51 protein-coding genes and 1 pseudogene (2 of these 52 running past the window's edge) are annotated in these 56,067 nt (G+C 72.5%); 27 read left to right on the top strand and 25 right to left on the bottom strand.

Annotated elements, in window-relative coordinates:
• The 5 genes from ABZY20_RS05080 to ABZY20_RS05100 form a co-directional block, all read left to right on the top strand.
• A protein-coding gene (locus tag ABZY20_RS05080) for a deoxyribodipyrimidine photo-lyase (protein ID WP_356436687.1) crosses the window boundary here: on the top strand, positions 1-970 show its 3' portion. The gene continues 404 nt to the left of window position 1, outside the view; the window shows 970 of its 1,374 coding nt (coding positions 405-1,374); the start codon falls outside the window, past its left edge; its stop codon occupies positions 968-970.
• 143 nt (positions 971-1,113) lie between these two features.
• The gene (locus ABZY20_RS05085) at positions 1,114-2,256 is read left to right on the top strand and encodes a polyprenyl synthetase family protein (RefSeq protein WP_356436690.1); all 1,143 of its coding nucleotides are present in this window, start codon (positions 1,114-1,116) and stop codon (positions 2,254-2,256) included.
• Positions 2,253-3,824, top strand: coding sequence for a phytoene desaturase (locus ABZY20_RS05090; RefSeq protein WP_356436693.1), 1,572 nt, complete (start codon positions 2,253-2,255; stop codon positions 3,822-3,824). The genes ABZY20_RS05085 and ABZY20_RS05090 overlap by 4 nt, the downstream gene beginning before the upstream one ends.
• A complete protein-coding gene (locus ABZY20_RS05095; RefSeq protein WP_356436696.1) occupies positions 3,811-4,794 on the top strand; it encodes a phytoene/squalene synthase family protein in 984 nt (327 codons plus the stop codon). The genes ABZY20_RS05090 and ABZY20_RS05095 overlap by 14 nt, the downstream gene beginning before the upstream one ends.
• On the top strand, positions 4,787-5,794 hold the full coding sequence (locus tag ABZY20_RS05100; RefSeq protein WP_356436699.1) for a DUF5914 domain-containing protein: 1,008 nt from the start codon (positions 4,787-4,789) through the stop codon (positions 5,792-5,794). Before ABZY20_RS05095 ends, ABZY20_RS05100 begins: the two co-directional genes overlap by 8 nt.
• Positions 5,795-6,244: 450 nt before the next feature.
• Here ABZY20_RS05100 and ABZY20_RS05105 read toward each other — a convergent pair whose 3' ends face one another.
• From ABZY20_RS05105 to ABZY20_RS05120, 4 genes are all read right to left on the bottom strand, one after another.
• Positions 6,245-7,843, bottom strand: coding sequence for an FAD-dependent oxidoreductase (locus ABZY20_RS05105; RefSeq protein WP_356436702.1), 1,599 nt, complete (start codon positions 7,841-7,843; stop codon positions 6,245-6,247).
• Complete coding sequence (locus ABZY20_RS05110) at positions 7,840-8,676, bottom strand: class I SAM-dependent methyltransferase (protein ID WP_356436705.1); 837 nt, start codon at positions 8,674-8,676, stop codon at positions 7,840-7,842. The genes ABZY20_RS05105 and ABZY20_RS05110 overlap by 4 nt, the downstream gene beginning before the upstream one ends.
• Positions 8,673-9,893 (bottom strand): lycopene cyclase family protein, encoded by a 1,221-nt coding sequence (locus ABZY20_RS05115; protein WP_356436708.1) that lies wholly within the window; start codon positions 9,891-9,893, stop codon positions 8,673-8,675. The genes ABZY20_RS05110 and ABZY20_RS05115 overlap by 4 nt, the downstream gene beginning before the upstream one ends.
• Before the next feature lie 477 nt (positions 9,894-10,370).
• The gene (locus ABZY20_RS05120; RefSeq protein ID WP_356436711.1) at positions 10,371-11,552 is read right to left on the bottom strand and encodes a MerR family transcriptional regulator; all 1,182 of its coding nucleotides are present in this window, start codon (positions 11,550-11,552) and stop codon (positions 10,371-10,373) included.
• Between the two features lie 160 nt (positions 11,553-11,712).
• Between ABZY20_RS05120 and ABZY20_RS05125 the strand changes: the two genes are divergently transcribed.
• The 4 genes from ABZY20_RS05125 to ABZY20_RS05140 all read left to right on the top strand — a co-directional run bounded on the left by ABZY20_RS05125 (position 11,713) and on the right by ABZY20_RS05140 (position 14,309).
• Positions 11,713-12,318 carry a sigma-70 family RNA polymerase sigma factor gene (locus ABZY20_RS05125; RefSeq protein WP_356436714.1) on the top strand — a complete coding sequence of 202 codons (606 nt, stop codon included), beginning with the start codon at positions 11,713-11,715 and terminating at the stop codon, positions 12,316-12,318.
• 107 nt (positions 12,319-12,425) lie between these two features.
• Positions 12,426-13,256 carry a DUF4397 domain-containing protein gene (locus ABZY20_RS05130; RefSeq protein WP_356436717.1) on the top strand — a complete coding sequence of 277 codons (831 nt, stop codon included), beginning with the start codon at positions 12,426-12,428 and terminating at the stop codon, positions 13,254-13,256.
• On the top strand, positions 13,249-13,941 hold the full coding sequence (locus ABZY20_RS05135; RefSeq protein ID WP_356436720.1) for a class F sortase: 693 nt from the start codon (positions 13,249-13,251) through the stop codon (positions 13,939-13,941). The genes ABZY20_RS05130 and ABZY20_RS05135 overlap by 8 nt, the downstream gene beginning before the upstream one ends.
• Positions 13,941-14,309, top strand: a complete 369-nt coding sequence (locus ABZY20_RS05140) for a hypothetical protein (protein WP_356436723.1) — start codon at positions 13,941-13,943, stop codon at positions 14,307-14,309. Before ABZY20_RS05135 ends, ABZY20_RS05140 begins: the two co-directional genes overlap by 1 nt.
• 248 nt (positions 14,310-14,557) lie before the next feature.
• On the opposite strand, the gene ychF is transcribed toward ABZY20_RS05140, so the two are convergent.
• On the bottom strand, positions 14,558-15,646 hold the full coding sequence (gene ychF / locus ABZY20_RS05145) for a redox-regulated ATPase YchF (protein ID WP_356436725.1): 1,089 nt from the start codon (positions 15,644-15,646) through the stop codon (positions 14,558-14,560).
• A gap of 169 nt (positions 15,647-15,815) precedes the next feature.
• On the opposite strand from ychF, the gene ABZY20_RS05150 reads away from it, so the two are divergent.
• Positions 15,816-16,406, top strand: coding sequence for a DUF6542 domain-containing protein (locus ABZY20_RS05150; RefSeq protein WP_356436728.1), 591 nt, complete (start codon positions 15,816-15,818; stop codon positions 16,404-16,406).
• Between the two features lie 151 nt (positions 16,407-16,557).
• Here the strand turns inward: ABZY20_RS05150 and ppgK are convergent, their stop codons facing one another.
• Together ppgK and ABZY20_RS05160 are read right to left on the bottom strand one after the other, a co-directional pair.
• Positions 16,558-17,304 (bottom strand): polyphosphate--glucose phosphotransferase, encoded by a 747-nt coding sequence (gene ppgK, locus ABZY20_RS05155; protein ID WP_356436731.1) that lies wholly within the window; start codon positions 17,302-17,304, stop codon positions 16,558-16,560.
• A 68-nt stretch (positions 17,305-17,372) separates the two neighbouring features.
• Entirely contained in the window at positions 17,373-18,398 is a 1,026-nt protein-coding gene (locus tag ABZY20_RS05160) for a 4-hydroxy-3-methylbut-2-enyl diphosphate reductase (protein WP_356436734.1), read from the bottom strand.
• Positions 18,399-18,508: 110 nt separating this feature from the next.
• Here ABZY20_RS05160 and xseA point away from each other — a divergent pair, with 110 nt between their 5' ends.
• The 3 genes from xseA (at position 18,509) to ABZY20_RS05175 (ending at position 20,715) form a co-directional block, all read left to right on the top strand.
• On the top strand, positions 18,509-19,717 hold the full coding sequence (xseA, locus tag ABZY20_RS05165; RefSeq protein WP_356436736.1) for an exodeoxyribonuclease VII large subunit: 1,209 nt from the start codon (positions 18,509-18,511) through the stop codon (positions 19,715-19,717).
• A 9-nt stretch (positions 19,718-19,726) separates the two neighbouring features.
• Positions 19,727-19,969 (top strand): exodeoxyribonuclease VII small subunit, encoded by a 243-nt coding sequence (locus tag ABZY20_RS05170; protein WP_356436739.1) that lies wholly within the window; start codon positions 19,727-19,729, stop codon positions 19,967-19,969.
• Between the two features lie 155 nt (positions 19,970-20,124).
• A complete protein-coding gene (locus tag ABZY20_RS05175) occupies positions 20,125-20,715 on the top strand; it encodes a malonic semialdehyde reductase (protein WP_356436742.1) in 591 nt (196 codons plus the stop codon).
• A gap of 92 nt (positions 20,716-20,807) precedes the next feature.
• On the opposite strand, the gene ABZY20_RS05180 is transcribed toward ABZY20_RS05175, so the two are convergent.
• Complete coding sequence (locus ABZY20_RS05180; RefSeq protein WP_356436745.1) at positions 20,808-21,332, bottom strand: DUF4245 domain-containing protein; 525 nt, start codon at positions 21,330-21,332, stop codon at positions 20,808-20,810.
• Positions 21,333-21,458: 126 nt separating this feature from the next.
• Between ABZY20_RS05180 and glpX the strand changes: the two genes are divergently transcribed.
• Positions 21,459-22,493, top strand: a complete 1,035-nt coding sequence (gene glpX / locus ABZY20_RS05185; protein ID WP_356436748.1) for a class II fructose-bisphosphatase — start codon at positions 21,459-21,461, stop codon at positions 22,491-22,493.
• Positions 22,494-23,056: 563 nt separating this feature from the next.
• On the opposite strand, the gene ABZY20_RS05190 is transcribed toward glpX, so the two are convergent.
• Positions 23,057-23,434: a WhiB family transcriptional regulator gene (locus ABZY20_RS05190; RefSeq protein WP_356436751.1), complete on the bottom strand. Its 378-nt coding sequence runs from the start codon at positions 23,432-23,434 to the stop codon at positions 23,057-23,059.
• A gap of 114 nt (positions 23,435-23,548) precedes the next feature.
• Entirely contained in the window at positions 23,549-24,229 is a 681-nt protein-coding gene (locus ABZY20_RS05195; RefSeq protein ID WP_356436754.1) for a DUF1707 domain-containing protein, read from the bottom strand.
• Positions 24,230-24,394: 165 nt separating this feature from the next.
• On the opposite strand from ABZY20_RS05195, the gene ABZY20_RS05200 reads away from it, so the two are divergent.
• The 4 genes from ABZY20_RS05200 (at position 24,395) to ABZY20_RS05215 (ending at position 30,768) form a co-directional block, all read left to right on the top strand.
• Positions 24,395-26,065: a fumarate hydratase gene (locus ABZY20_RS05200; RefSeq protein WP_356436757.1), complete on the top strand. Its 1,671-nt coding sequence runs from the start codon at positions 24,395-24,397 to the stop codon at positions 26,063-26,065.
• Between the two features lie 77 nt (positions 26,066-26,142).
• Positions 26,143-27,546 carry a class II fumarate hydratase gene (locus tag ABZY20_RS05205; protein WP_356436760.1) on the top strand — a complete coding sequence of 468 codons (1,404 nt, stop codon included), beginning with the start codon at positions 26,143-26,145 and terminating at the stop codon, positions 27,544-27,546.
• 83 nt (positions 27,547-27,629) lie between these two features.
• Entirely contained in the window at positions 27,630-28,322 is a 693-nt protein-coding gene (locus ABZY20_RS05210) for a DUF402 domain-containing protein (protein WP_356436763.1), read from the top strand.
• A 301-nt stretch (positions 28,323-28,623) separates the two neighbouring features.
• Entirely contained in the window at positions 28,624-30,768 is a 2,145-nt protein-coding gene (locus tag ABZY20_RS05215; RefSeq protein WP_356436766.1) for a SpoIIE family protein phosphatase, read from the top strand.
• A 58-nt stretch (positions 30,769-30,826) separates the two neighbouring features.
• Here the strand turns inward: ABZY20_RS05215 and ABZY20_RS05220 are convergent, their stop codons facing one another.
• A complete protein-coding gene (locus ABZY20_RS05220; protein WP_356436769.1) occupies positions 30,827-33,115 on the bottom strand; it encodes a transglycosylase domain-containing protein in 2,289 nt (762 codons plus the stop codon).
• Positions 33,116-33,376: 261 nt separating this feature from the next.
• On the opposite strand from ABZY20_RS05220, the gene ABZY20_RS05225 reads away from it, so the two are divergent.
• The 5 genes from ABZY20_RS05225 to ABZY20_RS05245 all read left to right on the top strand — a co-directional run bounded on the left by ABZY20_RS05225 (position 33,377) and on the right by ABZY20_RS05245 (position 38,284).
• Complete coding sequence (locus ABZY20_RS05225) at positions 33,377-34,312, top strand: SPFH domain-containing protein (protein WP_356436772.1); 936 nt, start codon at positions 33,377-33,379, stop codon at positions 34,310-34,312.
• The gene (locus ABZY20_RS05230; RefSeq protein WP_356436775.1) at positions 34,309-34,566 is read left to right on the top strand and encodes a hypothetical protein; all 258 of its coding nucleotides are present in this window, start codon (positions 34,309-34,311) and stop codon (positions 34,564-34,566) included. Before ABZY20_RS05225 ends, ABZY20_RS05230 begins: the two co-directional genes overlap by 4 nt.
• Positions 34,567-34,719: 153 nt before the next feature.
• On the top strand, positions 34,720-35,244 hold the full coding sequence (locus tag ABZY20_RS05235; protein WP_356436778.1) for a PadR family transcriptional regulator: 525 nt from the start codon (positions 34,720-34,722) through the stop codon (positions 35,242-35,244).
• Positions 35,241-35,930, top strand: coding sequence for an ABC transporter ATP-binding protein (locus tag ABZY20_RS05240; RefSeq protein ID WP_356436781.1), 690 nt, complete (start codon positions 35,241-35,243; stop codon positions 35,928-35,930). The genes ABZY20_RS05235 and ABZY20_RS05240 overlap by 4 nt, the downstream gene beginning before the upstream one ends.
• Positions 35,927-38,284 (top strand): FtsX-like permease family protein, encoded by a 2,358-nt coding sequence (locus ABZY20_RS05245; protein ID WP_356436784.1) that lies wholly within the window; start codon positions 35,927-35,929, stop codon positions 38,282-38,284. Before ABZY20_RS05240 ends, ABZY20_RS05245 begins: the two co-directional genes overlap by 4 nt.
• Positions 38,285-38,312: 28 nt before the next feature.
• On the opposite strand, the gene ABZY20_RS05250 is transcribed toward ABZY20_RS05245, so the two are convergent.
• Positions 38,313-39,263 (bottom strand): LysR substrate-binding domain-containing protein, encoded by a 951-nt coding sequence (locus tag ABZY20_RS05250; RefSeq protein ID WP_356436787.1) that lies wholly within the window; start codon positions 39,261-39,263, stop codon positions 38,313-38,315.
• A 133-nt stretch (positions 39,264-39,396) separates the two neighbouring features.
• On the opposite strand from ABZY20_RS05250, the gene ABZY20_RS05255 reads away from it, so the two are divergent.
• A complete protein-coding gene (locus ABZY20_RS05255) occupies positions 39,397-39,951 on the top strand; it encodes a peroxiredoxin (RefSeq protein WP_020276563.1) in 555 nt (184 codons plus the stop codon).
• A gap of 6 nt (positions 39,952-39,957) precedes the next feature.
• Positions 39,958-40,491 carry an alkyl hydroperoxide reductase gene (locus ABZY20_RS05260; protein ID WP_114255038.1) on the top strand — a complete coding sequence of 178 codons (534 nt, stop codon included), beginning with the start codon at positions 39,958-39,960 and terminating at the stop codon, positions 40,489-40,491.
• 68 nt (positions 40,492-40,559) lie between these two features.
• Here ABZY20_RS05260 and ABZY20_RS05265 read toward each other — a convergent pair whose 3' ends face one another.
• The 4 genes from ABZY20_RS05265 to ABZY20_RS05280 all read right to left on the bottom strand — a co-directional run bounded on the left by ABZY20_RS05265 (position 40,560) and on the right by ABZY20_RS05280 (position 45,634).
• Positions 40,560-41,870 (bottom strand): AI-2E family transporter, encoded by a 1,311-nt coding sequence (locus ABZY20_RS05265; protein WP_356436791.1) that lies wholly within the window; start codon positions 41,868-41,870, stop codon positions 40,560-40,562.
• 136 nt (positions 41,871-42,006) lie between these two features.
• Positions 42,007-42,729 (bottom strand): transglycosylase SLT domain-containing protein, encoded by a 723-nt coding sequence (locus ABZY20_RS05270; protein ID WP_356436794.1) that lies wholly within the window; start codon positions 42,727-42,729, stop codon positions 42,007-42,009.
• Positions 42,730-43,130: 401 nt separating this feature from the next.
• Positions 43,131-44,456, bottom strand: a complete 1,326-nt coding sequence (locus ABZY20_RS05275) for a PhoH family protein (protein ID WP_356436797.1) — start codon at positions 44,454-44,456, stop codon at positions 43,131-43,133.
• Positions 44,457-44,860: 404 nt separating this feature from the next.
• Positions 44,861-45,634, bottom strand: coding sequence for an isoprenyl transferase (locus ABZY20_RS05280; protein ID WP_356436800.1), 774 nt, complete (start codon positions 45,632-45,634; stop codon positions 44,861-44,863).
• 764 nt (positions 45,635-46,398) lie between these two features.
• Between ABZY20_RS05280 and ABZY20_RS05285 the strand changes: the two genes are divergently transcribed.
• Entirely contained in the window at positions 46,399-47,559 is a 1,161-nt protein-coding gene (locus ABZY20_RS05285; RefSeq protein WP_356436803.1) for a winged helix DNA-binding domain-containing protein, read from the top strand.
• Here ABZY20_RS05285 and ABZY20_RS05290 read toward each other — a convergent pair whose 3' ends face one another.
• The 7 genes and pseudogenes from ABZY20_RS05290 to ABZY20_RS05320 form a co-directional block, all read right to left on the bottom strand.
• Complete coding sequence (locus ABZY20_RS05290; protein ID WP_356436806.1) at positions 47,560-48,381, bottom strand: class I SAM-dependent methyltransferase; 822 nt, start codon at positions 48,379-48,381, stop codon at positions 47,560-47,562.
• 278 nt (positions 48,382-48,659) lie between these two features.
• Complete coding sequence (locus ABZY20_RS05295; RefSeq protein WP_356436809.1) at positions 48,660-49,538, bottom strand: LLM class flavin-dependent oxidoreductase; 879 nt, start codon at positions 49,536-49,538, stop codon at positions 48,660-48,662.
• Between the two features lie 64 nt (positions 49,539-49,602).
• Positions 49,603-49,785, bottom strand: a pseudogene (locus ABZY20_RS05300) (hypothetical protein); the annotation flags it as partial.
• Between the two features lie 9 nt (positions 49,786-49,794).
• Positions 49,795-50,460, bottom strand: a complete 666-nt coding sequence (locus ABZY20_RS05305; protein ID WP_356436812.1) for a hypothetical protein — start codon at positions 50,458-50,460, stop codon at positions 49,795-49,797.
• A gap of 208 nt (positions 50,461-50,668) precedes the next feature.
• The gene (locus tag ABZY20_RS05310) at positions 50,669-51,703 is read right to left on the bottom strand and encodes a hypothetical protein (protein WP_356436815.1); all 1,035 of its coding nucleotides are present in this window, start codon (positions 51,701-51,703) and stop codon (positions 50,669-50,671) included.
• Complete coding sequence (locus tag ABZY20_RS05315) at positions 51,691-52,350, bottom strand: hypothetical protein (protein WP_356436818.1); 660 nt, start codon at positions 52,348-52,350, stop codon at positions 51,691-51,693. The genes ABZY20_RS05310 and ABZY20_RS05315 overlap by 13 nt, the downstream gene beginning before the upstream one ends.
• Before the next feature lie 355 nt (positions 52,351-52,705).
• Positions 52,706-53,365, bottom strand: a complete 660-nt coding sequence (locus tag ABZY20_RS05320; RefSeq protein ID WP_356436821.1) for a hypothetical protein — start codon at positions 53,363-53,365, stop codon at positions 52,706-52,708.
• Positions 53,366-53,622: 257 nt separating this feature from the next.
• On the opposite strand from ABZY20_RS05320, the gene ABZY20_RS05325 reads away from it, so the two are divergent.
• A complete protein-coding gene (locus ABZY20_RS05325) occupies positions 53,623-54,003 on the top strand; it encodes a DUF192 domain-containing protein (protein WP_356436824.1) in 381 nt (126 codons plus the stop codon).
• A gap of 296 nt (positions 54,004-54,299) precedes the next feature.
• On the opposite strand, the gene ABZY20_RS05330 is transcribed toward ABZY20_RS05325, so the two are convergent.
• Complete coding sequence (locus ABZY20_RS05330) at positions 54,300-55,034, bottom strand: hypothetical protein (protein WP_356436827.1); 735 nt, start codon at positions 55,032-55,034, stop codon at positions 54,300-54,302.
• A gap of 38 nt (positions 55,035-55,072) precedes the next feature.
• Positions 55,073-56,067, bottom strand: partial view of a hypothetical protein gene (locus tag ABZY20_RS05335; protein ID WP_356436830.1) — the end only. 1,576 nt of this gene lie beyond the right edge of the window; the window shows 995 of its 2,571 coding nt (coding positions 1,577-2,571); its start codon lies beyond the right edge, outside the window — the gene reads right to left on this strand; the stop codon is at positions 55,073-55,075.

Consider the following 56,067-nt stretch of genomic DNA (forward strand, 5'->3'; position numbering starts at 1 on the left):
GGGAGCCGTGACACCGGCCGGCTCCGACCACTTCTCCGTGTTCACGCCCTACTTCCGCCGCTGGTCGCAGCAGTCGCCGAGGGATCCGCTGCCCGCGCCGCGCACCGTGCGCGTCCCCGACGCGGCGCGCGGCGAGGAACTGCCCGCGCGCCCGGACGCCGAGGGGGTGTCCCCGGACCTCCCGCCCGGCGGGGAGACCGCGGGGCGCGAACGCTTCTCGGCGTGGGCGGCGGCGGGTCTGTCCGGGTACGCGGACCGGCACGACGACCTGGCCGGTGACGCCACCTCACGCCTGTCGCCCTACCTGCACTTCGGGGCGCTCTCGCCGGTGGAACTCGTGCACCGGGCCCGCGAGAAGGGCGGGCCCGGTGCCGAGGCGTTCGTACGGCAGCTGTGCTGGCGCGACTTCCACCACCAGGTCCTGGCGGCCCGGCCCGACGCCTCCGTGCGCGACTACCGCACCCGCGAGGACCGGTGGCGCGGCGAGGACGAGGCGGCCGAGGACATCGCCGCGTGGCGCGAGGGCCGTACCGGCTATCCGATGGTCGACGCGGGCATGCGCCAGCTGCGCCGGGAGGGCTGGATGCACAACCGGGCCCGGCTGCTGGTGGCGAGCTTCCTGACGAAGACGCTGTACGTGGACTGGCGGATCGGCGCGCGGCACTTCCTGGACCTGCTGGTGGACGGCGACATCGTCAACAACCAGCTGAACTGGCAGTGGGTGGCCGGCACCGGCACCGACACCCGCCCGCACCGGGTCCTCAACCCCGTGCTGCAGGGCAAGCGCTACGACCCGGAGGGCACCTACGTACGCCGGTGGGTGCCCGAACTGGCGGACGTGCGGGGCAACGCGGTGCACGAGCCCTGGCGGCTCCCGGCGGACCGGCGTGCCGGGCTCGGCTACCCGGAGCCGCTCATCGACCTCGGCGACGGGCTGGCCCGCTTCAGGGCCGCCCGCGGACGCGACTGAGCGGCCCGGGCCGTGGCCGGGGAACCCGCGTCCGGGAAAGGGAGCCGGCGCGTAGCGGAGGCGCCGCGCTCCGGCGCATCCAAAACGCCGCTCCCCATGGAAGCACTGATGTTCGGATGACCGGAAGCGAGAAGGGGTTGCGCATGCTTGGACCGCGGCCGACGACGGCCGGACCGGCGGAGACGGTCGACGCCCCGCTCACCGCTCAGGAGGCCACGCTCGCCGTGGAGCACGTCCTGCATCAGGTGCTCGACGTGCGGCTGCGGCAGGCCCGTGAGACCGACGCGCTGTTCGCCCGGGACATGGCGGAGCGCGTCGCCGCGTTCACCGGGCGCGGCGGCAAGCGGCTGCGCACGGCGTTCGTGTGGTGCGGCTGGCGGGCCGCGGGCGGTACGGGCGACCCGACGGCGGTCCTGCGCCTGGCGGCCGCCCTCGAACTGCTCCAGGCCTGCGCCTTGATACACGATGACGTGATGGACGGATCGCCCCTGCGCCGGGGCGCTCCCGCGATGCACGTGGAGTTCGCCCGCGGGCACCGGACCGGCCTGACGAACGGCTCCGCGGAGTCGTTCGGGACGTCGGCCGCCGTGCTCGCGGGCGACCTGGCCCTGGCCTGGGCGGACGACCTGCTGACGGAGACGGCGCTCGGTGTGCCGCAGGGCCCGCAGCTGTACGCCGAGTGGCGGGCGATGCGCACCGAGATGGTCGCCGGGCAGTACCGCGACCTGAACGCCCAGGCGGGCGGCTCGTCCTGCGCCGAGGAGGCGCTGACCATCGCCGTCCTCAAGAGCGCCCTGTACACGGTCGCGCGGCCCCTCGCCCTGGGCGCCGCGCTGGCCGGCGCCGACACCGGCGCCCTGGGCGCGCTGCGGGCGGCCGGCCGGTGCGCGGGGCTGGCCTTCCAGCTGCGCGACGACCTCCTCGGCGCCTTCGGCGACCCGGCCCGGACCGGGAAGCCCGCCGGTGACGACCTGCGCCACCGCAAGCTCACCCCGCTCCTCGCCGTGGCGGTCCGGCTCGCCGAGGCCGCCGGTGATCAGGAGGCCGCCGCGGTGCTCGCCCCGGGCGCGGGCGCCCGGGCGGGGCGGACCGTCGAGCGGATGCGGGCGGCGCTGGAACGGACGGGCGCCCGCGCGGAGGTCGAGGCGCGGATCGAGGAACTGGCGGCGGCCGGCCTGGGGCACTTCGAGGCCGTGACCGCCGCCCCCGACGTGCGGCGGGAGTTCGCCGCCCTGGTGGAACGGGCCGCGGGCGTCGCCCCGCGCCCCGCCGAGGAGCTGGTATGAGGACCGTGTCGGGGCCGACGGATCACGTCGTCGTGGTGGGCGCCGGTCTGTCCGGCCTGGCGTGCGCCCTGCATCTGCTGGGCGCCGGCCGCCGGGTCACGCTCGTCGAACGGGACTCCGGCCCGGGCGGCCGGGCCGGGCAGGTGCGGATGGGCGCGTACCAGGTCGACACCGGGCCCACGGTGCTGACGATGCCCGACCTGGCCGACGAGGCCTTCGCGGCCGTCGGCGACCGCCTCGACCGGCACGTCGAGCTGGTGGCCCTGCACCCCGCCTACCGGGCGGGCTTCGCGGACGGGACCTCGCTCGACGTGCACACCGACGGCGAGGCGATGGAGGCGGAGGTGCGGCGCTTCGCCGGACCGGCCGAGGCGGCGGGCTACCGCAGGCTGCGGGAGTGGCTGGAGCGGCTCTACCGGGCGCAGATGCGCCGTTTCATCGACACCAACTTCGACTCGCCGTTCCAGCTGCTGCACCCCGACCTGGCCCGGCTGGCGGCGCTCGGCGGCTTCGGGCGCCTGGACAGCCGGATCGGCCGCTTCCTGCACGACGAGCGCCTGCGGCGGGTGTTCTCCTTCCAGGCCCTGTACGCCGGGGTCGCCCCGGCCCGGGCGCTCGCGGCCTACGCGGTGATCGCCTACATGGACACCGTCGCCGGTGTCTGGTTCCCCAAGGGCGGCATGCACGCGCTGCCCCGCGCGATGGCCGACGCGGCGGCCGGTGCCGGGGCCGAGCTGCGCTGGTCGGCCGAGGTGAGCTCGCTGGAACGCTCGGCGGGCCGGGTGCGGGCCGTCCGCCTCGCCTCGGGCGAGCGCATCCCCTGCGACGCGGTGGTGCTGACCTGCGAACTGTCCACCGCGCACCGGCTGCTGGGCCGGGCACCGCGGCGCCCGGTGCCGCTGCGGCACTCGCCGTCCGCGGTGATCCTGCACGCCGGAACCGACCGCACCTGGTCCCATCTCGCCCACCACACGCTGTCCTTCGGCGCCGCGTGGGAGCGCACCTTCGACGAACTGACCCGCTCGGGCACGCTGATGAGCGACCCGTCCCTGCTGATCACCCGCCCGACGGCGCACGACCCCTCCCTCGCACCACCGGGCCGCCACCTGCACTACGTCCTCGCGCCCTGCCCCAACACCGACGTCGGCCCCTCCGCCGCCGACTGGCGCGACCTGGGCCCGCGCTACCGCGACAGCCTGGTCGCCGAGCTGGAGCGCCGCGGCCTGGACGGGTTCGCGGACAGCGTCGAGGAGGAGCAGCTGGTGACCCCGCTCGACTGGACGGCCCAGGGCCACGCGGCGGGCACCCCGTTCTCGGTCTCCCACACCTTCGCCCAGACCGGCCCGTTCCGGCCGCGCAACCTGGTCCGCGGGCTGGACAACGTCGTGCTCGCCGGCTGCGGGACCACGCCCGGTGTCGGCGTGCCGACGGTGCTCATCAGCGGCAAGCTCGCCGCCGCCCGCGTCACCGGCGGCGCGGGACGCCGCCCCACGGTGTCCCGGCCGCGCCCGGTCCTGAAGGACCTCCCGGCCACCCCGACCGGGGCAGGTGCCCATGACCCGTCGTGAACTGGACGCCGCCGGGATCACCGACCCCGGCCTGCGCTCCGACTACACCCGGTGCCGGCGGCTCAACGCCCGCCACGGCCGGACCTACTTCCTCGCCACGCGCCTGCTGCCGCTGGAGCGCCGCTCCGCGGTGCACGCGCTGTACGGCTTCGCCCGCTGGGCCGACGACATCGTCGACGACCTGGACCGGCGCCTGACACCCGAGGAACGGGACCTGATGCTGAAGCGGCTGGAGGGCGACCTCGCGCACGCGCTCCGCTCCGGCGGCGGGACCGAGCCGGTGGTCCGGGCGGTGGCCGACACCGCCGGCCGGTACGGCATCGAGGTGGAGCTGTTCGCCGACTTCCTCGCCTCGATGCGCGCCGACCTGACCGTCACGGACTACCCGACCTACGCCGACCTGCGGGCCTACATGCACGGCTCGGCGGCGGTGATCGGGCTGCAGATGCTGCCCGTGCTCGGCACGGTCGTCCCGCGCGAGGAGGCCGCGCCGCACGCGGCGGCCCTCGGGGTGGCGTTCCAGCTCACCAACTTCCTGCGGGACGTCGGCGAGGACCTGGACCGCGGGCGGATCTACCTGCCCGCTGACCTGCTCGCCGCGCACGGCGTGGACCGGCCGCTGCTGGAGTGGTCCCGGCGCACCGGGCGCCGGGACCCGCGCATCCGGGCGGCGCTCGTCGCGGCCGAGGCCATGACCAGGGACGTGTACCGGGAGGCGGAGCCGGGCATCGCGATGCTCGACCCGCGGGTGCGTCCCTGCATTGCCGCCGCGTACACGCTGTACGGCGGCATCCTGGACGAGGTGGCACGGCACGACTACACGGTGGTGCACCGCCGCGCGGTGGTGCCGCGCCGCCGCCGGGCGGCCGTCGCGGCGGCCGGGGTGCTGAAGGTGGCCGGCGCGCGATGGCGCCCGGTCCCCGCGGCGGACCAGGGCGCACTGGAACGGAAAGGACCGTCTCGTGGCTGACCGAGCGGACAAGGCCGGCTGGACGTCACCGCTGCGGCGGCGCCGCGGCCCGGGCTGGTCGGAGCAGGAGCCGACCTGGCGCGCGGCGCGTCCGGCGCTGATCGCCGACGCGCTGAAACGGGCCTCGGCCCGGCCCTGCGGGAACTGGTTCGTCGTCGGCGCCTCCCGGGACGTCCGCCCGGGCAGGCCCTACGGCAGGACCGTCGGCGGCGTCGAGGTGGTGCTGTGGCGCTCGGAGTCGGGCGACCTGCGCGCGGGCCCGGGGGCCTGCCCGCACCTCGGCGCTCCGCTGCGGGACAGCCGGGTGGTGTGCGGCACGCTGGTCTGCCACTGGCACGGACTCGCCCTGGACGGCGGCTCCCCGTTCGCCGGCTGGCAGCCGTACCCCGTCCACGACGACGGGGTGCTGGTGTGGGTGCGGCTGGACGGGGTCGGCGGCGAGGAGCCGACGGAGCGCCCCGTGATCCCCGAGCGCCCCGCGACGGGCACCGGGGTGGACGCGGTGTACACGGCGGTCGGCCGCTGCGAACCGCAGGACGTCGTGGCCAACCGGCTCGACCCGTGGCACGGGTCCTGGTTCCACCCGTACTCCTTCGTCGACCTGACGGTCGCCCGGGAACCGCAGGGCGAGGAGGACGACACCTTCGTCGTCGACGTCTCCTTCCGGGTGGCGGGCCGTCTGGTCGTGCCGGTGCGCGCCGAGTTCACCGCGCCGGAGCCGCGCACCGTCCTGATGCGCATCACCGACGGCGAGGGCGCCACCTCGGTGGTGGAGACGCACGCCACGCCGCTGACCGGCCCGGCCGACAAGACACCGCGGACGGCGGTGGTCGAGGCCGTGATCGCCACCTCGGACCGCCGCGGCTTCGCCCTGGCCCGGGCCGCGGCCCCCGCGCTGCGCCCCCTGATGCGGTACACCGCCGGACGCCTGTGGCGCGACGACCTCGCCTACGCCGAACGCCGCTGGACCCTGCGCAGCACCGGCCGCTTCCCCGGCTGAGGCGCCTCGATCGGACCCCGCCCCGCCCGTCACGGCCTCGACGACGGGGCGGGGTCTCCTCGTGTGGGTGTCCGGGTCCGGTCAGGGCGGGTGGCCGGTCAGGGCGGTTGGGGTGCGCGGGGCGCGGGTGGCAGCGGCGGGGCGAGGCCCCCTCGCGTGCCTTCACGCCGGCTGCGGCGGCATGGCGGGACGGGAGCCCCGCTCGCTCCGTCGCGCGGGGTGCCGTGGCACGGCGGCAGCGGCGGGACGGGGGCCCTGATCGGCCCGCCACGCCGCGTGCAGGCGTACGGCCCCGGCGGTGGGGGTCGGCGGGCGTCCGTCACCCCCGTCCGGCCGCCCGGCCTCAGCCGTGGAGCGAGGACCCCTGCGGCCACTCCCCGGGCCAACCCCCGGTCGGACACCCACCCCGCCCGTCACGACCTCCTCGGCGGGGCAGGGCCCCGCCTTCCGTCACTGCCCGTGCGGTGGCACCGCGGCACCGGTGGGGCGGCGGCCCGCGAGTGCGCCGAGTGCTCTCAGCGCCGGGGAGCGGCCCGCGCGCGGGACGGTCCACAGCACCTGGCCGCGGACGCCCCAGCCGGCGAGCAGGGCGTTGGACGCCAGGAAACCGGTGGTGGCGGCCCGTTCCATCAGTGCCACGGGCAGGTCGCAGCGGATTCCGTCGCCGGCCAGCGTCAGCCACGGGTGCGGGGTCGTCACCGTGGGACGGCGGTGGTGGGTGCCGACGGGGAAGTGCGGGCAGTCCGAGCGCCACTCGTGCCGGACGTCGACGATGCCCGCCTCGCGGGTCTCCGGGTACACCCGCCGCAGCTGTGCGAGGAGTTCGTCCTGCACGGTCTCCGGGTCGGCCCCGTCGGGGACGGCGTAGGCGTGCAGCTCCACCACCGATCCCCCGTTCTTCGCGGCCCAGCCCTCGGCCTCGCCCTCGTAGCGGTCCAGGACGCTGATGTTGTCCAGGCCGCCGTAGCCGCTGGTGCCGAGGAAGCCGGGGCGGTCGGCGCGGACCGGGCGGTCGAGCCAGAACCGGGAGACGAGGAAGGACGGGGCGGTGCGCAGGGCGGCGACGTCGTCGCGCCAGGCGCCGGTGCCCAGGGCGGGCGAGCCGGCGACGACCTGCCGCAGCCCGCCGGTGTCCAGGGCGAGCACCACCGCGTCGTGCCGGTCGGTGCCGGCGTCGGTGCGCACCTCGGCTCCCCCGGCGCCGGCCGGGTCCACGCCGAGCACGGCGGTGCCGGTGCGCACGTCCGCACCGAGCCGCTCCAGGTAGGCGCCGAGCGGCTCCCACAACGCCTGCGGGAAGGGCTCGTCGGGCACGTCGAACAGCAGCCCTTCCGCCGAGCCGAGGAAGTAGATGTGGAACATCAGCATCAGCTCGGCGGCGGACAGTTCGCGCGGGTCGGCGAAGAAGCTGCGCGAGAACACCTCGAAGGCCAGGTGGTGCGCGGCCTCGGGGAAGCGGACGCTGTCCAGGAAGCCGGCCGCGCTGATCCCGTCGAACCGCTCGTACACCTCCGGCACGCGCACGTCGAGCAGCGGCAGTGCCGCCCGGGCGTCCAGGGCGGTGAGGTCGCGCCAGCCGAAGGTGGGGCTGAGGGCGACGAAGCCGAGGGCGCTGAAGGGCGGGGTGCGCGGGACGCGGGCGAAGCTGTCGGTCAGGCCGCCGCTGTGCTGCAGGGGGTAGTCGGGCAGCGGGGTCAGGCGCGCAAGGGCGGGGTCGGTCCTGCGCAGCAGGCCGCGCAGGTTGTAGTACTGGCGGAAGAAGGCGTGGAAACCGCGGCTCATGGTCACGTCCGAGCCGTCCGCGAGCCGGGTGCGGTGGCCGGCCAGGCGTCCGCCGAGGGACTCCTCGCGTTCGTAGAGGGTCACCCGGGCGCCGCGTTCGGCGAGTCCGGTGGCCGCCGCGAGACCGGCGATGCCGCCGCCCACCACGGCCACCGAGGGCGTGTCCCCGGGCGCGAAGCGGTCCCGGCCGGGCGCGGGCATCAGGACCTCGGCCCTGCGGTCCCGGCCGCGCCGGGCGGGGGCGGTGCGTGCGGTGCGGGTGCTCATCGGCCGGCCTCCACGGCGGGAGCCGCCGGCGAGGCCGCCTGCGGCGCGGGCGCCCTGGTCGTCTCCGGAGCCGTCACCGAAGCCGTCACCGAGGCCGTCTCCGGGGCCGTCTCCGGGGCCGTCGTCGCGGAGCCGTTGCGGGCGACGAAGGTGTGCGTGATGCCGGTCTGCCATCCGGCGAGGGGCAGGGCGCGCGCGTCGTCGAACCCGGCCCGGGCGAGCCGGCCGGTGAACGCGTCGGCGGTGTCGAAGTCGAGGACGCTGCGCCACAGGTGGTGGTACAGGTCCCGGTCACCGGTGAGGGTGCCCGCCGGGATGATCACGCCCTGGCACACCGCCGTCCACAGCGCGCGGTGTGCCGGGGAGCCGCCGAGGCTGTACTCGTGGACGGCGAGGCGCCCGCCCGGCCGCAGCAGGGTCCGCACCGTGCGCAGGACGCCGTCCGGGTCGGTGACGTTGCGGAACAGGTAGGCGGCGAAGACCGCGTCGAAGGGGCCTTCACCGGCTGTCGCGAGTTCCTCGGCGCTCAGGTGCAGGAACCGCACGCCGTCGGGCCACGGCTTGGCCAGCGCCCGGCGCAGCATCCCCGAGGAGGCGTCCACGGCGGTGATCCGGGCGCGGGGCGCGACCCGCAGCAGGGCCCGGGTGGAGGCGCCGGTGCCGCAGCCCAGGTCGAGCAGGTGCAGCCCGGCCCCGTCCCGGGGCAGCCGCAGCCGGCGGGCGGAGCGGAGCAGGTCGGCGCGGTAACCGGGGCTGAGGGCCGTGAGCCGGTCGTAGGTGCGGGACGCGTGGTCGAAGGCGTGGGCCAGCTCGTGGTCGCGCAGCAGGGTCATCGAGGGCTCTCTCCGGTTCGTGGGACGGGGTGGGTGCGGCGGGGCAGGAAGGGCACTTCGAGCGCGGTGCGCAGCATCGGGCCCACGGGGGTGCGCAGTCCGATGCCCCATTCCTCGCGGAACGAGGTGGCACCGTCCAGGAAGCGCAGCAGGCGGTGTGCCGGGGTCCGGCGGAACAGGTCGGTGAAGAACGCGGGGCCGTCGATGCGGCCGGTGTCCAGGGCCCGCAGCAGCACCGCGTCCATGAAGAGCGCCCGCCGCCCGTGGGGCGGCGGCACACGGCCGTCGCCGTCCCGCAGGGCGGCGGCGACGGCCCGGCTGTGCCGCTGCACCGCGGCGAAGGTGTAGCCGGTGGCGGGGCGGGTCGCACCGCCCGCCGTCCCGATCCGGAAGACGGCTTCGCCGGTCCGCCGGGGGAAGCGCGCGTCGGTCATGGGGATGACCCCCTCCTCGGCCGACTCCACGGTGAACGCGCCCAGGCCCAGCACCTCGCGGGCGTAGTGCCCGAGCGCGGCCTCGTACGCCGCGGTGGTCAGCGGGGCCCGGGAGAACTCGGTGTACTCGACGAGCGCGCGGTCGGGGGCGAGCGGAAGCACGTAGCCGAAGGCCAGTCCGTGCGGCGGCTGGGGCACCCGGAAGTCCATCAGGTCGGCGACGCCGGGGTCGAACCGGTCGGTGCCGGTGCGCACGAACCAGCCGCGGAAGTGCTGCAGCAGCTGGGTGCGGGCCGGCGGCAGGGCGGGCAGGGGCCGTGAGTCGAACACGCGCCGGGCGCGCAGGGTCAGTGTCCGGCCGCCGGGTTCGGTGCAGCGGACCTCGGCTCCGCCGGGCACGTCGCGCACGGTTCCGGCCGTGGCGCGCAGCAGCCGCCCGCCGGGCGCGTGCGCGAGCCGGGCGTGCACCAGCCGTTCGAAGGCGGCGGACCGCACCATGCGGTACCGCGCGGGCGCCGGGTCGACGGTGAGGGCGGCGCCGTCGGGGCCGTGCACCCGCAGCAGGGGCCAGCGGGCGGCCACCGCGTCCTCGAAGTCGCCGTCGCCGTCGCCGTCGTCCCAGTAGCACCAGGTGCGCTCCGCGGGGCGCCCGGGCCCGTCCGGCGGCTCCACGACGGTGACGGTGGCGGCGCCGGTCCCGAGCAGCCGGTTCGCGAGACTGAGTCCGGCGGCGCCGCCTCCGACGATCACCACGTCGGACGTGGCTTCGGCCCCCGGGCTCACCGGTCCCCGCCCATGCCGGCGGACCCACCGGGCCTGCGGGCGCGCACGCCGGCGGCGGCACCGCCCCGCTCCCGGCCCGCCGGACGCAGACCCCGGTAAGTCCCGGGAGCCCGGCCCCTTCGGGAACTCCGGCCCTCCACGGGACTCGGGTCCGCTACGGAACTCCGATCCGCTACGGATCTCCGGTCCATTACGGAAGTCCGGTCCATTACGGAAGTCCGGATCGGAGTTCCGGAGTTCCAGTCCGCTCCGGAACTCCGATCCCTCCCGGTCGCCGGAACACGCGTGCCGATCACCACCACACCCCGCTCCCGGCCGTCCGGACACACGCGCCGATCACTACCACACCCCACTCCAGGCCGCCGGGCCCCACACGCCGGCCGTCAGCACACCCCACTTTCGGCCGCCGGTCCGGCGACGTGATCCATTCGCTCACCCTTCCGGACGGAGCGGGTGTTCGGATGCAGCGGGCGGCGGCTACCGCGCGACGACCGACTCCAGGAGGTTGACGGCCTCCGCGAGTCCTGTCGGGCGCGGCAGTCCCGGCAGCGTACGGCCCGCCCAGCCGGGCCCGATCGTCAGCACGACCGGCCGGCGGCGCGCGCCCCGCACACCCCACTCCATCGCGGCCACGTGCTGGGCCAGCGGCCGGCTGGCCGTCGTACGGGACTGCGCCCACAGCGCCACCGCGGCGGGCCCGGTCCTGCGCACGGCGGTGACCAGCGACTCCACGGGAAGCGCACCGCCGAACATGCGCACCGGCAGCCCGCGTTCGGCGAGGGCGGCGGCCAGCACCTCCAGCGGCAGGGTGTGGTTCTCGCCCGGCACGCACGCGAGCATCGTGAGGGCGCCCGGGCGGTCGGCAGGCGCCTGCGGGGTGCAGCGGCGCAGGGCACCGGAGACGTGCCAGGACAGGAAGTGCTCGACCTCGACGTACTTCTCGCCCGAGCTCTCCCACTTGCGGCCGACCGCCTGGAGTGTCGGCATGATCACCTCGGTCCAGGCGGCGACCAGCCCGTGCTCGTCGATCGCGGACTGGAGCAGGTCGTCCAGGGCGGCGGCGTCGAGGCGCAGGGCGGCCCGCGCGATGCCCTTGCACTCCTGGCGCACGTCACCGAGGCGCAGTCCGCTGCCCGCCCGGCTGCGGGCCCGGGCGGGTGGCCCGGGCGGCGACGCCTCGGTGGCCCCGCCCGCCGCGGCCGCCTCCGTGACCGCTCCGGCCGGGAGCGTCTCCGTGGCCTCTCCGGCCGGAGCCGTCCCGGCGGTCCGTGCGGTCCCGGCGGTCGGCGCCGTCCCGGCGATCCCTGCGGTCCCGGCGGTCCCGGCGGTCCGTGCGGTGCGGGCCGCCTCGCTGGTCCGTCCGGCCGGGGCCGCCTCGGCGGGTGCCTCGGTGAGGACCGTCCGTGCCGCCTCGGCGGGCGGTATCCCGGTCGCCGTCAGCGCGCACATCCGCTCCAGCCGTGCCACGTCGGCGGCGGTCCACCGCCGGTGCCGGCCGCCGGTGTGCGCGTCGGGCCCCAGGCCGTAGCGGCGGTCCCAGGTGCGGACCGTGGTGGGCGCGACGCCCAGCCGCCTGGCCACCTCGCCGGTGGTCAGCCCACCGCCCTGCGGCGGCCGCTCACCGGACCGTTCAGCGCTGTCCCGCTCGTGTGCACCCATGCACCCACTGTACGACGCACAAACGACGCATGTTGAGTTGCGTCGATTGTGCGCCGAACACTGGGCACCAGAGCAAGGTCGCGGCGTCGAACGACGCGACCGACGCGATCGGCAGACGGCCTTCCGTCCCCGCTCGAAGCCCGGCAGGAGGAACCAGGCCATGATCACGAACACGCGACTCACCGCTCCCGCACCGCCCGTGGAGGAGACCCGGTACGAGGAGGAACTGGCCCGTGGCCTGGTCGCCGCGGACGAGGAGGCGTTCGCCGCGATCTACCGGCGCTGGGGCTCACTCGTCCACACGATGGCCACCCGACTGCTCGGCGACACGCACGAGGCGGAGGACGTGACCCAGCAGGTCTTCCTCGGCGCCTGGCACGGGCGGGCCGGTTTCCGCCCGGAGCGGGGGCCGCTCGGCGCCTGGCTGGTCGGCATCACGCGCCGCAAGATCGTCGACGCCCTGGCGGCCCGGACGCGGCGCCTGACGCTCGTCGACTCGGCCGCCCACGACCAGGGCCCGCCCCGGCACGACGAGGAGGCGCCCGACCGGGTCCTTGACCGGGTGCTGCTCGTCGACGCCCTGGCACGGCTGCCGCGCCACCAGCGGGAGGTGCTCTGCCTGGCCTTCTACGAGGACCTGACGCAGGCGCAGATCTCCGAGCGCACCGGCATGCCCCTGGGGACGGTCAAGAGCCACGCGCGCCGCGGTCTGCACCGGCTGCGCCAGACCGTCGAGCAGACCGCGGTCCACGACACGGATCTGTAGCCGCGGCGAACCCGCCACGCCGTTCGCGCATCCGGGGCGGCACCCACCTCCGAAACAGGGCTGAGACTCCGCACCGTACGGAGGCTCCGTTCGAAGGGATGATTCACATGACCTCCCACATCCGCCTCGCCATCGCCGCCTCCGCCGGAGCCTGCGCCCTGGCCCTCGGCACGACCGCCCCCGCCCTGGCCGCCGAGGACTCCGACAAGGCCATGGTGTCCGTCTTCCACGGCATCCCCGGGCTGACGGTCGACGTGTACGCCAACGGCGACGAACTTCTCAGCGACTTCAAGCCCGGCACGGTGACGGACGCCCAGTCCCTCCCCGCCGGCACCTATGACATACAGATCTTCGAAGCGGGCAAGGGCCCGGACGGCACTCCGGCCCTGGAGAAGAAGGTGGAGGTCCCGGAGGGCGCGAACGCCACGGTCGCGGCCCACCTCTCCGCTGACGGCAAGCCGCAGCTGACGGCCTTCACCAACGACGTCTCGCAGGTCGACGCCGGCAAGTCGCGCCTGACGGTGCGCCATGTCGCGGCCGCGCCCGCCGTCGACGTCCGGGCCGGCGGGCAGCCCGTCTTCACCGATCTGACCAACCCGAAGGAGGACACCGCGGTCGTCGACGCGGGCACCGTCAACGCCGATGTGGTGCTCGCCGGTACGGACACCGTGGCCATCGGCCCGGCCGATGTGAATCTGAAGGAAGGCACCAGCAACGTCGTGTACGCCTGGGGCAGCGCCGAGGACAAGAACCTCGCCCTCGCGACCCAGACGTTCAGCGGCATGGAGTCGGCTCCCCGCTCCGTGGACGCGGGCGGCAGCGGTGCAGCCGTCACCCCGAACTCCTCCGATGCGTGGCCGGCCTGGGCCGCCGCGGCGGGCGTCATCACGGTGACGGGTGTCCTGGCGGTGCGCCGGGCCGCCGGACGGCGTGGCTGACCGCACACGACGGCTGGCCGGACTGGCCGTGGCGGCTGCCGCCCTGGCAGCCGCCGTCGGCGTTGCGGACACGCCGTCGGACCGGGCCGCTCCCCCGCCGGACTTCGCGGTCGCGCCCGCGGAGCGGGGGACGGCCCCCGAGACGAGGGCCTCGCCCGACGCGCGGCAGCGGGAGCGGGCGGCCCAGGAGGCAGCGGCCGGGACGGTGCAGGAGACACCGCCCCGGCGCGTTCTCGTTCCGGGCGTCGGCCTCGACGCCCGGGTCGAACCGGTGGGCGTGACGGACCGGGGCGACATGACCGTCCCCGACGCTCCCACCGTGGCCGGCTGGTACCGCCACGGCCCCGCGCCGGGCAGCGCCGAGGGCTCGGCCGTGCTCGTCGGGCACGTCGACACCGACACCGGCGACCTCGGCGAGTTCGCCGAACTGTACGACGTACGCCCGGGCGACCGCGTCGAGGTGCGGCGGGCCGGGGACGAGCCGGTGCGCTACCGCGTCGTCTCCCGGGTCACCGTGCCGAAGGACGAGCTGCCGTCCTCGGTGTTCAGCCGCACCGGCGCGCCCGTCCTCACCCTCATCACCTGTGCTCCGCCGTTCGAGCCCGAGCGCGGGGGCTACCAGTCCAACCTCGTGGTCACGGCGGAGCCCGTCGACTCCCGGGGTCCGGGGAACAGGAGGGCGTAGTGGCCCATGTAGAGCCCGCGCACCTGGTGGAACTGGCGCTGGGAAACGCCGCGCCGGGCGGGGAACTCGCCGACGCCCTGCGCCACGTCGAGCAGTGCGACCACTGCCGGTACGAGCTGCGGATGATGACCCGCGTGGTGACCGCCGCCCGCACGGCCCAGCTGGTGGACCTGCCGGCCGCGCCCCCGGAACACGTCTGGCAGCGGATCTCCCGGGAGCTCTCCCCCGGGTCCGCCCCGCCCCGGCCGCCCGCCGGGCCCCTCGACCCCGCCAGACGACGACTCCTCACCGCGCTCGCACTGGCGCTGGCCGCACTCGCCGCGGCCTCGGCGGCAGCCGCCCGCCGCTGCCGCGGGGGCCGCCCGTAGCCGTCCGGATCGGGGCCAGGGCGGTCCGCTCAAGACCTGCCCGGAGTTCCCCTGCCCGGAGCTCAGTGGGGGCAGCGGGCCGCGCCTCGAGCAGCCGCCGCGTCCACGGGCGGGCACAGGACCACCGGCACCGGGACGAGCGAAGCGCGAAGGGCCCGGCTCCAGCGAAGCGCGAAGGGCCCGGCTCCGACGAGCCGGGGCCCTACCGGCCGGCGCACGCGGCACCGGCGACGTGGACGGTGTCGCACCTACACGTTGAAGCGGAACTCCACCACGTCCCCGTCCTGCATCACGTAGTCCTTGCCCTCCATCCGGGCCTTCCCCTTCGCGCGGGCCTCCGCGACCGAGCCCGTCTCCACCAGGTCCTCGAAGGAGATGACCTCGGCCTTGATGAAGCCCTTCTGGAAGTCCGTGTGGATGACGCCGGCCGCCTCGGGGGCCGTGGCGCCCTTCTTGATGGTCCAGGCGCGGGACTCCTTGGGGCCGGCCGTCAGGTAGGTCTGCAGGCCGAGCGTGCGGAAGCCGACGTGCGCGAGGGTGGCGAGGCCGGGCTCCTCCTGGCCGACGGACTGCAGGAGCTCCAGCGCCTCGTCCTCGTCGAGCTCGGCGAGGTCCGCCTCCAGCTTGGCGTTGAGGAAGATCGCCTCGGCCGGGGCGACCAGGGCCCGCTGCTCGTTCTTGAAGTCCTCGTCGATCAGCTCGTCCTCGTCGACGTTGAAGACGTAGAGGAACGGCTTGGTGGTGAGCAGGTGCAGGTCGTGCAGGGGCTCGTTGCGCTCGGTGCCCTGGACGATGCCGTGCGCGAAGAGCGTGTCGCCCTTCTCCAGGATCTCCTTGGCCTCCTCGACGGCCTTCACCTTCGCCGCCAGGTCCTTCTTGATGCGCGACTCCTTCTGGAGCCGGGGCAGGACCTTCTCGATCGTCTGCAGGTCCGCGAGGATCAGCTCGGTGTTGATCGTCTCGATGTCGTCCTTGGGCGAGACCTTGCCGTCGACGTGCACGACGTTCTCGTCCTTGAAGGCACGGATGACCTGGCAGATCGCGTCGGACTCGCGGATGTTCGCGAGGAACTTGTTGCCCAGGCCCTCGCCCTCGCTCGCGCCGCGCACGATGCCCGCGATGTCGACGAAGTCGACGGTCGCCGGGAGGACCCGCTGCGAGGAGAAGATCTCCGCCAGTTTCGTCAGGCGGGGGTCGGGGACGCCGACCACACCGACGTTGGGCTCGATCGTGGCGAACGGGTAGTTGGCCGCCAGCACGTCGTTCTTGGTCAGGGCGTTGAACAGGGTCGACTTGCCGACGTTGGGCAGGCCGACGATTCCGATCGTGAGCGACACGTTGCGACTTCCCGTGAGTGGAGAGGGCATGAGGGCCAGGAGACCGGCCGATCCACCAGTCTACGGCGTGTCCGGAACCGGCCCGGCGGCGTATCGAACGCTTGGCCAAGCCCGGCTCCCGGCGTGTCTGACGGGCTATTCGGCATATAGAACGACCTAAGTTGGTGCAGTGGAGCAACACAGGACGCGACCTGCCCAGTACGGACCGCGACGGGACCGGCCGAGGACGCCCCTGCCGCCGCAGCTGAAACGGCGTGCGGGCGAGGGGCCGCCGCGCCCGGCCCGGCCACCGGGGGCCCAGCGCCGTCCGGCACCGGTGCGCCGGCCCGTGCCCGCGCCGCCGGCGGCCGCCGCCGCGCGGATCCCGAACCCCCGGCTGACGGGACTGGGCAGCGGGCTGTTCTGCGGCGTGGTGATGTTCCTGCTGGGCGCGCTGTGCGCCGCGCTGTTCGGGTCGTCCCTGACCACCTACGGGGTGCTGTTCCTGCCGGTGTGCGTGCTGACAGCGGTCTGGGTGCGCCGGGGCGATCTGATGATCGCGCCGGTGGTGGTGCCGATCGCGTTCGCGGTGGGGCTGCTGCCCGTGGCCGACGGCGACGGGGGGACCGGCGGCAAGCTGATGGGGCTGTTGACGGCGCTGGCCACCCAGGCCGGTTGGCTGTACGGGGGGACCCTGATCGCCGGGCTCATCGTGATCGTCCGCCGCGTCCGGCTCGTGCGGCGGCGCAGGGCGGCGACGGGCGCCCGGCCGCCGGCCTAGCCCCCGTTCCCCCACAGCGCTCCGGCCGTCGTGTGCCCCGCGCCGGGTCCTGCGCCGCACCCGAGGCCGCCGGTCCGGCGGATCCCGGTCGACCGCGTGCCGGGTCGACTGCGTGCCGGGTCGGCCGCGTGTGCCTGGTGGCCGCGTGTGCCTAGTGGCCCGCCGCCCGCATCGCCGCCCCGACGATCCCCGCGTTGTTCTGCAGCTGCGCCGGGACGATCTCCGCCTTGATGCCCTCGATGTGGGGCAGGAACTTGTGGGCCTTGCGGCTGACGCCGCCGCCGATGATGAACAGCTCCGGCGAGAACAGCATCTCGACGTGCGCGAGGTACGGGCGCACCCGGTGCGTCGCCCAGTGCTCCCACGACAGGTCGTGGTCCTCGCGGGCCTTGCTGGAGGCCCGCTTCTCCGCGTCGTGCCCGTCGAGCTCCAGGTGGCCCAGCTCCGTGTTGGGGACCAGGACGCCGTCGACGAAGAGGGCGCTGCCGATGCCCGTGCCCAGCGTCAGCAGGATCACCGTGCCCCGCCGGCCGCGGCCCGCGCCGAAGTGCATCTCGGCGATGCCCGCCGCGTCCGCGTCGTTGACCACCGTCACCGGCAGCCCGCCCAGCCGCTCGCCGAGCAGGGCGCGCGCGTCGGTGTCGATCCAGCCGTCGTCGACGTTCGCCGCCGTGCGGATCGTGGATCCGTCCGTGACCACGCCCGGGAACGTGACCCCCACCGGGCCCGTCCAGCCGAAGTGGCCGACGACCTGCCTGACTCCGTCGGCCACCCCGTCGGGCGTGGCCGGCTGCGGGGTGAGGACCTTGAGGCGCTCCTGCGCCAGGTCGCCCTTGTCCAGGTCCACCGGGGCACCCTTGATCCCGGATCCACCGATGTCCACGCCGAAGATCTGCATGGCCCTACGTTACGTCGTACGACTGACCGTCACAGGCCGGACCGCCCTCGCGGTCCGGCCCGCCCCGATCACTCCCCGGAATCTTCACCGGACCCGGCGCCGCGCCGCTCGGCCACCAGCGCCGCCGCCTCCTCGCGCAGGTCGCGGCGGAGCTCCTTGGGCAGGGAGAACGTGATGGACTCCTCGGCCGCCTTGACGATCTCGACGTCCTCGAAGCCGCGCTGCGCGAGCCACTCCAGGACCTGCTCGACGAGGACCTCCGGGACGGAGGCGCCCGAGGTGACGCCGACGGTGGAGACGCCCTCCAGCCAGGCCTCGTCGATCTCGTCGGCGAAGTCCACGAGGTGGGCGTCGCGGGCGCCCGCGATCTTGGCGACCTCCACGAGCCGCTTGGAGTTGGAGGAGTTGCGTGAGCCGACCACGATGACCAGGTCGGACTCGGCGCCCATCTGCTTCACGGCCAGCTGCCGGTTCTGCGTGGCGTAGCAGATGTCGTCGCTGGGCGGGGAGACGAGCTGCGGGAACTTCTCCTTCAGGGCGTCGACGGTCTCCATGGTCTCGTCGACGGACAGCGTGGTCTGGGAGAGCCAGACGACCTTGGACGGGTCGCGGACCTCGACCTTCGCCACGTCGCCGGGGCCGTCGACGAGCTGGATGTGGTCGGGGGCCTCGCCGGAGGTGCCGATGACCTCCTCGTGGCCCTCGTGGCCGATCAGGAGGATGTCGTAGTCGTCGCTCGCGAAGCGGACGGCTTCCTTGTGGACCTTGGTGACCAGCGGGCAGGTGGCGTCGATGGTGGCGAGCTTGCCGCGCTCGGCCTCCTCGTGGACGACGGGGGCGACGCCGTGCGCCGAGAACATCACGATGTTGCCCGGCGGGACCTCCTCCGTCTGCTCGACGAAGATCGCGCCCTTCTTCTCCAGGGTCTGCACGACGTACTTGTTGTGCACGATCTCGTGGCGGACGTAGACCGGAGCGCCGTACTGCTCCAGCGCTTTCTCGACGGCGATCACGGCGCGGTCCACGCCCGCGCAGTAGCCCCGGGGGGCGGCGAGCAGGACACGGCGGCCAGGCGAAGCAGACATGCGTCCCATCGTAAGGCCGCGTGCGGTGGGCCGGAGATCAAGCCGGTCCCCGACGGGGCGGGGCACCGGCGCGGGGCGGCCGGCCGGTGTTGTCAGCGGCGCCCACTACTCTCGCGGGCATGGCTGTGAACACGTCCGCGGAATCGCCGCTGCCCGTCGGCGAGGTGTCGCGGCTCATCGGGGGGTGGATCGACCGGCTCGGGGCGGTGTGGGTCGAGGGGCAGATCACCCAGCTGTCGCGGCGGCCGGGCGCCGGTGTGGTGTTCCTGACGCTGCGGGACCCGTCGTACGACATCTCCGTCAGCGTCACCTGCTACCGGCAGGTCTTCGACGACGTCGCGGACGTGGTGAGCGAGGGCGCCCGGGTCGTCGTCCTCGCGAAGCCCGAGTGGTACGCCCCGCGCGGGCAGCTGTCGCTGCGGGCCTCCGAGATACGGCCCGTCGGGGTCGGGGAGCTGCTCGCGCGGCTGGAGCAGCTGAAGAAGGCGCTCGCGCGGGAGGGGCTGTTCGCGCCGGAGCGCAAGAAGCCGCTGCCGTTCCTGCCGCAGTTGATCGGGCTGGTCTGCGGGCGGGCCTCGGCGGCCGAGCGGGACGTGCTGGAGAACGCCCGGCACCGCTGGCCGGCCGTGCGCTTCGAGGTGCGCAACGTGGCCGTGCAGGGCGTGCACGCCGTGCCGCAGGTCGTGCAGGCCGTGAAGGAGCTCGACGCGCTGGACGACGTGGACGTGATCATCGTGGCCCGGGGCGGGGGCAGCGTGGAGGATCTGCTGCCGTTCTCCGACGAGCAGCTGATCCGGACGGTCGCCCAGTGCCGTACGCCGGTGGTGTCGGCGATCGGGCACGAGCCGGACAACCCGCTGCTGGACCATGTCGCCGACCTGCGCGCCTCCACCCCGACCGACGCCGCCAAGAAGGTCGTGCCGGACGTCGGCGAGGAGTACGAGCGGGTGCGCCAGCTGCGGGACCGGGCCCGGCGGTGCGTGGCGGCGCTGCTGGACCGGGAGGAGCGCGGGCTGGCGCACGCGCTGGCACGGCCGTCGATACAGGATCCGCACCGGATGATCGACGAGCGCGCCGGCCAGGTGACGGACCTGCTGGACCGCGGCCGGCGCTGTCTGCGGCACCAGCTCGACCGGGCGGACTCGGAGCTGGCGCACACGCACGCGCGCGTGGTGGCCCTCTCCCCCGCCGCGACCCTGAAGCGCGGCTACGCCGTGCTGCAGAAGGCGGACGGGCACGCCGTCCGCGACCCGGGCGAGGTGGCGGCCGGTGAGGCCCTGCGCGCGCGGGTGTCCGAGGGTGAGTTCTCCGTACGAGTGGACACATAGGGTGAGTGGATGACCAGCGAGGTGGACGAGACGCCGGGGATGACCGAGGCGCTCGGGTACGAGCAGGCGCGGGACGAGCTGATCGAGGTCGTCCGACGTCTGGAGGCGGGCGGGACGACGCTGGAGGAGTCCCTGGCGCTCTGGGAGCGCGGTGAGGAGCTGGCCCGGGTGTGCCGGCGCTGGCTGGACGGGGCGCGGGCGCGGCTGGACGCGGCGCTGGCGGAGGAGGCGGCGCAGGACGACGCCGAGTAGGTGGGGGCCACCGAGTAGGACAAGGGCGCCGAAAGGTCTGGGTTTTTCGTGCGGGGTGGCACACGACACGCCCACGTTAGTTGAAGGTTGAACTTCATATGCGTAGAGTCGTGCCGTCAGCCGATCTTCCGGACCAGACGCGAGAAAGTGCATTCATGTCCCTCGTCCTCGACCCCGCCGCCCAGGACCTGCTGTTCCGCGAGGCCCGCACCGCCAACGCCTTCACCGACGAGCCGGTGACCGAGGAGCAGGTGCGCGCGATCTACGACCTGGTCAAGTACGGTCCGACCGCCTTCAACCAGACCCCGCTGCGCATCACCCTGGTCCGCTCCCCCGAGGCCCGCGAGCGCCTGGTGGCGCACATGGCCGAGGGCAACCGGGCCAAGACCGCGAGCGCCCCGCTGGTCGCGATCCTCTCCGCGGACAACGAGTTCCACGAGGAGCTGCCGCACCTGTTCCCGGCCTTCCCGCAGGCCAAGGACCTCTTCTTCGCCGAGCGCCCGGTTCGGGAGAACGCCGCCGCGATGAACGCCGCCCTGCAGGCCGCCTACTTCATCGTCGGCGTCCGCGCCGCCGGTCTCGCCGCCGGCCCGATGACCGGCTTCGACTTCGAGGGCGTGCGCAAGGAGTTCCTGGACGACGACCACACCCCGCTGATGGTCGTCAACATCGGCCGCCCGGGCCCGGACGCCTGGTACCCGCGCTCCCCGCGCCTGGAGTTCGACCAGGTCGTCACGACCGTCTGAGCCACGGACACGTCTGCATCACGGACGCCGTCCGAGCCACGGACACGAGGAAGGCCCCCGGCGCGATCGCCGGGGGCCTTCCTCGTGCGCGGTCACTTCGTCTCCAGCGCCTCGGCCATCTTCGTCAGCTGCGCGAACGAGGCGGTGCCCGTCACGACCGTCGTCGAGCCCTCGGTGCCCTCCAGGACCAGCGCGTCGTACCGGCCGCCCTCCCAGCGGGTCCAGGTCCGGCCGTCGATCTGCTCGGTCCTGTCGGTCTCCCGCGCTCCCTGCGTCGCCTCGTCGAGGAAGGCGGGCCGCCGCTCGGTGGACTGCTCGACCGCCACGTACTCCCCCGCGGGATCGCGGAAGCCGAGGTGCCAGGCGTCGAACTCGTCGCCCCGGAAGCGGACGGAGGTGGCCTTCCAGGCGTCGGGCAGGCCCTCGGGCGCGGCGACGGGGTACGAGGCGGCGCGGCGCGCCGTGAGCAGCTCGACCCGGTAGTCCACCCGCTTGAGCTCCGGCGGGCTGTCGTCCTTCGGGATGAAGAGGTAGATGAAGCCCGCCACGAGGCCGATCACCCCGAGGGAGAGGATCATGTCCCGCGCCGTCTTGTGCTTGCCGTTCGTGCCTGCCACGTCCCCTATCGTCGCAGGTCTGTCGGGCGCTCATCCGTGGGGGCCCCTGCTCATTTTGCGGCCTCGGCGATAGAGTCGGCGACAAAGCCCTCATCCGGCCGTCGTCGTACAGAAAGGTGCGCTCCGATGACCGAGCATCATCAACTGCCGTCCGAACTGGATGTGCCCTCCGAGGCTCCCGACCGCAACCTCGCCCTGGAACTGGTCCGGGTGACCGAGGCGGCGGCGATGGCCGCGGGCCGCTGGGTCGGGCGCGGTGACAAGAACGGCGCCGACGGTGCCGCGGTGCGCGCCATGCGCACCCTCGTCTCCACCGTCTCGATGAACGGCGTCGTCGTCATCGGCGAGGGCGAGAAGGACGAGGCCCCGATGCTGTTCAACGGGGAGCGCGTGGGCGACGGCACCGGGCCCGAGTGCGACATCGCCGTCGACCCGATCGACGGCACGACGCTGACCGCGAAGGGCATGACCAACGCGATCGCCGTGCTGGCCGCGGCGGAGCGCGGGTCGATGTTCGACCCGTCCGCCGTGTTCTACATGGACAAGCTCGTCACCGGTCCGGAGGCGGCGGACTTCGTCGACATCAACGCGCCCGTGGCGGTGAACATCCGGCGGGTCGCCAAGGCGAAGCGGTCCGCGCCGGAGGACGTGACGGTCGTGATCCTGGACCGGCCGCGGCACGAGGGCATCATCAAGGAGATCCGGGACACCGGTGCGCGGATCAAGCTGATCTCCGACGGTGACGTGGCCGGCTCCATCCTGGCGCTGCGCGAGGGCACGGGTGTCGATCTGCTGCTCGGCATCGGCGGCACGCCGGAGGGCATCATCTCGGCCTGTGCGGTGAAGTGCCTGGGCGGCACGATCCAGGGCAAGCTGTGGCCCAAGGACGACGAGGAGCGGCAGCGGGCGGTCGACGCGGGGCACGACCTCGACCGTGTGCTGACGACCGAGGACCTCGTCACCGGGGAGAACGTGTTCTTCGTGGCGACGGGCATCACCGACGGGGAGCTGCTGCGCGGGGTCCGCTACCGGGCGGAGACCGCGACGACCGACTCGATCGTGATGCGGTCGCGGTCGGGCACGGTACGGCGGATCGACTCCGAGCACCGGTTGAGCAAGCTGCGGGCGTACAGCGCGATCGACTTCGACAAGGGGAAGTAGCGCGGGGGGAGGGGGCGGTTGAGGGCGGTTGGGCGGTGAGGGCGGTGAGGGCTGCGGAGCGCCGGCGTGTGCGGGTCGGTGGTGGTTGCTCGCGCAGTTCCCCGCGCCCCTGTAGGGCCCGACCGGGTGCGGCGCCGTCGTAGTCGCTCGCGCTGTCCCCCGCGCCCCTGAAGGGCGCGACCGGGTGCGGGGTTCGGCGGGTGCGGCGCCGTCGTGGCCCGTCGCGCCGTTCCCCGCGCCCCCGGAAGGGCGTCCCCTGGCGCGGGGCGTCGGCTGGTGCGGCTGCGTCGTGGTTGCTCGCGCCGTTCCCCGCGCCCCTGAAAGGCGCGACCGGGTGCGGAGTTCGGCGGGTGCCGCGCCGTCGTGGCCCGTCGCGCCGTTCCCCGCGCCCCCGGAAGGGCGTCCCCTGGCGCGGGGCGTCGGCTGGTGCGGCTGCGTCGTGGTTGCTCGCGCCGTTCCCCGCGCCCCTGAAGGGGCGCGCCGTCGTGGTCGGTCGCGCCGTTTTCCGCGCCCCTGAAAGGGCGTCCCCGGTGCGGTGGGGACGCCCTGGGTGGTGGTGGGGTTTAGCCGGCGGCCGGTATGCGGTCGGCCGCTCGGGCCGCCTTCTTCAGCTCCATGTCGCGGCGGCGGCGCCGGGCCAGGACCACTCGGCGCTCGGCCGCGGTGAGGCCGCCCCAGACGCCGTACGGCTCGGGCTGGAGCAGGGCGTGCTCGCGGCACTCGACCATGACCGGGCAGCGGGCGCAGACCCGCTTGGCCGCCTCTTCCCGGGAGAGCCGGGCGGCGGTCGGTTCCTTGGACGGGGCGAAGAAGAGGCCGGCCTCGTCTCGCCTGCACACCGCCTCGGTGTGCCACGGGGCGTCCTGGTCCCTGTCTCGCGCTGGCACCCGCGGGGCCGGAACGGCAGCTACCTGCAGGGACGAATGCGGCGGTTGCAGCACGGTCTACTCCTGACGACGGCTTCGCGAGCGAGAGACGATGCAGCAAGGCCTACCCGCTGTGCGTGCGCCTATGCACTGAGTTCCGAACCGCCCGATCGGGGGGATTCGCGACTGTCAATGACCCAGGTGCCGGCGCAAACTCCTGTCGACCTTGCGGTGCACCCGGTCCAGGATGTCGGCGACGGTCTTGCCGCGCCGGGGCCGCGCCTCGACGCTGCCCAGGACGGCCCAGCCGTCGATGTAGACGATCGGGGCCTCCGGGTCGCCCGAGTCGAGCGTGGCCACCTCGAAGGAGCCGAGGACGCCGCCGCCCATGCCGCGCAGCGACACGTTCTCCGGGACGCGGATCTCCACGCTGCCGAAGATCGCGAACGACTTGATGACGACCTGCTGGTGATCGTAGAGCGCCTCGCTGAGGTCGATCTCGACGCTGCCGAAGATCGCGTAGGCGTGGATCCGGCGGCCCGCGCGCCAGCGGCCCTTGCGGACGGCGCTGCTGAAGACCGCGACCACGTTGTCGTCCGGGTCGATCGGGATGGCGCCGGCCGTGGGGCGGGCCGGGGCGGGGGCCGGGCCGGGGCTCGGGCGGTGGGCCGCGGGCAGGTCCCGGATGAAGACCTCCAGCTCGCCGACGGTCTTGGCGCGCAGCACTCCCTCGACGCGCTCGGCGTGCTCGTCCGCGGTGAGACGGCCCTCGGCGTGGGCGTCGTGCAGGATGTCGGCGATCCGGTCGCGCTCGGCGTCGGAGGCGCGGAGCTCGGCGGCGGTGGGCGCGGTCTGCTTCTGAAGGTCCACGGCAGCAGCGTACCCACACACGATAGATCGCGACACCCCTTGGGTGCGCCCGAGTGTGACGAACTGAGCCTTACCTCACAAGCTCGCCGTCAGCGGCAGGTTCTACGCTGGTTGGCGCCCGCCAAAGGAGGCGGGCCGTCGTCTGCCGAGTGAGGAATGGCCGGGATGCCTGAGTTCGCGTACACCGATCTGCTCCCCCAGGGAGAGGACACCACGCCGTACCGGCTGGTGACCTCCGAGGGTGTCTCCACGGTCGAGGGGCCGGACGGGCGGACCTTCCTGAAGGTGGAGCCGGAGGCGCTGCGCAAGCTCGCCGAGGAGGCCGTCCACGACATCCAGCACTACCTGCGCCCGGCCCACCTCGCGCAGCTGCGCCGGATCATCGACGACCCCGAGGCGTCGGCCAACGACAAGTTCGTGGCGCTGGACCTGCTGAAGAACGCGAACATCGCGGCCGCCGGCGTGCTCCCCATGTGCCAGGACACCGGCACGGCGATCGTCATGGGCAAGCGCGGGCAGAACGTGCTGACCGAGGGCCGCGACGAGGAGGCCCTGTCCCGGGGCATCTACGACGCCTACCAGAACCTGAACCTGCGCTATTCGCAGATGGCTCCCCTCACCATGTGGGAGGAGAAGAACACCGGCTCCAACCTCCCCGCCCAGATCGAGCTGTACGCGGCCGACGGCGGCGCCTACAAGTTCCTGTTCATGGCCAAGGGCGGCGGCTCGGCCAACAAGTCGTTCCTGTACCAGGAGACGAAGGCCGTCCTGAACGAGTCCTCCATGATGAGGTTCCTGGAGGAGAAGATCCGTTCGCTGGGCACGGCCGCCTGCCCGCCGTACCACCTGGCGATCGTCGTCGGCGGCACGTCCGCCGAGTACGCGCTGAAGACGGCCAAGTACGCCTCCGCGCACTACCTGGACGAGATGCCCGCCGAGGGCTCCGAGCTCGGGCACGGCTTCCGGGACAAGGAGCTGGAGCAGAAGGTCTTCGAGCTGACGCAGAGGATCGGCATCGGCGCCCAGTTCGGCGGCAAGTACTTCTGCCACGACGTGCGCGTGGTGCGCCTGCCGCGGCACGGCGCGTCCTGCCCGGTCGCCATCGCGGTGTCCTGCTCCGCCGACCGCCAGGCCGTCGCGAAGATCACCGCCGAGGGCGTCTTCCTGGAGCAGCTGGAGACGGACCCGGCGCGGTTCCTGCCGGAGACCACGGACGAGCACCTCGACGAGTCCTCGGACGTCGTGAAGATCGACCTGAACCAGCCGATGGACACGATCCTCGCCGAGCTCACCAAGTACCCGGTGAAGACCCGGCTGTCGCTGACCGGCCCGCTGGTCGTGGCCCGCGACATCGCGCACGCCAAGATCAAGGAGCGGCTGGACGCGGGCGAGGAGATGCCGCAGTACCTCAAGGACCACCCGGTGTACTACGCGGGTCCGGCGAAGACCCCCGAGGGGTACGCGTCGGGCTCCTTCGGCCCGACCACGGCCGGCCGGATGGACTCCTACGTGGAGCAGTTCCAGGCGGCGGGCGGCTCCAAGGTGATGCTGGCCAAGGGCAACCGCAGCAGGCAGGTCACGGACGCGTGCGCGTCGCACGGCGGCTTCTACCTCGGCTCCATCGGCGGCCCGGCCGCGCGCCTCGCCCAGGACTGCATCAAGAAGGTCGAGGTCGTCGAGTACGAGGAGCTCGGCATGGAGGCCGTCTGGAAGATCGAGGTCGAGGACTTCCCGGCGTTCATCGTCGTCGACGACAAGGGCAACGACTTCTTCCAGGACCCGGCCCCCGCCCCGACGTTCACGTCCATTCCGGTACGGGGTCCCGGACTCGCCTGACCGGGGCGGTGACGATTCACCTCCACGGGGAACAGTGGTCCGGGCCCGGACGCTGTGACACGTGGAGGTGATCGTCGATGACCGGCGAGCAGGACAGGACCGAGTACCGCACCGAGCACGACTCCATGGGCGAGGTGCGGGTGCCCGCGCACGCCAAGTGGCGGGCCCAGACCCAGCGCGCGGTGGAGAACTTCCCCGTGTCCGGGCAGCGCATCGAGCGCGCCCACATCGAGGCGCTGGCCCGGATCAAGGGCGCGGCGGCCAAGGTCAACGCCGAGCTGGGGGTGCTGGACAAGGAGATCGCCGAGGCGATCCGGGAGGCGGCCGGGGAGGTCGCCGAGGGCCGGTGGGACGAGCACTTCCCGGTCGACGTGTTCCAGACCGGGTCCGGCACCTCGTCCAACATGAACGCCAACGAGGTCATCGCCACCCTGGCCGGCGAGCGGCTCGGGCGCCCCGTGCACCCGAACGACCACGTCAACGCCTCCCAGTCGTCCAACGACGTCTTCCCGTCCTCCCTGCACATCGCCGCCACCGCCGCCGTGACGCGCGACCTGATCCCCGCCCTGGAGCACCTCGCCGCCGCCCTGGAGCGCAAGGCGGAGGAGTTCGCCGACGTGGTGAAGTCGGGGCGGACCCACCTGATGGACGCCACGCCCGTCACCCTGGGCCAGGAGTTCGGCGGGTACGCCGCCCAGATGCGGTACGGCGTGGAGCGGCTCCGGGCCTCCCTGCCCCGGCTCGCCGAACTGCCCCTCGGCGGCACGGCCGTCGGCACCGGCATCAACACCCCGCCCGGCTTCTCCGCCGCCGTGATCGAGGAGGTCGCCCGCACCACCGGGCTGCCCCTGACCGAGGCGCGCGACCACTTCGAGGCACAGGGCGCCCGGGACGGCGTCGTCGAGACGAGCGGGCAGCTGCGCACCATCGCGGTCGGACTGACGAAGATCGCCAACGACCTGCGCTGGATGGCGTCCGGGCCGCGCACCGGTCTCGCCGAGATCGCCCTGCCCGACCTCCAGCCGGGCTCCTCGATCATGCCGGGCAAGGTGAACCCGGTCGTCCCGGAGGCCGTGCTCATGGTGTGCGCGCAGGTCGTCGGCAACGACGCCACCGTCGCGACCGCCGGCGCCGCCGGGAACTTCGAGCTCAACGTGATGCTGCCGGTCATCGCGAAGAACGTCCTGGAGTCGGTCCGGCTGCTCGCCAACGTCTCGCGGCTGCTGGCCGACCGGACCGTCGACGGCATCACCGCCGACCGCGAACGGGCCCGCGAGCACGCCGAGTCCTCCCCCTCGGTGGTCACGCCGCTCAACAAGTACATCGGCTACGAGGAGGCCGCGAAGGTCGCCAAGAAGGCGCTAGCCGAGCGCAGGACGATCCGTCAGGTCGTGCTGGACGGCGGCTACGTGGAGCGCGGGGACCTGACCCTGGAGCAGCTCGACGAGGCGCTGGACGTCCTGCGGATGACGCACCCGTGACGATCCGGGCAAGCCGTACGCCCGGCGCGTGAACCAGGCCACGCGCCGCAGCGTCGTATGCCTGTGGCACCTAATATCTGTCCATGGCAGAGGGTGGAGCGGTGAGACGCGTGGAGACGGGTGGTGCGGCGCGCTTCTGGGCGCCCGGGAGCACGATCCTGTGGCGGTACCGGGACAACGGCGGCGCGCACGTCCACATCGCGCGTCCCGTCACCGTCGTACGGGACGACGCGGAGCTGCTCGCCGTGTGGCTGGCGCCCGGCACCGAGTGCGTGAAGCCGGTGCTCGCCGACGGCACCCCCGTGCACCAAGAGCCGCTCGGGACGCGCTACACCAAGCCGCGGACCGTGCAGCGCGACCGGTGGTTCGGCACGGGCGTGCTGAAGCTGGCGCGGCCCGGGGAGCCCTGGTCGGTGTGGCTGTTCTGGGAGCCGGGCTGGCGGTTCAAGAACTGGTACGTGAACCTGGAGGACCCGCTGGCCCGTTGGGAGGGCGGTGTCGACTCGGTCGACCACTTCCTGGACATCTCGGTCCATCCGGACGGCAGTTGGCACTGGCGCGACGAGGACGAGTTCGCCCAGGCCCGCCGGGACGGGCTGATGGACGACCGGCAGGCCGAAAGGGTACGGGCCGCGGGCCAGGCGGCGCTGGAGGTGATCCGCGCCTGGGGGCCGCCGTTCTCGGAAGGCTGGCAGCACTGGCGCCCGGATCCGTCCTGGGCTGTACCGTCACTCCCGGAGGACTGGGATCGTACGCCCGCGCAGGTGTCCTCATGAGACCCTTGATGCGCCCCCGGGCAAGAAACGTAGGATCGTCCTCCGCAAGGGCGCGCGGCGGCAACTACCGGAGCACGCGCTGAGCTTGACCGATCGTCACCGAGGGGCGGCAGGACGTGAGCGAGGGGTACGAGGGCAACACCGCAAGGGCCTGCGCCACAGGCCCGGTGGACCGCGGACGGCCCGCCGGTGGCACAGGAGCAACCTCTGACCACGCCGGAATTCCGTTCCTGGGGCACGTATTCCGGGTATCGGAGTTTCGGCGGGACCAGCTGCACCGTGGGTGTGCAGCCCCGGACGGATGGATTCGACACGCGTGACGGAGCAGCCGACCTCCTTCGAGCGCCCGCAGCCGGGCGTCGACCCCGCGGACCCCCGCGGGGCGCTCCTGCACACCCCGACACCGGCTCGTGCGCCGGGTGCCGGGGCCTTACCCGTGCAGGGCCGCCCCGGCGGCGACGTCAGCGTTCCCGTCACGACGGCCCACACTCCGCCGGGCACGTCGGAGCCGGGCACCTCCACGCCGTTCGCCAAGGGCAAGGACACCGTGAGCGATCCCGCCTCCGAGCACTCCCAGCCGGGTGCCGAGCAGACCGCCGAGCGCGACACCCCGCGGCCGCGCCCCGCCCCCGAGAGCATCCCGCTGCAGCCGGCCGACGAACAGGGCCGGCAGGGCGCGGCCGGTGAGGGGCAGGAGCGGCGCAGCGGGCAGAGCCTGCCGCCCGGCCGGCCCACGCCCATGCGGCGGGACGGCGACCGGCTCCGGTTCGTCGGGGCCGCCACCCGGCGGATCGCCCGCGGCATCGATCTCGACGAGATCGTGATGGGGCTGTGCCGGGCCACCGTGCCCACCTTCTCCGACGCGATCCTGGTCTATCTGCGCGACCCGCTGCCGGTCGGCGACGAGCGCCCCACCGGCCCGCTGCTGCTCCGGCTGCGCCGCACCGACCGGATACCGGCGGAGCGCGACACCGAGAACGGCTTCCTGCCGGCCGTGCAGCCCGAGCCGAACGAGCTGGACGCGGTCGGCGCCGAGCTGTGCGAGGTCCGGCCCGGCAGCGCCCTCGCGGAGGTCCTGCGGGGCGTACGGCCGGTCTTCACCGACGCGCCCGCGGCCCGCGCCGCCCTGCCGGAACTGCTGGGCGAGGAGGGCGCGTTCGCCGTCCCGGACGGCCAGCGCGCGATCCTCGCCCCGCTGCGGGGCCGGCGCCGGGTCATCGGGGCCGCCCTGTTCCTGCGCGGCCCCGAGCGGATCGCCTTCGAGCCGGACGACCTGCTGGTGGCCGCCCAGCTCGCCACGCACAGCGCCCTGGGCATCGACAAGGCCGTGCTGTACGGCCGCGAGGCCTACATCGCGGACGAACTGCAGCGCACCATGCTGCCCGAGACGCTGCCCCGCCCCACCGGCGTGCGGCTCGCCTCGCGGTACCTGCCGGCCGCCGAGACCGCCCGCGTCGGCGGCGACTGGTACGACGCGATCCCGCTGCCCGGCAGCCGGGTCGCCCTGGTCGTCGGTGACGTGATGGGCCACTCCATGACCTCGGCCGCCATCATGGGCCAGCTGCGCACCACGGCCCAGACGCTCGCCGGGCTCGACCTGCCGCCGCAGGAGGTGCTGCACCACCTCGACGAACAGGCCCAGCGCCTCGGCGTGGACCGCATGGCGACCTGCCTCTACGCGGTGTACGACCCGGTGGCGCACCGCATCACCATCGCCAACGCCGGCCATCCGCCGCCCGTCCTGCTCCACCTGGGCGGTCGCGCCGAGGTGCTGCGCGTGCCGGCCGGTGCCCCCATCGGCGTCGGCGGCGTCGACTTCGAGGCGGTGGAGCTGGACGCGCCCGCCGGGGCGACGCTGCTGCTGTACACCGACGGCCTGGTCGAGTCGCGCCTGCGGGACGTGTGGACGGGCATCGAGCAGCTGCGGGAGAAGCTCGCCGCGACCGCGCAGCTCACCGGTCCCGACCATCCGCCGCCCCTGGAGGCGCTCTGCGACGAGGTGCTCGACATGCTCGGCCCGGGTGACCGGGACGACGACATCGCGCTGCTCGCCGCCCGCTTCGACGGCATCGCGCCGAGCGACGTGGCGTACTGGTTCCTGGAGCCGGAGGACGCCGCCCCCGGGCGGGCCCGCCGGCTGGCCCGGCGCGCCCTGTCCCGCTGGGGCCTGGAGGAGCTGAGCGACTCCGTGGAGCTGCTGGTCAGCGAGGTCGTCACCAACGCGGTGCGGTACGCCTCCCGGCCGGTCACGCTGCGGCTGCTGCGCACCGACGTGCTGCGCTGCGAGGTCGGCGACGACGTCCCGCAGCTGCCGAGGCTGCGCCAGGCCCGGGCGACCGACGAGGGCGGGCGCGGACTGTACCTGGTCAACCGCCTGGCCCGGCGCTGGGGCGCGACCCGGCTGAGCACGGGCAAGGTCGTCTGGTTCGAGCTCAACCGCGGCTGAGCCGCGGTACCGCACGCGGAAGGGCGCCCGGTGGACACCGGGCGCCCTTCCGCGTCGCCTACTCGTCGTCGCCCGGTTTGACCGGCTCGAACGGATCGCCGCCGTCGCCTGGCGGGGTCGTCTCCGGTGCCGTGGGCGGCGTGGTGGTGGGCGGGGTCGTCGACGGCTTCGTCGGCGGGGTGGTGGTCGGCTCCTCGGTGGTGGGCGGCGGGGACGACGAGGGCTCCTCCGTCGTCGGCTCCTGCGTGGGCTCCCGGGTGGGTTCCTGCGAGGGCGTCGGCGTCCACGTCGGCTTCACGGCGGCGCCCTGCTTGGTGTCCAGGTCGAAGGCGCTGACCTCGCCCATCACGCCGAAGGTGTACGCGGCCCAGATCCGGGCCGGGAAGCCACCGCCGTTGACGCGGGGTTCGCCGCCCGCCTTGTACATCGGGACCTGGGCGCCGGTCTTGGCGTCCTCGCCGAACAGGCCGACGGAGGTGACCAGCTTGGGCGTGTAACCGGTGAACCAGGCCGACTTGTTGTCGTCGGAGGTGCCGGTCTTGCCCGCGACCTGCTGGCCGCCGCGGCCGGGGTTGTCGCGCACGGACGCCTGGGCGGTGCCGTCGTCGACCACGCCGGTCAGGACGGAGGTGACCGTGTCGGCGGCCTCGCGGCTGATGACCTGGTCGCCGATCGCCTTGGGGAGGGTGACCGTGCGGGTGTTGTGCTCGACGGACTTCAGCAGCGCCGGTGTGACCTTCCGGCCGTGGTTGTCGAGGGTGGCGTAGACGCCGGCCATCTCCAGCGGGCTGGCGCCCATGGTGCCCAGGGTCTGGGCGGGCACCGCCTCCAGGCCCTCGGTGTCCATGCCGAGGCGGCCGGCGACCTTCATCACCTCGGGCATGCCGACGTCGACGCCCATCTGCGCGAAGACCGCGTTGACGGACTTGTTCATCGCCGTCTGGACGGTGACGTCGCCGTAGTCCTTGTCGTCCTCGTTCTCCGGGGCGAATCCGACCTCGGTGCCGTTCTCCACGACCGGGCGCTTGCTGGTGCCGTCGTAGACGGTGTTGGCCCGGATCGGGGTGCCGTCCTGGGTCTCGGCGTCGCCCTCCAGGGCGGCGGCCAGGATCACCGGCTTGAAGGTGGAGGCGGGCTGGTAGTCCGTGCGGGTCGCGTTGTTGACGTAGTGCCGGAGGTAGTCCCGGCCGCCGTACATCGCGACGACCGCGCCCGTCTTGGGGTTGACGGAGGCGGCACCGGCCTGGACGTTCGCGTCGACCTTGCGCTCGCCGGGATCCAGCCTGCTGTTCAGCTGTTTCTCGACGGACTTCTCGAGCGCCTTCTGCTTCTTCTTGTCGATGTTGAGGGTGAGGGTCCAGCCGCCCTGGTCGACCATCGCCTGGGCCTGCTTGGCGTCCTCGGCGGTGCCCTGGGCGACGAGCTGCTTCTCCAGCGCGGCGTTGGCGGCCTTCACCAGGTAGCCGGTCTGGCCTCCCATGCTCGGGTCGTCCTTCGGCTTCTCGGGCACGGGGAACGTCATGCCCTGCCGCTTGGACGCGCTGAGCCAGTCCTCCTCGACCATGTTGTCCAGGACGTAGTTCCAGCGCGCCTTCACCAGCTTCTTGCCGGTGTCGGAGGCGATCGCCCAGTCGTACTGGTTCGGTGCCTGCAGGAGCGCGGCGAGGTAGGCGCCCTGCTCGACCGAGAGGTCCTTGGCGTCCACGCCGTAGTAGGCCTGCGCGGCGGCCTGGATGCCGTAGGCGCCGCGGCCGTAGTAGCTGGTGTTGATGTAGCCGGCGAGGATGTAGTCCTTGGACTTCTCCCGGTCCAGCTTCAGGGAGATGACCAGTTCCTTCAGCTTGCGCGTGACGGTCTGTTCCTGGGACAGGTAGTAGTTCTTGACGTACTGCTGGGTGATCGTGGAGCCGCCCTGGGCGCCCTTGCCGGTCACCGTGTTGAGCACACCGCGGGCGGTGCCCTTGAGGTCGACGCCGGCGTCCTTGTAGAAGGTCTTGTTCTCGGCGGCGACGAACGTCTTCTGCACCGGCTCGGGCACCTCGGCGAGGTCCACGATCTCGCGGTTGCGGTCGCCGGTGCGGCCCAGGAGGGAGCCGTCGCTGTACTGGTAGACGTTGCTCTGCAGCTCGGCGTCGGCGTTCCCCTTGGGGATGTCGATCAGCATGTACAGCACGACGAAGGCGCCCATGCCCAGCAGGCACAGCCCGAAGAAGGCGCCGAGGATCTTCTTCCAGCCGAAGAGCCGGCGTATGGCGCTCTTCCCGGCCGCGTCCGACGGACGGCGGCGCCTGGGTGCCGCCCGGCGCCCACCGCGCTGTCGGGCGCGTCTTTCATCCGCTCGTCCCATGGGTCCGATCCGCTCCGCTTCGTTCATGTGTGCTCACATGTCACACAGGTTCGCCGCTCAGGTCAGCTCAGAAAGCTAACACCGGGAGATATGAGGAAGGGCTGCCGATCCGGGCCTTTACGGACGTGACAATCAGCACCCATCCCACCGGAACCGACGTACGAGAGGGGTGTGAGGTTGCCATGTCCGGGTAAAGTGATATCACTTAGCTAGACAGAAGCTATGCAGAAGCGGCTTCTCCGGAGAACGGGGGGATCACCCATGTCCACACACGACACGCAGGTCACGGCCGACGTGCCCGAGATGCCGGCGCCACGCGTGCGGGAGTTCACCGCGCACAGCATCGGCGGCGGGCTCGCCCTGCTGCTGGGCCTGGCCGGGCTGCTGGCCGGCGCGGGCCTGATCGCGGCCGCCACCGCGGTCGGGGCGGCCGGCGCGAAGGCCGCGCTGATCGTCGCCGGCATCCTGGTGGCGCTCGCCGCGTTCCTCGCCATGTGCGGGCTCAACATGGTCGCGCCGGGCGAGGCGCGGGTCGTCCAGCTCTTCGGCCGCTACCGGGGCACGATCCGCGAGGACGGCCTGCGCTGGGTGAACCCGTTCACCTCGCGCACCAAGATCTCGACACGGGTGCGCAACCACGAGACGGCCGTACTGAAGGTCAACGACGCCTACGGCAACCCGATCGAGCTCGCCGCGGTCGTGGTGTGGCGGGTCGAGGACACCGCCCAGGCCACCTTCGAGGTGGACGACTACATCGAGTTCGTCTCCACCCAGACCGAGGCGGCCGTCCGGCACATCGCCATCGAGTACCCCTACGACGCCCACGAGGAGGACGGCCTCTCCCTGCGCGGCAACGCCGAGGAGATCACAGAGAAGCTCGCCGTCGAACTGCACGCGCGGGTGGAGGCGGCCGGTGTGCAGATCATCGAGTCCCGCTTCACGCACCTCGCCTACGCCCCCGAGATCGCCTCGGCGATGCTCCAGCGGCAGCAGGCCGGAGCGGTCGTGGCGGCGCGGCGGCAGATCGTGGAGGGCGCGGTCGGCATGGTCGAGTCGGCGCTCGCCCGGATCACCGAGCAGGACCTGGTGACGCTGGACGAGGAGCGCAAGGCGGCGATGGTGTCCAACCTGATGGTGGTGCTGTGCGGCGACCGCGCCCCGCAGCCCGTCCTCAACACCGGGACGCTCTACCAGTGACGGCTCCTTCCGAGGGCTCCTCGCCCGAGCGGCGGCCGCGGCAGCGCAAGCAGGTGCTGCTGCGGCTGGATCCGGCGGTGTACGAGGCGCTGGCGCGGTGGGCCGGGGACGATCTGCGGTCGGCCAACGCGCAGATCGAGTTCCTGCTGCGCAAGGCGCTGGCCGAGGCGGGGCGGCTGCCGCGGGAGACCGGGCCGCTGCCCCGGCGCGGACGGCCGCCCGGGGGCGCCGACCCCGGACGCCCCTCCACCTGAGCGGTCCCGTCCCGGAAAGACGAAAGGCCGGGGCGGGACCTGCGGTTGCGGAACTGTGACAATCGCGCCCGACCTGCGCTCCCGCACACCCCGCCATGAACTGCACACTCGGCGTATACATCCCGCGTATACACCCCGTGTACAGTCCGGGTCATGTCCATCGGTCACACTCTCCTGGGACTCCTGGAGTCCGGTCCGCGGCACGGTTACGACCTGAAGCGGGCCTTCGACGCGAAGTTCGGTCACGACCGGCCCCTGCACTACGGCCAGGTCTACTCGACGATGTCCCGCCTGCTGAAGCACGGCCTCGTCGAGGTCGACGGCATCGAGGCGGGCGGCGGTCCCGAGCGCAAGCGGTACGCCATCACCGAGGCCGGCATCACCGACGTCGCGCGCTGGCTCGCCACGCCCGAGAAGCCGGAGCCGTACCTCCAGTCGACCCTCTACACCAAGGTCGTCCTCGCGCTGCTCACCCACCGCGACGCCGCCGACATCCTCGACACCCAGCGCTCGGAGCACCTGCGCAGCATGCGGATCCTCACCGACCGCAAGCGCAAGGGCGACCTGGCCGACCAGCTCATCTGCGACCACGCCCTGTTCCACCTGGAGGCGGACCTGCGGTGGCTGGAGCTGACCGCGGCGCGGCTGGACAAGCTCCGCGAGGCGGTGACCCGATGACTCCTCCCGCCGGTTCACTGCTCGTCGCCCGGGACCTGCGCAAGACCTACGGGCCGACCAGCGCGCTCGACGGCGCCGGGTTCTCCATCCACCCCGGCGAGGTCGTCGCCGTGATGGGGCCCTCCGGGTCGGGCAAGTCCACGCTGCTGCACTGCCTCGCCGGGATCGTCATGCCCGACTCGGGCTCGATCACGTACGACGGGCGCGAGGTGACGTCCATGAGCGACGCCGAGCGCAGTGCGCTGCGGCGCTCGGAGTTCGGGTTCGTGTTCCAGTTCGGGCAGCTCGTGCCGGAGCTGACGTGCGTGGAGAACGTGGCCCTGCCGCTGCGGCTGGGCGGGGCGTCCCGCAAGGACGCCGAGCGGACCGCGCTGGCCTGGATGGAGCGCCTGGAGGTCGACGAGCTGCGCGGGAAGCGGCCCGGCGAGGTGTCCGGCGGTCAGGGGCAGCGGGTCGCCGTCGCCCGCGCGCTGGTCACCGACCCGCGGGTGGTCTTCGCCGACGAGCCGACCGGCGCGCTCGACTCGCTCAACGGCGAGCGCGTGATGGAGCTGCTCACGGACGCCGCCCGGTCGGCCAACGCCGCCGTGGTGCTCGTGACGCACGAGGCGCGGGTGGCCGCGTACTCCGACCGCGAGATCGTCGTACGGGACGGCAAGTCCCGTGACATGGAGCGCGTCGTATGAGCGCCGGGCGGGGGCCCGGCCGTGTCCCGGGGCCGGTGCGCGATCTCTGGCTGGGGGTCCGGTTCGCCTTCGCGGGCGGACGGGAGGGGTGGACCCGGGCGCTGCTGACGGCCGTCGGTGTCGGGCTCGGCGTGGCGCTGCTGCTGCTCACCACCGCCGTCCCGAACGCGCTGGCGGAGCGGGACCGGCGCGAGGAGGCCCGCAGCGACCACACCTACAGCCAGCGGGACATCCCGAAGGCGGACGACACCCTGATCGTCCTGGACGCGGACACCACGTTCCGGGACAGGGCCGTGCGCGGCCGGCTGCTGGAGGCGGAGGGCCCGGACGCTCCGCTGCCCCCGGGGGTCGCGGCGTTCCCCGCGGCGGGCGAGATGGTCGTCTCCCCCGCGCTGCGGGACCTGCTCGCCTCCGACGAGGGCCGGCTGCTGCGGGAGCGCCTGGACTACCGGGTCGCGGGCACCATCGGCGAGCAGGGGCTGGTCGGCTCGAAGGAACTGGCCTACTTCGCGGGCGGCGAAGGGCTCGCGAAGCGGCTCGGGCACACCAGCGGGGCACGGATCGACCACTTCGGCAACGACGACCTGACGCCGTCCGACCCCTGGGACCCGGTGCTGCTCCTGCTGGTCCTGGTCGTCTTCGTGGTGCTGCTGATGCCGGTCGCCGTGTTCATCGCCGCGGCCGTGCGGTTCGGCGGCGAACGGCGCGACCGCAGGCTGGCGGCGCTGCGGCTGGTCGGCTCCGACAGCCGGATGACCCGGCGGATCGCCGCGGGCGAGGCGCTGGCGGGCTCGGTGCTGGGGCTCGTCCTGGGCACCGGGTTCTTCCTGCTCGGACGGCAACTGGCGGCGTCCGTCGAGGTGTTCCACATCAGCGTCTTCCCGAGCTATCTGAACCCCTCCCCCGCACTGGCCGTCCTGGTGGCGCTCGCGGTGCCGGCGGCCGCCGTGCTGGTGACGATCCTCGCCCTGCGCGGGGTGGTCATCGAGCCGCTCGGCGTGGTGCGCACGGCCAAGCCGGCGCGGCGCCGGCTGTGGTGGCGGCTGCTGCTGCCGCTGGGCGGGCTCGCGCTGCTCTTCCCGATGATCGGGCAGGGCGACGACGGCGGGAACTTCAACCAGTACCTGGTCGTCGGCGGTGTCATGCTCCTGCTCGTCGGCATCACCGCCCTGCTGCCCTGGGTGGTGGAGACGGTGGTGGCGCGGCTCGGCCCGGGCGGGATCTCCTGGCAACTGGCCGTGCGCAGGCTGCAGTTGAGCAGCGGTACGGCGGCCCGGATGGTCAACGGCATCGCGGTGGCGGTGGCCGGGGCGATCGCGCTGCAGATGCTGTTCGCCGGGGTGGAGGGCAACTACACCAAGGCGTCGTCGTACGACGTCTCCCGCGCCCAGATGAGCGTGGACGTGCCGGACGGTGCCCGCACCGCGGCGACCGTCGCTCAGTACCGCGAGACCGAGGGCGTGCGCGAGGTCACCGCACTGTCCAGTGCCTACCTCGGCGACCGGCGCGGTGAGGAGGCCTCCTACCTCCAGATCACCGTGGCCGACTGCGTGTCGCTGCGCGAGGTGGCCTCGCTGCCCTCCTGCCGTGACGGTGACGTCTTCGCGGTCAAGGGCGCGCAGTACGACAGCGACAACGACCACCTGACCGAGCCGGGCACCACCCTGTGGACCGACCCGGACGAGACCGCCGCCTCCGGCGACCGCGCGGTCTCCTGGACCGTGCCGCGGGACATCCGGCAGGCCCGGCCCCGCGAGGATCCCACCGGGTACGAGCGCGGCGGCATCCTGATCACCCCCGGCGCGCTGCCCGAACGGCTCGGCGCGGCGGCCTCCGCGCGGCTCTTCATCAGCCTGGACCCGTCGGTCGAGGACGCCTACGACCACGTGCGCAACACGGCCGCGCGGCTGGACCCGGCGGTCCAGCCGATGACCTGGCAGCGGGAGGAGAGCAACGAGCGCTTCGCCGCCATCCGCACGGGTCTGTCCGTCGGCGCCGCCTGTGTGCTGGCGCTGATCGGGGCGAGCCTGCTGGTCTCGCAGCTGGAGCAGTTGCGCGAGCGCCGCAAGCTGCTGTCGTCGCTGGTCGCCTTCGGCACCCGGCGCCGCACCCTCGGCCTGTCGGTGCTGTGGCAGACGGCGATCCCGGTCGGTCTCGGCCTGCTGCTCGCGGCGACGGTGGGCATGGCCCTGGGCGCGGTCCTGCTGCGGATGACCGACGCGACGGTCCGGGTGGACTGGCCGAGCGTGCTGTCCATGACCGGCGTCGGCGCGGGCGTCGTCCTGGTGGTGACGCTGCTGAGCCTGCCGCCGCTGCTGAAGCTGGCGCGGCCGGACGGACTGCGCACCGAGTAGTCCCGGACCGCACCGCCCGTACGGGTCGTCAGGCGTCCCGCTCCAGGACCCGTACGGGCAGTGGCCGCAGCGCCTGGCGCAGGGCGGCCGCGAGCTCCTCGTACTCCGCGCCGCGCGCGGCCCCCGCCCGCATCGCCAGGGCGATCCGCCGGGTGGGGGCCGGGTCGGCGAAGTAGCCGGTGAGCAGCTGGTTGCTGCGCGAGATCTCGACCTTGAGGGCGGTGCGCGGCAGCAGGGTGGCCCCGAGTCCGCCCGCGACGAGCTGCACCAGCGTGGACAGCCCGGCGGCGGTCGTGGTCACGGGCACGTCGTCGCGGCCGGCCTCCCGGCAGATCTCCAGGGCCTGGTCGCGCAGGCAGTGCCCCTCGTCCAGCAGCAGCAGGTTCAGCTCGCGCAGCGCCTGACGCGGGATGCCCTCGCGGCCGCCCAGCTCGTGGCCGAGGGGCGTGACGAGCACGAAGTCCTCGTCGAACAGCGGCAGTTCCGCCACGCCCGGCACCCCGAGCGGTACGGCGAGCAGCAGCAGGTCGAGGCGCCCGGCGGCGAGGCCGTCCAGCAGGTTGGCGGTCTGCTCCTCGTGCACCTGCAGGTCGAGGTCCGGATACCGCTCGTGGACGAGCCGCAGGACCGTGGGCAGCAGATAGGGCGCCACCGTCGGGATCACCCCGAGCCGCAGCACCCCGGTGAACGGGGCCCGGACCGCCTCGGCCTCCTCCATGAGCGCGCCGACCTCGGCCAGCACCGCCTTGGCCCGTACGGCGATCCGCTCCCCCTCGGGCGAGAGCAGCACCTTGCGCGTCGTACGCTCGAGGAGCGTCACTCCGAGTACGTCCTCCAGCGCCGAGACCGCGCCCGACAGCGCGGGCTGGCTCATGCCGATCGCCCCGGCGGCGTCCCGGAAATGAAGGTGCTCGGCGACCGCGGCGAAGGCCCGCAACTGGGCGAGGCTGGGCTGCCTGCGCTTATTACCCACCGTCACTGATAACTACCTCCGATCAACTCGACCGAGTGTAGCTATTTCCGTAATCAATCGAAGCTGTGCCAACATCAACACCGTCCAACCCATGGGAAACACCCGCATTCCGGGTGTTTCTTCGCTGCAAGGAGAGCGTGTGCTCACTGTCGGTGACAAGTTCCCCGAGTTCGATCTGACCGCCTGCGTCTCGCTGGAGAAGGGCAAGGAGTTCCAGCAGATCAACCACAAGACCTACGAGGGTCAGTGGAAGGTCATCTTCGCGTGGCCCAAGGACTTCACCTTCGTGTGCCCGACCGAGATCGCCGCCTTCGGCAAGCTGAACGACGAGTTCGCCGACCGCGACGCCCAGGTCCTCGGCTTCTCCGGCGACTCCGAGTTCGTCCACCACGCCTGGCGCAAGGACCACGACGACCTGCGTGACCTGCCCTTCCCGATGATGGCCGACTCCAAGCACGAGCTGATGCGCGACCTCGGCATCGAGGGCGAGGACGGCTTCGCCAAGCGCGCGGTGTTCATCGTCGACCAGAACAACGAGATCCAGTTCTCGATGGTGACCGCGGGTTCGGTCGGCCGGAACCCCAAGGAGGTCCTGCGGGTCCTGGACGCGCTCCAGACGGACGAGCTGTGCCCCTGCAACTGGTCCAAGGGCGACGAGACCCTGGACCCGGTCGCGCTGCTCGCGGGAGAGTGATCTGACATGTCCCTCGACGCGCTCAAGTCCGCCATACCGGACTACGCCAAGGACCTGAAGCTCAACCTGGGCTCGGTCATCGGCAACTCCGACCTGCCCGCCCAGCAGCTGTGGGGCACGGTGCTGGCGACCGCCATCGCCTCGCGCTCCCCGATCGTGCTGCGCGAGCTGGAGCCGGAGGCGAAGGCGAACCTGTCGCCGGAGGCGTACACGGCCGCCAAGGCCGCCGCCGCGGTGATGGCGATGAACAACGTCTTCTACCGCACCCGGCACCTGCTGTCGGACCACGAGTACGGCAACCTGCGCGCCGGTCTGCGGATGAACGTCATCGGCAACCCGGGCGTGGACAAGGTCGACTTCGAGCTGTGGTCCTTCGCCGTGTCCGCCATCAACGGCTGCGGCATGTGCCTCGACTCCCACGAGCAGGTCCTGCGCAAGGCCGGCCTCGACCGCGAGGTCGTCCAGGAGGCGTTCAAGATCGCGTCCGTGATCCAGGCGGTCGGCGTGACGCTGGACGCCGAGGCGGTCCTCTCGGAGTGACTCCCGGCGCCGCGCGCCACACTGCGGGGCCCCGTCCACCGACTCGGTGGACGGGGCCCCGTCGTCTCCTACGACGGCGGGGGCGTGTCCGCGGGCGGCTCCGCGCTCACCGCCGTGGCCCCGCGCGGCGGGACCGCGTGCCGCAGCGCCGACTCCCGCGAGTACGACCGCAGATACGCGGCCATCGTGTTCGCCACGGCCACCAGCGGCACGGCGACGACCGCGCCCCCGATCCCGGCCACCATGCCCCCGGCGGCGACGGACAGCACCACCGCCAGCGGATGCACCCGCACGGCGCGCCCCAGGATGAACGGCTGCAGGATGTGCCCCTCGATCTGCTGCACCGCGAGCACCACCACCAGCGTCATGACGGCCGTGAACACCCCCTGGGTGACGAGCGCGACGACGACCGCCAGCGCACCGGACACCACCGCACCCACCAGCGGGATGAAGGCGAACAGGAAGATGAACACCGCCAGCGGCACGGCCATCGGCACGTCGAGGAAGTAGATGCCGAGGCCGATGAAGATCGCGTCGATCATCGCCACGAGCACGGTGCCCCGCACATAGGAGGTCAGCGTCCGCCACGCCGCCGGTCCGGCCCCGGCCATCCCGGGCCGCGCCGCCGCCGGCACCAGCCGCAGCGTCCACTCCCAGATCCGCTTGCCGTCGTAGAGCAGGAACAGGGTGCAGAAGACGGCGAGCAGGATCCCGGTCAGCGCCTCGACGACGACCGTCACGCCCTCCAGGCCCGCCGAGGTGATCTGCTCGGTGTTCGCGCCGACCGCCTCGCGCAGGTTCGCGGCGATCTCGTTGATCTGCTTGTCGGTCACGTGGAACGGGCTGTTCAGCAGCCAGTTGCGCAACTCGTCGATGCCGTCCTGGATCTGGCTGGAGAGGTCGTCGATGTTCTCCATGACCTGCCAGGTCACGAACCAGCCGATGAGGCCCATGACGACGAACCCGAGGACCGCGGTCAGCGCGGTGGCCGGTCCGCGCGGCACCCCGTGGCGCCGCAGCCGGGCCACGGTCGGCTGCAGCAGCGCGGTGATGAGCAGCGAGATGACGAACGCCAGCACGACGAGCTGGACGGCGCTGATGACCCGCATCAGCACCCACACGGTGCCCGCGAGGACGAGCAGCCGCCAGCCGGCCTCGGCCGCCACCCGCACGCCCCACGGGACGGCGAGCGCGGGGTCCGGCCGGGCGGGGACGTCGGGCGCGTAGTCCGGGGGCGACGGCACGTGCTCGTGGGACCGGGTACGGGACTCGGCCTCGTCCCGCTCCCGTTCGGCTTCGGCGCGGCGCTCGTTGTACCGCTCGCTCATCTCGGTCAGCCCGGCGCCGAGCCGGCCGAGCCACCCTGGCACTCGCGACATGATCCGTCCTCTTCCCCCGTCTTCCCGCACCACTCCTTCCCGGAGCCGTCCGCGTCCGACCGTACATGGCGCGAGCCCCGCACCGTACGACGGTGCGGGGCTCGCGGAGGGCTCTGAACGGCCGGGGCCGGTCGGCTCAGTACCAGTTGTTGGCCTGCCAGAACGACCAGGCGTCACACGGACTGCCGTAGCGCTCGTTCATGTAGTTCAGGCCCCACTTGATCTGGGTGGCCGGGTTCGTCTGCCAGTCGGCGCCGACGGACGACATCTTGGAGCCGGGCAGCGCCTGGAAGAGGCCGTAGGCGCCGGAGGAGGGGTTGACCGCCTTGTAGTTCCAGTCGGACTCGTGGTCCACGATGTTGCTGAAGCACTGCCACTGGCCCGACGGCACCATCTGCCGTGCCATCGACTGGATCTGCGCGATGGAGTAGGAGGAGGCGACGGGGAAGTCGGCGGCGTCCTTGGAGCGGGTGGCCGCAGCCTTGGCCTCCGCGCGCTCCTTGGCTTCCTCGGCCGCCTTGGCGGCCGCAGCCTTGGCCGCGGCTTCCTTCTTGGCGATGGCCGTCTCGGCGGCGGCCTTGCGGGCGGCCTCCTCGGCGTCCTTCTTCGCGGTCGCGTCCGCGGCGATGGCCTGTGCGTCGGCCTGCTGCGTCAGGGACGCGGTCTGCACCTGGGCCTGCTGGCCCGCGGGGATGTCCGCGAGCAGCGTGGCGCCGCTTGCCGTCGCTTCCGCGTCGTTGTTCTGCGCGGTGCTGCCCGAGGCAACGCCGACGACGCTTCCGACAGCGGTGACCGCCGTGGCCGAGGCCACTGCGAATCCCCGGACCGAGATCCGGCTCACACGGTTTCCTTCCAGCATCGCCCGCTCCGGTGACCCTCGCGGACGCAATCGTGCCCCTGGCACTGGCCTCCCCAACTGCGGGGTCACGGGAGGCGCGGGCCCGGTGGGCAACTCCCGCGAGGGGAGCGCCGCGTGATGCTCGGGCGGCATACGACATCGCTATGCAGTTGGCGCTGTGCTGTTCGAGGTGCTGTACCGCTGGGGGTACAGCTGTGTCGTATGCGGGGCCTGACAGGAGTGAGACTCTGCCGTAACACGACGGGGCAAGGCAATTCTGCGTTGCGTGTGAAAGCTCACATCTCGTTTGGCACGGGAAATTCACTGGAACGGCCACGCGCGAAGGCGCCGCCCGGCTAGGCTCTTCGCCTTTCCGGACGGCGCCAACTCCTCCGTCTTCGCTCAGTTTTGGTGCGGGACGGTCAGATCTGCCCCTCTTCGAGCATTTCGGTCACAAGGGCGGCGATCTGGGACCTCTCGGACCGGGTCAGGGTCACGTGCGCGAAGAGCGGATGACCCTTCAGTTTCTCCACGACGGCGACGACACCGTCGTAGCGGCCGACCCGCAGGTTGTCCCGCTGCGCCACGTCATGGGTGAGCACCACCCGCGAGTTGGCCCCGATCCGGGACAGCACGGTGAGCAGGACGTTCTTCTCCAGGGACTGCGCCTCGTCCACGATGACGAACGCGTCGTGCAGCGAGCGTCCGCGGATGTGCGTGAGCGGCAGCACCTCCAGCATCCCGCGTGCGGTGACCTCCTCGATGACCTCCCGGCTGGTGACCGCCGACAGCGTGTCGAACACGGCCTGGGCCCAGGGGCTCATCTTCTCGGCCTCGGTGCCGGGCAGATAGCCGAGCTCCTGCCCGCCCACCGCGTACAGCGGACGGAAGACCATCACCTTCTGGTGCTGACGGCGCTCCAGCACCGCCTCCAGGCCCGCGCACAGCGCGAGTGCCGACTTGCCGGTGCCGGCCCGGCCGCCCATCGACACGATGCCGACGTCCGGGTCGAGCAGCAGGTCGAGCGCGATCCGCTGCTCGGCGCTGCGGCCCTTGATGCCGAACGCCTCGCGATCCCCGCGCACCACCCGGATATCGCCCTCGGGTGTGACCCGCCCGAGCGCCTTGCCGCGCTCCGACTGGATCATCAGACCGGTGTGCACCGGCAGGCCGGCCGCCTCGGGGACGTGGACGCGCCCTTCCTCGAAGAGGATGTCCACCTGCTCGCCGGGCAGGGTCAGTTCGGACATTCCGGTCCAGCCGGAGGAGTCCGTGATGGCGAGCTCCGCGCGGTACTCCTCGGCGAGGAGCCCGACGGAGGACGCCTTGATCCTGAGCGGGAGGTCCTTGGAGACGACGGTGACGTCGAACCCCTCGGCCTGCAGGTTGCGGGCGACCGCGAGGATGCGGGAGTCGTTGTCCCCCAGGCGGTAGCCGCTGGGCAGCACGCTGGGGTCCGAGTGGTTGAGCTCGACACGGACGGTGCCGCCGAGGTCTCCCGTGGGGATGGGGGCGTCGAGACGGCCGTACCGCACCCGCAGGTCGTCGAGCAGACGCAGGGCCTGCCGGGCGAAGTAGCCGAGTTCGGGATGGTGCCTTTTCGCCTCCAGCTCCGTCACCACGACGATGGGGAGCACGACCTCGTGCTCGTCGAAGCGGCTCAGGGCGTTCGGGTCGGCCAGCAGGACGCTGGTGTCGAGGACATAGGTGCGCCGGTCTGGCTTGTGGCGCTTTGTGCTGGTCACCACGGAAGGACGTACCCCCTCGGATGAGGTCGGGGAGCGACGGAGTGGAAGCTGGACCGGGAGGGGTGGGAAAAATCCCGACCGGTTGCCGGCCGCCCTGCGCGGGCCGAGAACCGGCCCTCCCGCCACTGCGTCCGTGCTGTGACCGCACGATCGGGCTGGTGCAAAGGGCCTCCCGGGCGGACGGCCCCGTGCCGTCCGCTGAGATCCGACACCCGTGGTTCGGGCGTCGACCTGACTGGGTTATGCCCTCGAACGAGCGTCGCCATGCCACGGCATATGACGGCGGACCGGTGAACTCCGCGTGACGTGCCCCGCCGCGGGGTACCGGGAAAGGCCGCGACACGGGACGTCAGGCGTCCCTGGTCCCGCGCGAGCTGCGGTTGCGCGGGGGTGCGCGGTGTGCGTCAGCCGCCGTAGCGCCGGTGGCGGGCGGCGTAGTCGCGCATGGCGCGCAGGAAGTCGACCTTGCGGAACGCCGGCCAGAACACGTCGCAGAAGTAGTACTCGGAGTGGGCTGTCTGCCAGAGCATGAATCCGGACAGCCGCTGCTCGCCGCTGGTGCGGATCACCAGGTCGGGGTCGGGCTGGTCGCTGGTGTAGAGGTGACGTCCGATCATCTCGATGTCGACGGCCTCGGCGAGCTCCTCCATCGAGGTGCCCTTGTCCCGGGCGTCGAGCAGCATCGAGCGCACGGCGTCGGCGATCTCCTGGCGGCCGCCGTAGCCGATGGCGACGTTGACCACTATCCCGTCGACGTGCGCGGTGGTCTCCTCGGCCTCCTTGAGGACCGTCTGCATCCCGGAGGGCAGCAGGTCGGGCGTGCCCACGTGGTGCACGCGCCAGCGGCCGTCGGCGGCGAGCGTGCGCACGACGTCCTCGATGATGCCGAGCAGCGGGACGAGCTCCTCCTGCGGCCGGTCGAAGTTGTCCGTGGACAGCAGCCAGAGGGTGACGACCTCGACGTCGGTCTCGGTGCACCAGCCGAGGAATTCCTCGATCTTCTCGGCACCGGCCCGGTGTCCGTGGACGGTGCTGGAACCGGCGGCCTTCGCCCAGCGCCGGTTGCCGTCCATGATGACGCCGATGTGCTTGGGCACCTGAGCGTGGTCCAGGTGGCCTTCCACCCGGCGTGCGTACAGCCTGACCAGCAGGCCGCGCAGCTTGTCGCGCAGGTTCACGTGTTCGTCAGCCCCTCCGTACGGATCGGACAGGCCGCGGCCTGCGGCCCTGTCGTGGCCGCGGGCGGTCCCTGCCCGTTCGGCAGTCCCCGGAGGCGAAGCCTACCCCCGCTGCCGCCGTGGGCCGTTCACGGGTGCGGAACGAAAGGTTCCGGCCGAGGGTTCGGGTCGCCCGCCCGCGGACAGAAAAACGGGCCGGTCCGTGGGGGGGAGACGGACCGGCCCGAGGGGGGGTTTCCACCATAACCCTTCGTGAGTGATGACGCGCGCATTCGCGTGTCACAACTACTCTCCGGAGCCGTCCGGCGACGCGGCGATGACCGTCAAACCCCCCGCCCGGCGCCCGGTGTCGGCGAGAAAACAGCCCTTACGCTGGGCATTCGTGCGCCCTGGAACCGGATCCGGCGGATTCGCCGCCCCCTGGGGCGCGCTCGGCGTTTTGTCCGGGCATCCCCTGGACGGGTGAACCCGGCCGCGAACGCCCGATTGACCCCGGCGGGCGACGCGCCACCCGCGAAACAGCGGGCGGAGGGCCCGGGCACCGCGCAGCCCCCTCCACTGCGCGGTACCGCCCCGCGCAGCTTTGCTGGCGCGAATTACGTTGGTCTGAACCTACGTGATGCGGGGGCTCGGAAGCGAATCGGGACGATAACGATGTGAAAAACCTCGTTGGAAGAGGCGGGAGTGGACGGCGTGAGAGGAGTGCTGCGCGGGGCGCACCCAAGAGGTCAGAATCTGTCCTCTTCGGCTCCTACGGTCGTTCCATGACGAGGACGAGGGTCACGTGGGACGCCGTGAGCGCACGGCGGGCGGAGCGGCAGTTTCTGGCCGTTCCGGCGGGGGCGGGCACGTCGCTCGCCGAGGTGGTCGGTGCGATGCGGGGCGCGCACGCGCAGGTGCCGTCGGCGGCCGAGCTGTCCGTCGGGATGCGGGCGCCGGGCGGGGTGACACGGGCGGACGTACGGCACGCGCTCCACGGCGACCGCTCGCTGGTCAGGACCTACGGTCCGCGCGGCACGGTCCATCTGCTGCCGGCGTCCGAACTGCCCCTGTGGACGGCGGCGCTGTCCGCGGTCCCGGCCGGCCCGAGCCCCTTCCCGCCCGCGGTGCGGCTCTCGGACGAGCAGGCCGGCCAGGTGGTGGCGGCGATCGGCGACGCGCTCGACGGCCGGTGCCTGACGCTCGACGAGCTGTCCGAGGAGGTCGTCGCCCGCACGGGCCCGTGGGCGGGGGAACGGGTGATGCCGGCGTTCCAGGAGCTGTGGCCGCGCTGGCGGCTGGTGATGCACCGGGCGGGCTGGGCGGGCCTGCTGTGCTTCGGCCCGAACCGCGGCCGCAAGGCGACGTACACGCGCCCGCCGCAGGCGGACCGGGCGCCCGCAGCGGACGACGCACGGTCCGAGTTCGTCCGCCGCCATCTGTCGGCCTACGGCCCGGCGACCCCGCGCCACTTCGCGAGGTGGCTGGCGGCACCCGAGGGATGGGCCGTACACCTCTTCGGTGAACTGTCGGCCGCCGGCGCCATCGAGGAGGTCGACTTCGAGGGGACGTCGGCGTGGGTCGCGGCGGGCGACACGGAGTTCCCCGAGGGACCGGCGCGCGGTGTGCGGCTCCTGCCCTACTTCGACGCGTACGTCGTCGCCGGGCAGCCCCGCGAGCGGCTCTTCCCGGGCGAGGCGTACCGGCGGTGCCTGGCGGGCGGGCAGGCGGGCAACCATCCCGTGCTGCTGGTGGACGGGGTGGTGGCCGGGGTGTGGCACCAGCGGCGCCGGGGCCGTCGTACGACCGTCACGGTCGAGCCGCTCGTCCGGCTGACGGCACGGCAGCGGCGTGAACTGGGCGAGCAGGCGGAGCGGGTGGGCGAGGTACTGGAGGCGGTGGCGGAGCTGGTGGTGGGTCAGGTGGGCGTGGGCCCGCACGCGTGATCAGGCGGGATCGGTCCGGGTCGCCGGCTTGCGCGCGTCGAAGAGGTGGCGGGTGCTGTGGGCGACGAAGGGCCCCTCGGCGCGGATGCGCTCGTGCAGCTCGCGCAGCCGGGGCTCGTACGCCTCGGCCGTGAAGCCGGGCACCATCCACACCACCTTGCGCAGGAAGTGCACCACCGCGCCGATGTCGTGGAACTCCATGCGCAGCCGCTGCGCCCGCAGTTCGACGACGTTTAGCCCGGCGGCCTCGGCGTCGGCGCGCTCGCGGTCGGGATGACGGCCGCCGCGCACCTCCTCCGGCAGGGCCCCCAGGAAGTACTCGACGAGTTCGAAGACGCTGCGCGGGCCGACGTGCTGGGCGAAGTACGTCCCTCCGGGCCGCAGGACCCGGGCGATCTCCTCCCACTGCGGGCGGACGGGATGCCGGCTCACGACCAGGTCGAAGGCGCCGTCGGCGAAGGGCAGCGGTTCGTCCTCGGGTACGGCGACGACGGCGACGCCGCGCGGACGGAGCAGGGCGGTCGCCTTCGCCGCGTTCGGCGCCCAGCCCTCGGTGGCGACGGTGAGCGAGGGCCGCCGCGGGGCCCGGGCAAGGGCGAAGTCCAGCACCTCGCCGCCCCCGGTCTGCACATCGAGCACCGCCTCGGCCCGCCCCAGCCGCCCGGCCATCGACACGGCGTACCCCCAGGACGGCCGCGCCTCGGTCGCCCGCCCCTCGAACCAGGAGAAGTCCCAGCCCTCGGTGGGAGCGGCGACGGCTTCGGAGACGAGCTCCTCGAAGGTGCGGCGGGATGCGTGCGGTGGTGTCCGGGTCCCGGTCATGAGGGCGATGGTGACAGGGGGGCGGGGGCGGACGCGAGGTGATTTCGGGCGCGGGTGTTTTTGTGGGGGCGGGGGGTGGGGGTTGGGGGGGCGGCGCAGCCGGGCGGGCGGTGACGTGCCGGGGCGGTAGGCGACGGGCCCGGGGGCGGTGACGTGCCCGGGGGGCGACCGGTGACGGGCTCGGGGGACGGACGGCCAGTGACGGGCCCGGGGGCGGGCGGGCGCCGGAGGCGGTGTGCCGCGGTGGGGGCTGTTCGAGACCGTTCCGCTGCGGCCGGTCAGGAGACCAGTGGCCGCACGTCCTCCGCCACGAACCGTACGAAGCCCTCCGGGTCGGGCTCGTCCCCCGTCGGCTGCAGCACCACGGTGTCGGCCCCGGCCTCGGCGAGCCGCTCCACGGCCTTGGCGACCGCACCGGCGTCGCCCGCGGCTCCGAGGTCGGCGACAGCCTCCAGTCCTTCGGCGGCCAGTTCGGCGCGCAGCCGTTCGGCGGCGCCGGGCCCGGTGGCGGCGGACAGATAGGCGACGACGTGATGCGGCCCGGCTCCGCGCCCGGCGCTCTCCCGCCCCTCGGCGATGAGCGCCCTCGCCCGCCGTACGCCGTCGGCGTTGGTGGCGGCGGTGAGGACGGTCCCGTCGGCGGCCTCGCCGGTGAGCCGGATCGACCGTGGTCCGGTGGCCCCGGCGAACACGGGGACCGGGCCGGACTCGGGCGGCCAGTCCAGGGCGACGTCGTCCAGCGTGACGTACCGCCCCTCGCTGCTGACCCGCTCCCCGCCCAACAGGGCCCGCAGGGCGACGAGATGCTCCCGCAGCAGCGTCACCGGCGACTCGACGCGGGCGCCGACCTGGCCCATCCAGTCCTGCACGCCGTGCCCCACGCCGATGATCGCGCGCCCGGGGAACATCCGGTGCAGCGAGGCGATCTCCATGGCTGTGAGGGCCACGTTCCGCAACGGCACGGGCAGCAGCCCGACGCCGACCCGCACCCGCTCGGTCCACGCCAGTGCCGCAGCGGCGGTGGAGATGCCGCCCTCCCGGAAACAGTCCTCCCAGAGCCAGAGCTCCTCGATCCCCGCGCCCTCGGCGACTTCACAGACCGACCGCAGCCGTTCGGGGGCGAGTTGGGGACGAAAGACGACGCCGAGTGTGGTCATGGGGGCTTCCTTACCCACTTCGCCGGGGGTCCAACGGTGCCCGGGGGTTGTCGGAGGATGCAGGTCAACGGTTGACGGCCTGGATCTCCTGGACGACGACGTTCTGCTCGGCGCCGAAGGTGCCGTCGGGGAGGCGTTGCTCACCCGGCACTCCCGTGCCGGTCCAGTGGATCCTCCAAGTGACCGTAGCCCTCAGCTTGTACGAGCCGTCACCGGAGGAACGCAGATATCTCACGCCACAGGGCGGGCGTACGGTTCACGCCTGGATGTCCAGGCATTGCTTCGCGGCTGCGGTCGAAACGATGCGCGTGGTCTGCCAGACCCCGTCTCTGTTCTTCTCCAGCCGAGTGTTGTAGAGGATGAAGTCCTCATCCGAGGGAGTGGTGACCTTGGCCTTGTTCGTCTTGAGGTCCTTGGCGTAGCCCTTGCTCTCGTCGGCGCAGAAGACCACCGACGCCGCCTTGTCGCCGTCCAACGTCACCGTCCGGTCGTAATACCGGATGGTGCCCGTGATGCCGAGGTCGGCCTTCTTGAACTTGTCCACCCAGATCGCGGCGGCCTCCAACGCCCGCCCGGCGTTGTAGAAGTTCATCCCCTCAGCCTTGGGGTCAGTCCCCGCGATCGCCGCGTTGATCGAACGCATGCGCTCTGCGTTGTCGGCGAGTACGGCGTCCTTGACAGCATCACCCGTCTCGCTGCCTTCAAAGTTCATCGTCAGGTCGGACGGCAACTTGATCTGCGGGCGACCCGCGGCCTGAGACGCGGTTTCGCTGGGTGATGCGGTGTCGGCCCCGGCATCGGCTCCCGTGATCTTGTCGTTGTCCTTGCCCTCGGAGCTGTCATCGCTCCCGCACGCGGACAGCGTCAGGGCCGCAACGACGGTCAGCGTGAGCGCTACGAGGAGAGTGGAACGGCGGTTCACGGTTGACTCCGGATCAGTGGTGAGGCTTCTCTTGAGCGAACGAAAGCTATCCAGCGCGTTGCTCGTGCCCGTGCGATGCCGGCATCACCAGGGGGTCTTCGCTCCCCAGGTCGAAGAGCGTGTTCTGCGCCGCTTCCGCATCCAGTTCGTCGGGCGTCCAACGGTGTGGGGTTGGGCCGAGGGTAGGGGTGGGGTGTGCGGGTGCGGGTCAGCGGTTGACGGCCTGGATCTCCTGGACGACGACGTTCTGCTCGGCGCCGAAGGTGCCGTCGGGGAGATCGCCGCCCGCGCCGCCGCTGCCGGTCCACTGGATCTTCCAGGTGAGGGTGGCCCGGAGCGGGTACGTGCCGTCGCCGGAGGAGCGCAGGTACTTCACACCGCAGGGCGGAGTGCGGTCCGCGTTGCCCTTGGCGTAGGGCTCGCCGATACGGCCGTCGTTGATCTCGCAGACGCCGGACGCCGGGTAGGTCACGGCGTCCTTGGTGCCGGGCTGGATCCTGAGCGACACCGGCTCGGCCGTGGCGGTCGCGCTGATGCCGATCACCGGTACGGACGCGGTGACGGAGACCGGCTTGAAGTCCGCGGCGTCCAGCCAGGCCCAGGTGGGCAGGTTGACCTTGGTCTCCCCGGCGGGGGCCAGGGTCACCTCGGTGCTGGGGACGCGGATCTCGGCATAGGCGAGTTCGGCGAGGATCTCGGGCGTCACGGCGTTCTCGATGTTCGCGGGCGGCGGGTCACCCTGGTCGACCCAGAAGGGCTCCTCGTCGCAGGAGTCCCAGCCCGGCGGGAAGTCCTCGTTGACGAACGAGTCCCAGAAGTAGCCCTCGCCGGTCTTGTCCTTGTTGAAGTCCTTGTACGGGTGGCCGTTGACGTAGCGGTCGCGTTGTTCGGCGTCCCACTCGTGGCCCGTCGAACCGGCGTCCCAGATCGGCTCCATCTCCTTCTGGAGCTGCTCCGGCGTGTACTTGGGGGCGTACCAGCACGGCGGTGGTGTCCAGGACGTGGAGGACGTGAGCGCGCCCGCGGAGTCCCCGCTGCCGTTCTTGGAACGGTCGAAGACGACGCCGCCGACGGTGACGGAGACGGTGCCGTCCCCGCTAGCGCTGGCCTCCTGCTGCGTCCCCTGTGTCTTGCCGCCCAGGGAGTCGTCGGCGCGTGCCGCCCCCGGGAGCACCACGAGAGAACAGCAGGCACCGGCGGTGACCATGGCGAGCCTTTTCCACGGGCCTCTCACGGCTGGCACTTGGGGCTCCCACTCTGCGAAACCATCTTCTGGATCACCCAGACACCTTTGTCGTTCTTCTTGAGCGACGTGTGGTAGACGACGTAGCTCTTGGCGGTGACCTCGGTCTTCTTGACCTCTTTGGTCTTGAGGTACTTCACGTACGCCTTGCCCTGGTCCTCGCAGTAGCTGAAGGACGCCGTGCCATCCTTGTCGACTGCGACCTGGGGGGCGTAGAAGCGGTAGGAACCGGTGATCGCCGCCTTGTGGTCGACGTAGTTCTGGATGAACTCCTGCGTGTCGGCGGCAGCCTCGCCCTCGTAGTAGTAGAGGTAGGGCTTGTCGAGCGCGTTCTGGTTGACGATCGTCAGGTCGACGGCTTTGATCGCCTGTTCGCCGTCGGCCAGGATCGCGTCCTTCTCCTTGTCCCCGGTCTTGGGCCAGTCGAAGGTGTAGGAGAGGTCGGACGGCAGGTCGATCTTCGGCCGTTCCGCGGCAGCAGGGTCGGGTCCGGTCGGGGAGGCCGGAGACTTGCTTCCGGTATCGGCTCCCGCGATCTTGTCGGAGTCCTTGCCCTCGGAGCTGTCATCGCTCCCGCACGCGGACAGCGTCAGGGCCGCAGCGGCGGTCAGTGTGAGCGCTGCAAAGAGGGTGGGGCGGCGGTTCACGGTCGGCTCCCGATCAGAGGCGAGGCTTCTCTTGAGCGAACCAAAGTTATCCAGCGGCATGAGGCGGCACCAGAGTGAACTGGGTGAACACGCCGGGTGTATGGGGAGGAATCGGCGATCGGCCGACCACTCCGACCCGTAACGGTTCCGTAACGCAACGGCCGGTTCGTCAAATGGCGCGTTCTGTCGAGCGTTTGAGTCAAAGCAGCAAAGGGAGAACGTCGGTCGCAGGTGAGGTCTCGACCGTGAGTCGAGAGCGGTCGCCGTGCCGACCATGCGACCGGGACGGCTGGGCATGTCGCGGTTCCTGGCCGCTCGGTCCAGAGCCGGGCATGGATCAGGTATCTGGTACGGATCAAGGCCGGCACTTGGCACTCCCCCGTTGCGAAATGAGTCGCTCGGTGACCCAGACACCCTTGTCGTTCCTGCGCAGGGTCCCTGCGTAGACGACGTAGCTGTCCTTGGTCACCGGCGTGACATCGGTCTTTCCGGTCTTCAGGAACCTGTTGAACGCCTTGCTCTGGTCCTCGCAGTACACGAGTGCGGCCGTGCCGTCGTCCTTGATGGTCACGCTCTCGTTGTAGTAGCGGGTCAGACCTGTCGTGCGTGCCTTGTGATCGACGAATTCCTGGATGTACTTCTGGCTTCCGGCAGCGGCCGCGCCCTCCGAGTAGAAGCGGTAGGCCTTGTCGAGGGGGTCCTGCTTGGCGATCGCCATGTCGACGGCTCGGATGCGCTGCTCCGCATCACTGAGCACGGCGTCCTTGTCGGTGTCGCCGGTCTTCTTCCATTCGAACTTGTAGGTCACGTCCGAGGGCAGCTCGATCGTCGGCCGATCACCGGCACCAGCAGCACTGGAAGTCGCCGAAGGCGGTGCCTTGTCGCCCGTGTCGGCACCCGCGATCTTGTCGTTGTCCTTGCCCTGCGAGCTGTCATCGCTTCCGCACGCGGACAGCGTCAGGGCCGCAGCGGCGGTCAGCGTGAGCGCTGCGAGGAGGGTGGGGCGGCGGTTCACGGTCGGCTCCCGATCAGAGGCAAGGCTTCTCTTGAGGGAACCAAAGCTATCCAGCGGCGTAAGGCGGCACGAGCGTGAACCGGGTGACCGCGCCGCGTGTATGGGGAGGAATCGGTGATCGGCCGACCACTCCGATCCGTAACGGTTCCATAACGCGTCGGTCGGTTCGTCAAGAGTCGTTCCCTGTCGGGCGTTTCTGTCAGGAAGCAGCAAAGGGAGAGCGTCGGTCGCAGGTGGGGCAGTCGGAGGAGGGCCGGATGGGGCGGCGGTGGCGGGACGGATGGGGGGAGTTGGTCGTGCAGGGGGGTGAGCGGCCCGATGTGCGCGTGCCGTTGGAGATCGCCACGTCCTACCGGGCCCGGACCCGCGGGTTGCTCGGGCGGGACTCCGTCGAGGGGGCGATCCTGCTCTCCCCCGCCAGCAGCATCCACACCATCCGTATGCGCATGCCGATCGACGTCGCCTATCTCGACCGTGAGTTGAGAGTGATCGCCGTGCGGACCATGCGGCCGGGGCGGCTGGGCATGCCCCGGCTGCGGGCGCGGCATGTCGTGGAGGCGCGGGCCGGGGTGATGGGTGAGTGGGGCGTGGGGAAGGGGGTCCGGGTGGAGGTCGTCCCCGCCGCGGACGGGGGGTAGGGGGTAGGGGACCGGCTCCGGCCCCGGCTGCGGACGCCGCGACCGGTGCCAGTGATCCGCGCCTGGGCCTGGGCCTGCGCCTGTGCCTGTGCCCGTGCCTTTCAGTGCGTCACGCCGGGAGGATGACGTCCACCTGCGTATGGGGGAGGTCCGGGATTTCCTCCTCCGCCTCGTCCACCCGGTGTGCGGTGTCGCGGGCGTCCCAGTGCCGTAATCCTTCCTGGTCGTCGGCGGCGTCGGTTACGTCGAGCGCCGCGCGTGGGATCGCCAGCAGGTCGGAGAGGGCTCGGCGGGGATCATGCTCCGGGGGCGGGGGGCGTTTCCTCGGTCTCCAGGTCGAAGAGCATGTTCCGCGCCGCTTCCGCGTTGTCCCAGCCGGCCGGGCCGTCCGGCTTTGCCGACAGGCGCTGCAAGGCCGCCCTGGCCTCCCGGGTGCGCATCGCGCCCAGCAGCTCGATGGCCGAGTCGGCGCCGATGTCCTCCGTCACGCAGCGCTCGGCCGCGTCCACCGCCCAGTCCGCGAAGCGGCCCGGGTCGGGGTCGAGAGCCAGCCAGCGGAAGACCGAGTCGGCGATGTCGTCGCGCAGGGACGGGATCAGGGCCAGCATCGCCGCCTCCACGTGGCGTACGACGTGCCGCTGCAGCGGGTTCGGACGAGGTCGGGCCTGCCAGGCGCGGACCAGCTCGTCCACGCCGGCCCAGGTCACGTCGCCCGTGCGGGGCATGCGCTCCCCCACGGCCCGGTGGAATTCCTCCCAGACGTGCCACAGCAGGCCGGGCGACGGCGGCTGGGGCACGTGCGGGGACAGTTCCGGGTCCTCCAGGAGGACGGTCACCACCCGCCGGGCTTCCGCCAAGCGGTCCTCGGTGTGGGGCAGTTCCGCGATCCGGCGCCAGTCGTACGCGTCCCAGGGCTGCGGCAGGGTCCGCAGCGCGCGGGGCAGGACGTAGTCACCCTCCGGGTCGTGCCAGCGCGCGACCCGCGGATCCCACGTCTCCTCCGTGCCCGGCTGCCCGCCCTGCTCACTCATCGCTGCCGTCCCGCCACGATCCTGCCTCCGTCGTCCGCTCAGCTGATCCCCAGGTACGCCTTGGCGCTTTCCGGGTCCTTCATCTTCGACCAGTCCATGGTGCCGTTCGCGGTCCGTTCGTCGACGGCGCGTTGCATCCTGCCGAGCTGGTCGGCGGTCAGGTCCTGGCCGGCCACCCGCACGTCGACGTCGTTCCTGGCCATCTCTCCGGCCGCCGTCCGGGTGTCCTTGGCCGGTTTGCCGTTCCGGGCGGGCTTGAACTCGCTGAAGAGGGAGGTCCAGCGGTCCGTCGTCTCGATCTCCACGGTGGCCTTGCGGCCGGGCTCCTTGGCCGCCCATTTCTTCAGCCGTTCGACCTGGTTGGCGAAGTCCGCCTTGCGCGTGGCCGAGCCGGCGTTCTTGACCTCCTTGACATGGACGGTGCCGCTCCGGTCCTTGTAGACCACGTCGGCGTCGGGGATCTCGTCGAGATTCACCTTCTGCCCGTCGCCCAGGTCGGCTTCCTGGCGGTTCATCTTGGCGCCGACACCGGCGTCCACCCGGGTGCCGGGGGCCGCGTCGTCGGCGGCGCGGCGTACGGCGTTCACCTCCGCACGGGCTTCCGCCAGCTTGTTGGCGTCCGAGGCGTTCACGACCTTGCCCTGCAGAGCCGCGGCGGCGTCGGGGTTGACGTTGTCGCGGCGGGCCAGGTCGGTGATCTCGTCGAGCGCGTCGGCCGCGTCCTGCCTGCTGATCTCGCCCTTGGCCGGGTCCGGGTCGTCCTTGGCCCTGTCGACGAGCCCGTCGATCTGGTCGTCGGGGACGGAGGAGCCCTGCTCCCGGAGCGCGGCCTTCGCGGCCTCGGCCCGGGCTTCGAGCGTCTGCCGCTCCGCCTCGTCGGCCTTCTGCCTGGCCTCCTGGGCCTGCTGCTTGGCCTCCTCGTCGCAGCCTTCCTCGGCCCGTGCGACGACCTGTGCGGCGGAGCGGGCGGCCGCCAGGACCGTGGTGCCGGTACCGGGGGATCCGGTGAGGGGTACGGGCTCGTGCGGGGTGC

This window comes from Streptomyces sp. NPDC006624, from assembly GCF_040611555.1.
Taxonomy (GTDB): domain Bacteria; phylum Actinomycetota; class Actinomycetes; order Streptomycetales; family Streptomycetaceae; genus Streptomyces.

What these genes read in the sequence shown, in the direction of transcription:
- ABZY20_RS05085 (WP_356436690.1), top strand. Translation starts at nt 1,114, where the DNA reads ATGCTTGGACCGCGGCCGACGACGGCCGGACCGGCGGAGACGGTCGAC.
- ABZY20_RS05090 (WP_356436693.1), top strand. Translation starts at nt 2,253, where the DNA reads ATGAGGACCGTGTCGGGGCCGACGGATCACGTCGTCGTGGTGGGCGCC.
- ABZY20_RS05095 (WP_356436696.1), top strand. Translation starts at nt 3,811, where the DNA reads ATGACCCGTCGTGAACTGGACGCCGCCGGGATCACCGACCCCGGCCTG.
- ABZY20_RS05105 (WP_356436702.1), bottom strand. Translation starts at nt 7,843, where the DNA reads ATGAGCACCCGCACCGCACGCACCGCCCCCGCCCGGCGCGGCCGGGAC.
- ABZY20_RS05110 (WP_356436705.1), bottom strand. Translation starts at nt 8,676, where the DNA reads ATGACCCTGCTGCGCGACCACGAGCTGGCCCACGCCTTCGACCACGCG.
- ABZY20_RS05120 (WP_356436711.1), bottom strand. Translation starts at nt 11,552, where the DNA reads ATGGGTGCACACGAGCGGGACAGCGCTGAACGGTCCGGTGAGCGGCCG.
- ABZY20_RS05125 (WP_356436714.1), top strand. Translation starts at nt 11,713, where the DNA reads ATGATCACGAACACGCGACTCACCGCTCCCGCACCGCCCGTGGAGGAG.
- ABZY20_RS05130 (WP_356436717.1), top strand. Translation starts at nt 12,426, where the DNA reads ATGACCTCCCACATCCGCCTCGCCATCGCCGCCTCCGCCGGAGCCTGC.
- ppgK (WP_356436731.1), bottom strand. Translation starts at nt 17,304, where the DNA reads ATGCAGATCTTCGGCGTGGACATCGGTGGATCCGGGATCAAGGGTGCC.
- ABZY20_RS05160 (WP_356436734.1), bottom strand. Translation starts at nt 18,398, where the DNA reads ATGGGACGCATGTCTGCTTCGCCTGGCCGCCGTGTCCTGCTCGCCGCC.
- xseA (WP_356436736.1), top strand. Translation starts at nt 18,509, where the DNA reads ATGGCTGTGAACACGTCCGCGGAATCGCCGCTGCCCGTCGGCGAGGTG.
- ABZY20_RS05170 (WP_356436739.1), top strand. Translation starts at nt 19,727, where the DNA reads ATGACCAGCGAGGTGGACGAGACGCCGGGGATGACCGAGGCGCTCGGG.
- ABZY20_RS05175 (WP_356436742.1), top strand. Translation starts at nt 20,125, where the DNA reads ATGTCCCTCGTCCTCGACCCCGCCGCCCAGGACCTGCTGTTCCGCGAG.
- glpX (WP_356436748.1), top strand. Translation starts at nt 21,459, where the DNA reads ATGACCGAGCATCATCAACTGCCGTCCGAACTGGATGTGCCCTCCGAG.
- ABZY20_RS05200 (WP_356436757.1), top strand. Translation starts at nt 24,395, where the DNA reads ATGCCTGAGTTCGCGTACACCGATCTGCTCCCCCAGGGAGAGGACACC.
- ABZY20_RS05205 (WP_356436760.1), top strand. Translation starts at nt 26,143, where the DNA reads ATGACCGGCGAGCAGGACAGGACCGAGTACCGCACCGAGCACGACTCC.
- ABZY20_RS05210 (WP_356436763.1), top strand. Translation starts at nt 27,630, where the DNA reads ATGGCAGAGGGTGGAGCGGTGAGACGCGTGGAGACGGGTGGTGCGGCG.
- ABZY20_RS05215 (WP_356436766.1), top strand. Translation starts at nt 28,624, where the DNA reads ATGGATTCGACACGCGTGACGGAGCAGCCGACCTCCTTCGAGCGCCCG.
- ABZY20_RS05220 (WP_356436769.1), bottom strand. Translation starts at nt 33,115, where the DNA reads ATGGGACGAGCGGATGAAAGACGCGCCCGACAGCGCGGTGGGCGCCGG.
- ABZY20_RS05225 (WP_356436772.1), top strand. Translation starts at nt 33,377, where the DNA reads ATGTCCACACACGACACGCAGGTCACGGCCGACGTGCCCGAGATGCCG.
- ABZY20_RS05235 (WP_356436778.1), top strand. Translation starts at nt 34,720, where the DNA reads ATGTCCATCGGTCACACTCTCCTGGGACTCCTGGAGTCCGGTCCGCGG.
- ABZY20_RS05240 (WP_356436781.1), top strand. Translation starts at nt 35,241, where the DNA reads ATGACTCCTCCCGCCGGTTCACTGCTCGTCGCCCGGGACCTGCGCAAG.
- ABZY20_RS05245 (WP_356436784.1), top strand. Translation starts at nt 35,927, where the DNA reads ATGAGCGCCGGGCGGGGGCCCGGCCGTGTCCCGGGGCCGGTGCGCGAT.
- ABZY20_RS05260 (WP_114255038.1), top strand. Translation starts at nt 39,958, where the DNA reads ATGTCCCTCGACGCGCTCAAGTCCGCCATACCGGACTACGCCAAGGAC.
- ABZY20_RS05265 (WP_356436791.1), bottom strand. Translation starts at nt 41,870, where the DNA reads ATGTCGCGAGTGCCAGGGTGGCTCGGCCGGCTCGGCGCCGGGCTGACC.
- ABZY20_RS05270 (WP_356436794.1), bottom strand. Translation starts at nt 42,729, where the DNA reads ATGCTGGAAGGAAACCGTGTGAGCCGGATCTCGGTCCGGGGATTCGCA.
- ABZY20_RS05285 (WP_356436803.1), top strand. Translation starts at nt 46,399, where the DNA reads ATGACGAGGACGAGGGTCACGTGGGACGCCGTGAGCGCACGGCGGGCG.
- ABZY20_RS05290 (WP_356436806.1), bottom strand. Translation starts at nt 48,381, where the DNA reads ATGACCGGGACCCGGACACCACCGCACGCATCCCGCCGCACCTTCGAG.
- ABZY20_RS05295 (WP_356436809.1), bottom strand. Translation starts at nt 49,538, where the DNA reads ATGACCACACTCGGCGTCGTCTTTCGTCCCCAACTCGCCCCCGAACGG.
- ABZY20_RS05325 (WP_356436824.1), top strand. Translation starts at nt 53,623, where the DNA reads ATGGGGCGGCGGTGGCGGGACGGATGGGGGGAGTTGGTCGTGCAGGGG.
- ABZY20_RS05330 (WP_356436827.1), bottom strand. Translation starts at nt 55,034, where the DNA reads ATGAGTGAGCAGGGCGGGCAGCCGGGCACGGAGGAGACGTGGGATCCG.